This window comes from Microbispora siamensis (genome assembly GCF_016863095.1).
Classification (GTDB): domain Bacteria; phylum Actinomycetota; class Actinomycetes; order Streptosporangiales; family Streptosporangiaceae; genus Microbispora; species Microbispora siamensis.
The window spans coordinates 1-44,667 of record NZ_BOOF01000069.1 but is presented as its reverse complement, the minus strand read 5'-3'; the positions used below and the strand labels follow the sequence as shown (position 1 = coordinate 44,667).

Here is a 44,667-nt window from a genome sequence, read left to right as displayed (position 1 = left end):
GGAACACCCGAATCATGTCTCTACGCTAAGCCGCGGGCGGGCCGAAGGTCCCGCGGGCCGGTGTGCTCTGCTGGTGGCATGGGATGCGCTCTGCGCACGCGGCGCGGGCCGCGTGAGTGAGATGAAGCAGGAGATCGTGGTCGCCTACGACGGCACATGGCAGAGCCGGGCCGCGATCGAGTGGGCCGCGGCGGAGTGCCGGGTCCGGCACCGTGCGGGCATGACGGTGTGCCAGGTGTGGGACGGTCCCGACCCGGAGCGCGTCGAGGCCGTCGCCGCCGAGGAGCGCCGCCTGGCGGGGCTGCGGCTGTCCGAGGGAGTACGGCTGGCCGAACGCCTGCTGCCGGGCCGGGAGATCCGTCCCGTGCTCGTGCGGGGAGACCCCAAGGACGTCCTGGTCGGCCTCAGCCGGAACGCGGCGATGCTGGTCCTGGGCCACCGGAGCGTGCGTGGGCTGGCCGGGCTGCTGCGCGGCTCGGTCAGCGCGTACGCGGCGGCGCACGCCGCGTGCCCGGTCGTCGTGGTCGGCGCGCCGGCGTCCGGGCCGCCCTCCGGCGGGGTGATGGTGGGGATCGACGCGGCGCGGCCGGCCGGTCCCGAGGCGGACTCCGCCCTGCGCTTCGCCGTGGAGGTCGCCCGCGGCAGGTCGCTGCCGCTGACCGCCGTGTACGCCACGAGAGGGCGTGAGCCGGAGGGCGAGCGGGCGCTGGCACGGATCGTCGAGCCGTGGCGGGCGCGCTGCCGCGGCCGGCCCAGGATCCAGACCAGGGTCGTCGATGCGCCGCCGCTGCCCGCCCTCGCGGCGTGCGCCCGGGAGGCGTGGCTGCTGGTGCTGGGCGCCCACGGCACCGGAAGCCACGGCGCTCGGGCCAGGCCGCTCGGTTCGGTCGGGCAGGGCCTGCTGCGGCGCGCCTCCTGCCCGGTCGCGGTCGTTCACCCGGTATGGCCGATACCATGCGATATCCCGATGATTTGATCCTTTGGAGGGCTGATGTCCCGACCCGGTCTAGTGATCGGCGGATACACCCCCGACACGGAGGGGTCGGGCCCCGGCCTGACGGTGGCCCGGGCGCACGCGGACGGGCGGCTGGAGGCGGTGGCCGAGACGCCCGCGTCCGGGCCGTCGTTCGTCGTCGCCCACCCCCGGCTGCCGCTGCTGTACGCCGTGCTCGAACGCGCCGGGGACGGCGGTCTCGCGGTCTTCGCCGACGACCCCGCCCCCCGGCTGCTGGCCGAGCACTCCAGCGGCGGCTCGCTGCCGTGCCACCTGGCGCTCGACCCGGAGGGCCGGTGGCTGGCGATCGCCAACTACGGTGACGGGACCGTCACGGCCTACCGGCTGGGCGAGGACGGGATGCCCGAGCCCGGTCCGCTGACGTTCCGGCACGAGGGCCGCGGCCCCCACCCGGACCGGCAGGAGGGCCCGCACGCGCACCAGGCGGTCTTCGGCCCCGACGGCGTGCTGTACGTGACCGACCTCGGCACCGACGAGATGCGCCGCTTCCTGCCCGGCATGCGCCCGCACCCGGACGGCCCCGTACGGCTGGCCTCCGGCAGCGGCCCCCGGCACTTCCTGCACCACGAAGGCCACTGGTACGTCACCGGCGAGCTCGACGGCTCCGTGCGCGTCTACGACGCCGAGTGGCGGGAGGCGGGCGTGGTGCGGGCGAGCGGCGCCACCGGGGAGAACCTGCCCTCCCACATCGCGCTGTCGGCCGACGGCCGCCACCTGTACGTCGCCAACCGGGGGCCGGACACCCTGTCCGTCTTCGAGGTGGACGGGCCGCGCCTCACGATGGTGACCGAAGTGCCGTCGGGCGGAAGCTGGCCGCGCCACTTCGCGATCGACGGCGACCGCCTCTACGTCGCCAACCAGCGGTCCGATTCGGTCACCGTGCTGGCGCTCAAGGACGGGCTGCCCGAGCCGGCCGATCAGGCGCTGGCCGTCGGCACCCCTTCGTGCGTACTCGTCCGGTAGGTCGTCAAATCACCCGGCCGACGCCGCCGACGATCCACACCCGCTGGGCCTGCCCGGTGCTCTGCGGGGCCTCCGGCCGCCACTGGCGGATGTAGACGAGGCCGGGGTCGACGAGTTCGGTGCCGTCGAAGAAGCGCAGCACCTTCTCCCGGTCCCTCGGCGCGTCGTCGGCCTGCGGCACGATCTGCCGGAACAACTCGACGATCGGCCGGGCCAGCTCGGGACGGCTGTCGAAGACGGCGTGACCGACGGCCAGGTAGCTGCCCGGGGCCAGGTGGTCGCGCACGTGGGCCACGCACTTGTACGGCTCGACGGCGTCGGGGAGGTACTGCAGCCGGGCCGGGATCAGCACCCCGACCGGCTGCCCGAAGTCGATGAGCCGGAGCATCTCGGGGTCGGCCAGCATCTCCGCCGGGCGCAGGATCGAGCCGTCCACCACCCCGGTGCCGGGGTTGCGGGCGAGCATGGCCCGCGCGTGGTTGAGCACCACGGGGTCGTCGTCGACGTACACCACGCGGGCGTCGGGCGCGAGCTCCTGGGCGACCTCGTGGGTGTTGCGCCGGGTCGGCAGCCCGGACGCCACGTTGAGGAACTGCCGCACGCCCTGGTCGATGAGGAAGCGCACCACCCGTTCCAGGAACTCGCGGGTGTCCACGGCCATCGTCTTGACCTCGGGCGCGATGGACATCAACCGCTCGGCGAACTTTCGGTCGGCGGCGAAGTTGTCCTTGCCCCCGAGCAGGTAGTCGCTCATCCGGGCGATGTTCGCGGTGCCGGTGTCGAGACCCGCCACCTTGGCGGGCCGTTCGCCCCCGCCCAGCTCCGTGCCGCCCAAACCGCCTCCCTCACTCACCATCGATCCGCCGGTAATTATCGCGTCAATCCCACCAGAACGACCAGGCATTCTGGCCCACGATCTGTTCGGCGTAGTCGGCCAGCGTGCCCGGGCCCTGCAGAATGCTGTCCGGGCAGAAGGTCCAGTGCTCGGCCGCCACGTGCAGCGCGTGCGCGGGGGTGGCGGGCGGCGCGGCGACGCTGAGTTCCAGCGTGTTGAACCCCATGCCGACCACGCGCGCCCCGAACCGCTCCTCCCAGCTGCGCACGACGGCCGCCAGCGGCACGGTCCACTCGTTGTGGTGCAGCGCCCCCTGCCAGCCCATGGCGACCATGGCGTCGGCGCCGCGGTTCACCGCCGCGAGCCCCAGCGGCGTCATCCGCTCGGCCACCACGTCCGCGTACCAGTCGGCGACCACGTCGGGGTCGGCCACGAGCGCGGCGGGCGGCGCGATCCCCGGGCACTCGGCCCCGAACGGCGCGAGGTACGCCTCGTGGCCCAGCAGCAGGTCCTGCCACGCCTCGGCCATGAACCCGGCCGCGCTGTAGTAGTCGATCTGGCCGGGGGAGTCCGGCGCGATCTGCCCGGCCGACCAGGGCTGCACGCCGTCCTCCAGCAGCACCGGCCACAGGCCCGACCGGGGGTGCTCGGCGCGCAGCCGGGCCCACAGCCCGGCTGGCACCGGCTCGTCGCTCAGCCAGAACGAGGGACGGTGGTGGGTGCGCAGCTTGTCGTAGTCGGGGTCCGGCCACACGAGGGACCCGGACGGCAGGTCGACGGACAGCACCCGGCCGTCGCCGCCGTCGCCGAACAGCAGCTCCAGGCCCGTGGGGAGCCGCCGACGCTCGTGAACCGACATGCGCCAATAATGTCGGACCCGGCCTCGGCGCGTCCCGCGAGGGCGATCATTACGGGATGTCAGGGTATGTCGAGCCGGCACAGCCCCTCGGCGAGAACCTTTGTGGTCAGGCGCGTACGGCTGTCGCAACCCAGCTTGGCGAAGATGTGCTCAAGATGGGTGGTCACGGTGCGCACGCTCAGGACGAGCGCGGCGGCGATCTGCGGGTTGGAGTCGCCCTGCGCGACCCGGGTGAGCACCTCGATCTCCCGCGAGGTCAGGTCGTACGGCAGGGCGCACGGGCGCTCGGCGATGACCGCGCCCTGGATGGAGCCGTGGAAGCCCACGCCGGCCCGGTGGAGGCGCAGCTCGCGCCACTGGCCGGTGCCGTCCAGCCACAGCCCCCGGCGCGACAGCTCGCGAGAGTCGATGAACGCCCTGGCCAGCTCCGCCATCGCCGGCTCGGCCGCGAGCGCGTCCGACGGGGGCCACCCGGCCACGTCGCGGCGCCGCCCGCCCCGTTCGTACGCCACGGCGTGGAAGCCGGGCGGCAGGCCGAGCGGGTCGATGACGCAGCGGGTCACGTCGGTGAGGTGGGCCAGGGCGGGGGAGACCGCGCTGATCACGGCGGGCGCCTCGGGCGGCAGGTCCTCCCGGGAGCTGACGTGCAGCAGCCCGGTGTAGCGCCCGCCGGTCAGGAACAGCGGCGTCGTGATCCCCGCGCGCCAGCCGTACGGCTCGAGGTGGCGGCGGAAGTAGCGCTCGGTGCCGGGGGAGCCCATGACGACGGGCGTGCGCAGCGACATGGCCCGCCGGTAGGCGTCCAGCCTGGCGTACTCCTCCGCGGCGTCGTCGTCCACCCGCGTGTACCCCGACGACACCAGCGACCGGTGCCGGCCGGTCGCCGGGTCGAACGCGACGAACTCGTAGGCCTCCACGGGGATGACCTCGCCCAGCGCGGTCATCGCCCCGTGCGCCCCCTGCCGGGCCACCTGGAAGCCCAGTTCGGCGACGGCGTGCAGGCTCCGCGCGCTGAGGCTGATTGCATCCATGGATCCTCCATGCTCAGCGTGCCGGGTAAAGGTTGCGCAAGGAATACGTAAAGTCTCCGATGCAGTCGGCGGCCCCGTTTCCTACCCTCACCCGCAACACGACGGAGAGGTGGAGGACCAGTGAGGGTCACGAGAAGCCGGGCGGCCGCCCTCGCTGTGGCGGCCATCATGCTGAGCGGCGGGTGCGGGGGAGGGTCGTCGTCGCAGGGCGGCGGCAAGGAGGCGAACGCGTTCTCGGTCGCTCTGACCGAACCCGATCATCTCACTCCGGGCAACACCTCCAGCGACTATTCGATCACGGTGCTGGACGCGCTCTTCGAGACTCCGGTCTCCATCGACGCCGCCAGCGGCAAGCCCGTGATGCGGGCGGCCGAGTCGGTGACCAGCACCGACCAGAAGGTCTGGACGATCAAGTTCAAGGCGGGGCAGAAGTTCAGCAACGGCGAGCCGGTCACGGCGCAGAGCTTCGCCGACTCCTGGAACGCCACCGCCTACGGCCCGAACGGGTGGACCAACAACTACTACTTCGCCAACATCGAGGGCTACGACAAGCTCAACCCCGAGAAGGGCGACCCGTCCACGGACAAGATGAGCGGCCTCAAGGTGGTGGACGACACCACGCTCGAGGTGACGCTCACCGCGCCGTTCAGCCAGTTCCCGATCACGCTCGCCTACATCGCGTTCGCGCCGATGCCGAAGGCGGCGTTCAGCGATCTCAAGGCGTTCGACCAGGCCCCGGTCGGCAACGGGCCGTTCGTGCTCGACGGCGCCTGGGAGCACAACAAGCAGATCAAGATCAAGCGGTCCGCCTCGTACGCGGGCGAGCGCAAGCCCAAGGCGGACGGCGTCACCTTCAAGATCTACGCCAGCCGCGACACGGCGTGGACCGACCTGCGGGCCGGCCGGGTCGACCTGATGACGACGGTCCCGCCGGCCAGCACGGGCGAGGCCAAGAAGCTGCTCGGCGACCGCTTCGTGCAGACCCCCGACGGCACGATGGACTACCTGGGCTTCCCGACCTTCGACAAGCGGTTCGCCAACCCCGACCTGCGCAAGGCGTTCTCCATGGCCATCGACCGGCAGGCCATCGTGGACGCGGTCTACGACGGCGCGTTCAAGCCGATGGCGTCGCTGCTGGCGCCTCTGGTGCCCGGCTACCGGGAGAACGCCTGCGGCGAGGCGTGCACGTACGACCCGGCCAAGGCCAAGGCGCTGTTCGACAAGGCCGGCGGCTTCAGCGGCACGCTGACCCTGTGGTTCTCCAACGCCGACCCGAGCTACGAGCAGTGGATGACCGCCGTCGCCAACCAGCTGAAGCAGAACCTCGGCATCTCGGACATCAAGTTCCGCAAGATCCCGGCCGCCGACTACCTGTCGACCCTGCGTCAGCGCAAGGAGGACGGTCCGTACCGCAACAACTGGGTCATGGACTACCCGAGCCCCCAGGACTACCTCGAGTACATGTGGGGCGCGGGCAACCGGATGGGCTGGGAGAACAAGGAGTTCGACGACCTGATCAAGCAGGCGAACTCGGCGCCCAGCCTGGACGCGAGCCTGCCGCTCTACCAGAAGGCCGAGGACGTCGCGCTGGCCGAGATGCCGATGATCCCGCTGTGGAACTGGCAGAACCAGATCGGCTTCACCAGCCGGCTCAGCGGCGTCGACGTGAGCCCGTACGGCAAGAACCTGTACACGATCAGCGTGAAGCAGGGGTGACACGAGGGTGAGGTACGCCGCGCAGCGCCTGGCCCAGGCGATCCCGGTGTTCTTCGCGACCACCTTCCTGATCTACACGATGGTGTTCGCGCTGCCGGGCGACCCGATCCTGGCGCTCGCGGGCGACAAGCCGGTGCCCGCGCAGGTGCTCGCGGTCATGCGGGCCCGCTACCACCTGGACGACCCCCTGCTCGTCCAGTACGGCCGCTACATGCTCGGGGTGTTCCAGGGCGACCTGGGGGAGACCTTCACCGGCCAGCCGGTGAGCGAGCTCCTCCAGGACCGGTGGGCGGTCACCGCGCAGCTCGCGCTGACCGCCTGGGTCTTCGAGCTCGTCGTCGGCATCGGCCTCGGCGTCCTGGCCGGGCTGCGCCGCGGCGGGGCCGCCGACACGGCGGTCCTCGCCGGCACCACGTTCGTCATCGCGGTCCCGGTGTTCGTCGTCGGGTACACGGCCCAGATCGTGCTGGGCCTCAACCTGGGGCTGTTCCCGACAGCCGGGACCGAGGAGGGCTGGCCGGGCAGCTACCTGTTGCCCGGCATGGTCCTCGGCTCGTTCGGCCTGGCGTACGTGGCCAGGCTCACCCGCACCTCTCTCGTGGAGAACCTGCGCGCCGACTACGTCCGTACGGCGACCGCGAAGGGCCTGTCCCGGCGGCGGGTGGTGGGGCTGCACGCGCTGCGCAACTCGCTCATCCCGGTCGTGACCTACCTCGGCGTCGACTTCGGCAACCTCATGGCCGGGGCGGTCGTCACCGAGGGCATCTTCAACCTGCCCGGCATTGGCCAGCAGGTGTTCCAGTCCATCCAGCTCCAGGAGGGTCCCGTCGTCGTCGGCGTCGTCACCCTGCTCGTCATGATCTTCATTCTCGCCAACCTGGCCGTCGACCTGCTGTACGGCGTGCTCGACCCGAGGATCCGCCGTGCTCGCGCGTGACGCCTGGCTGGAACTGCGCGGCCGGGTGGTCTTCTGGTTCTCCACGGTCGTTCTGCTTGTGGCAGTGGCGATGGCGGCCTTCCCCGGGCTGTTCGCCCGCCTCGGCCCCAACGAGGCCTGCGACCTGCGCATGTCGAAGCACGGCCCGGCGAGCGGAGCGCTGTTCGGCTACGATCTGCAGGGCTGCGACTACTGGTCGCAGGTCGTGCACGGCACCCGGGCGTCCATCGTGGTCGGCGTCTCGGTCACCGTCTTCGCCATGGTGATCTCCATCGTGCTGGGGCTGGTGGGCGGCTACTACGGGGGCATCGCCGACGCGCTCATCTCCCGGCTCACCGACGTGTTCTTCGGCATCCCGTTCGTGCTGGGCGCGACCGTCGTGCTGGTCGCCTTCCCCGACCACGGGATATGGGCGATGACGCTGGTCCTCGTGCTGCTCGGCTGGACGACCATGACCCGGCTGATGCGCGGTCAGGTGATCGCCGTCAAGGACATGGACTTCGTCGCCGCGGCCCGCATGCTGGGCGCGAGCGACCGCAGGCTCATGGTGCGGCACATCCTGCCCAACTCCGTCGCGCCGGTCATCGTGGTGGCCATGCTCAACGTCGGGAACGTCATCGCGGGGGAGGCGACCCTCGACTATCTCGGCGTCGGCCTGCAGTACCCCGACGTGTCGTGGGGCCTGCAGCTGAACATCGCCCAGACGTTCTTCGCCGAGCACCCCCACCTGCTGGTCTTCCCCGCGCTGTTCCTCACCGCGACCGTGCTGAGCTTCCTCATGCTCGGCGACGTGGTGCGCGACGCCCTCGACCCCCGCCTGCGCTGAGACCCCAGCTTCGTCACCTGAAGTTCCCGAACCGACACGGTGGGTGAGTTAGCGTGCGCGCGTGTCCACCGATCTCCCCGCCCGGCACGATCCGGGCGCCTTCGACCTCGCCAGGGACGCGGCCCCCGGCCTGCCGCTCACGCTCGTGGAGCAGTGGCGGGCGAGCGGCCGTACCGCCGCCGACGCCCGGCGCCTGCTCGGCGCGTACGTCACGACCGGATACAGCGTGGTGTCCGACTCGGCCGGGCTGACCAAATTGAGCCGCAGCCTCGGCCTGCTGGAGGTGCTGGCGCTCATCGACGGCCCGAAACGCGTCCTGCACGCGTACGGGACCGGCGCGGGCGGCCGGGCCGTGGGCGTCTGGGCGGCCGACAACGCGCAGATGTTCCATCCCGCCTCCACCGGCGCGGGGACGCTGCTGTCGGCGCTGCTGCGGGCCCAGGACGAGATCGGGCGCACCTGCCGGATCCGCATCGGCATCGGCGTCCACCACGGCGACTACTACGACCTGGACGGCGGCCTGTACGGCGCCGAGGCCGACGCGATCGAGCGCCTCGCGGAGAACCACACCGAGGGCGGCGAGATCGCGATCACGGCGGCGGTGGCCGAGCGGCTGCCCGCGGACCACGGCTTCGTCCTGCGCCGCAAGGACGGGCACGACGGGCAGGACGGGCCTCTGGGCGCCGTCTACCGGGTGCTCGACGGCCCGCGCGCCGGCGACGCGGCGCCCCCCACCTGTTCGACGAGCCCGGCCCCGCCGTGCCCTTCGCCCTGGAACTGCGCGCCGCCCTGGCCGAGGCCGGAATGACCTGCCGGATCGGGCTGGACAGCGGGCCGGTGCTGTCCGGGCGGACGCCTGACGGCGGCCACGACGTGGCCGGCGTGCCGGTGAACCAGGCCTCCAAGATGGCCCAGGACCTGGCCGCTCCCGGCCGGGTCTGCCTGAGCGAGGCGGTCGCCGCGCATGCCGGCCTGGACGGGTTCGCCCTCGTCCGGCACACCGTCTCCGGCGTGGACCTGACCTTCTACCAGAACTGATCGCTTCTACGACGGCGCGACGAGCAGCCGGTCGAGGACGCGGACGCCGAACTCCAGGCCCTCGACCGGGACGCGCTCGTCGAGGCCGTGGAACATCCCGAAGTAATCGAGGTCCGGCGGCAGCAGCAGCGGCGCGAAGCCGTACCCCCTGATGCCGATCCGGGCGAACCACTTGGCGTCGGTGCCGCCGGTCATGACGTACGGCACCGGCCTGCCGGCGGGGTCCTCGGCGAGCAGGGCGGCGGTGAGCTCGTCGAACAGACCCTCGGCGGGAGAGGAGACGGCCTCCTCGAAGCTGACGAACTCGCGGGTGACCTTCGGGCCGAGCAGCCGGTCGACGGTCTCCAGGAACTCGTCGCGCTGCCCCGGCAGGAACCGGCCGTCCACGTGGGCCTCGGCCGTGCCGGGGATCACGTTGACCTTGTATCCCGCGTCGAGCATGGTCGGGTTGGCCGAGTTGCGCAGCACACCCTTGAACAGAGCGGCCGCGCGGGGGATCCGCTCGATCTCCTCCTCCAGCCGGTCGACGTCGATCGGCCGGCCGAGCGCCCGCGACAGTTCGTCGATCAGCCGCGCCACCTCTGGCGTCAGCCGTACGGGCCAGGGGTGGTCGGCGAGGCGGGCGAGGGCCCGGGCCAGCTCGGCGACGGGGTTGTCCACGGCGGGCTTGGACCCGTGACCGGGCACGCCGCGGGCCGTCAGGCGCATCCAGGCGGTGCCGCGCTCCCCGACGGCCACGGGGTAGACGCGGACGTCGCCCTCATACCAGGAGAAGCCGCCGGACTCGCTGATCGCCTCCGTGCAGCCCTCGAACAGGTCGCGGTGCCGCTCGACCGCGTGGCCCGCGCCGTACTCGCCGGTGGACTCCTCGTCGGCGAGGAACGCCAGCACGAGGTCGCGCCTGGGGCGCACGCCCCTGCGCGCGTTCTCGCGGGCCCAGGCGAGGGTCATGGCGAGCGTGCCCTTCATGTCGACCGCGCCCCGGCCGTGCACGCAGCCGTCCTCGATCTCCCCGGAGAACGGGTGCGTACGCCATTCGGCGGGGTCGGCGGGCACGACGTCGAGGTGCCCGTGCAGGAGCAGCGCGTCGGGGCTGTCGCCGGGGATGCGGGCCACCACGCTGGTGCGGCGCGGCGCCGACTCGAACACCACCGGCTCGATGCCGACCTCGGCGAGCAGGGACGCCACGTACTCGGCGGCCCGGCGTTCGCCCGGCCCGTCGCCGGACCCGTCGTTGGTGGTGTCGATCCGCAGCAGTTCCGAGCAGATCGCCGCGACCTCGCTCATGCCACGCCACCTTCCAGCTTCAGGGGCGGGACCTCGGGCGTCGGGAAGCCGAAGACGATGCCGTAGAACGCCAGTTCGGCCTCCAGGGCCCGGACGATGGTCTCCTCACGCCGCCACCCGTGCTGTTCCCCTTCGAACGTGAGGTACGCCCACCGGTGCCCGTGGCGTGCCAGCGCGGCGGCGAAGCGTTCCGACTGCGCCGGATCGACCACCTTGTCCTCCAGGCCGTGCAGGAGCAGGGCCGGGCCGGACGCCCGTTCGGCGTGCAGTTCCGGCGACCTGTCGAGGTAGCGCTGCCGGGTCTCGGGCAGCGGGCCGATCAGCCCGTCGAGGTAGCGCGACTCGAAGTCGTGCGTCTCGGCGGCCCAGTGTTCGGGGTCGGAGATGCCGTAGTGGGACACCGCGCCGCAGAAGACGTCGCTGTGGACGAGCGCGGCCATCGACGTCCAGCCGCCGGCGCTGCCGCCTCTGATCGCCACCTTCTCCGCCCGCCCGCTGTCCAGCAGCCACCGCGCCACCGTCTCGCAGTCGCGCACGTCGACCACGCCCCAGTTGTGGCGCAGCCGCTCGCGGTAGGCCCGGCCGTAGCCGGTGGAGCCGCCGTAGTTGACCTCGGCGACGCCGATCCCCCTGCTGGTGAAGTACGCGATCTCCAGGTCGAGCACCGGCGGGGCCGCACTCGTCGGCCCGCCGTGCACGAACACCACGTAGGGCGCGGGCCCGTCGCCCGCCGGGGCGTACAGGTGCGCGTGGACCCCCTCGACGGTCACCGCCTCGGGCGTGGGCAGCTCGGCGTCCGCGGGCACCGGCTTGCCTGGGGACAGCACCTCGTGCGCGCCCGTGTCCAGGTGGACCCGCACCACCTCGGACGGCCGGTGGGGCGAGGCCGCGACGCCCACGACATGGGAGCCCCGGGCCGACAGGGCGGGCGCCCAGTAGGTGTAGCCGCCGCCGACGTCCCTGATGGAACCCGTCGCCGCACCGGCCGGCACGGGGGTGTCGATGATTCCGAGCCGCCGCTCGTCGGCCGTGCCGTACACGGTGGCGATCCGCCCGTCCGCGATGGCGAAGAACGTGCCGCCGATCTTCCAGGTGGCGTCGCCGAACTCCAGCGGCACCGGGGTCAGGTCGCGGGTCGTGCCGTCCAGGCCGACGAGGTGGATGTTCCACCAGCCGGTGGGGTCGCTGACGGCGTACAGGCTCTCGTCGTCGCGCCACTCGGCCTGGCAGGTGGACGCGCCGGACAGCAGGACGCGGTGGGGACCGCCGTCCACGGAGCCGACGCAGAGCTCGGTGGCGTCCCACGGCATGTCCGGATGGTTCCAGCCGATCCAGGCGAGCGACCGCCCGTCCGGCGAGACGCGCGGGTTCATCAGGAAATGATGGGTCTTCACCACGCTGCGCAGAGGGGAGCCGTCGAGCGGCACCGCGACGATGTCACGCTCACCGCTGCGGGCGTCGCCGCGCTCGCGCACGCACCACACCTCGTCGCCGTGGACGACGAGGTCGGCGTAGCGGGCGGGGCCCTCGGGGGTGAGCGGCACCGGCTCGCCCCCGGGGGAGCACAGGTAGATCCGGCCGTCCGCCCAGTTGGTGAACACCAGACGGCCCTCGTGCGCCCGCCAGGACCGCCCGCCGTACTCCATGACCCGGTTCCTGGCGTTCCAGCCTCGCGGGAGCACGTCCTCGATCACGCCGTCGGCCCTGCGCCGCACCACGCAGCGCCGGCCGCCCTCCCGTGGGCGCGGCTCGTCCCACCAGACCTCGTCTCCCGAGATCTCCACCCACAGCGGGCGGTCGTCCACCCGCGCGACGTCGACGGCCCGAATGGTCACCAGTTCCCCCCGGAGTCTGGAAGCGGAGTGCCGGGGGGATGCACGATGTGCGCGATCCCCCCGCTGCTCGTGGCGCGCAGCCAGACGCTCTCGAACGCCGCGCGGGGGTACACCCGCCGTACGCCCTCGTCGTCCGGCGCGGCCGGATCGTTCGCGATCACGTCACCGTCCGCCGTGAACCCGGTGACGACCATGAGGTGCCCGCCGGTGGAGTAACCGGAGCCGGGCAGCTCGTGATCGCGGAACGCCTGGGAGGTGATCACCGGGATCCCGGCGGCGATGAACCGCTCCAGCTCGGCCAGCGAGCGCAGCCGCGTGACGAAGCCGTCCAGCCCGTAGCGACCGGCGTACGCGACGCCGAAGGGCCAGTTGCCGGTGCCCTGGTAGCTGTGGTCGTACATGTCGCGCGCGGCGTGGTCCACGGCCGGGCAGGGGTCACCGGGAGTGACCCAGGCGAGATCGGCCGGGGCGGGCCCCAGCCCCCAGTAGCCCAGCACCATCGTGAACGACGCGGGGCTGCACCAGGATTCCCCGCCGCCGTCCCACTGCGGGTAGTGCCCCACGTGGACCTTCTGCGAACGGCGCGGCACGTCGAGCTCGACCGCCCGCAGCCCGGGCGGGCCGCCTCTGCCCGCCTGCCCCACCGCCGAGGCCATCACGGTGAGCGAACGCACGCCGCCGCCGCTGCCGTACAGGGTGGCGCGCACGCGGTAGGACGTGACGGGGCGGGCGGCGACGAAGGTGTCCACGGCGACGTCCCCGTCGGCGTCACCCTGCCCCGGCAGCGACGTGCGGTGGATGTCGGCGTCGGTCTCGGCCCACCGGCCCATGACGTACCACTTGGTCGGCTCGCCGGTGACGGTCCGCGCCTGGATCTCGATCTCCAGCCAGGCGCCGGGCGGCGCGGCGGCCGTCCACGACGGCACCAGTTCCGTGGCCGGGAAGCCGATCTCCCGCTCCGGGGACGTCCAGCGGAGGTAGGGCCACTCCCGCTCGCCGCCGGGCGCGAACGGGTCCAGATATTTCGCCGTCCCCGTCTCCCGGGCCTCGACGGACCACCGGTGGAGGACGACGGGGCTCACCTGGGGGCTCGGTCCGGCCGACAGCAGGGTGACCACCTCGCCGATTGTTGTTACCGCCCCGACCTGGCACATCGGATGGTTTACGTATCCGACACATGGGACGCTACGCCATCGGCGGCCGTGCTCGGTTCGTCCGCCCGGCCTGTGGTAGATCGGTAAGCGTGCCCACGCGCCGCCTCGCGAAAGGGGAACCGTCGTGCATGTCGTGTTCGTCCACGGAGCCTGCGTACGGGACGGGGAGTGGTGGTGGCACCGGGCCGCCGCCTTCCTCGAAACCGCGGGGGTGACCAGCAGCGCGCCGCCGCTGCCGAGCTGCGGGGAGACCGGGCTGCGGCCCGGTGCCGACGGGCCGTCCCTACCCGACGACGTCGGCGCGGTCCGCGCGCACCTCGAGTCCCTGGCCGGGCCCGTCGTGGTGGTGGCGCACAGCTACGGGGGCGTCGTCACGGCCGAGGCCGCCGCGGGGCTGCCGGAGGTGCGCCACCTGCTGTTCGTGACGAGCTTCCTGCCGGAGCCGGGCGAGAGCCTGGCGTCCTTCGGGGACGGCGCCCCCGCGCCCTATCTCGACTTCGGGACGGACGGGACGTTCGGGGTCCGCCCGGAGACGGCGACGCGGACCTTCCTGCAGGACTGCGACGAGAAGGCCGTCGCGGGGGCGCACGACCGCCTCGTGCGGCAGAGCGCCGCCGTCACCGTGCGGCCGGTCGGCGCCGCCGCCTGGAAGGAGATCGCCTCCACCTACCTCGTCTGCGCCCGTGACAACGGGACACCGCCGGCCGTGCAGCGCGCCCAGGCCGCGCGGGCGGGCCGGGTGGTGGAGATCGACGCGGGCCACCACCCGTTCCTGTCCCGGCCGCGTGAGGTCGCCGACCTGGTCCTCGGCCTCCCCCGGAGCCAGAAGTAGGGAGATCAGAGGCAGGGTCAGAGGTAGAGGCCGGTGGCGGGGGCGGGTTCGGCGGCGACAGCCGGGCGGCCGTCCCGCAGGGCGAACAGCTCGGCCAGCGTGGCACCGCCAGGACCGGCGCCTTCGGCGCGGCCCAGCCACTCGGCCGCCTGCCCGGCGTCGAACCGGCCGACCTCGATCTGCGCCAGGCACCGCCCGGGCCGTACGACGGCCGGATGGAGCCTGCTGAGATCCTCGTTGGTCGTGATGGCCACGAGCACGTCCCTGCCCTGGCCGAGCAGCCCGTCGGTCAGGTTGAGCAGGCGTGACAGGCCCTGCCCCGTCGACTGCTTGGCCTCGGCGCGGATCAGTTCGTCGCAGTCCTCCAGGACGAGCAGCCGCCAGCGCGGCTCCTCGTCCTCGCCCGGGCCGTCCCAGCCGACGGCGACGTCCATGAGGTAGCCCGGGTCGTTGAACAGCAACTCGGGGTCGAGCACGCAGTCGACCTGGCACCAGGACGCCCACTCGCGCGCGAGCGTGCGCAGCAGCGTCGTCTTGCCGGTGCCGGGCGGGCCGTGCAGGAGGACCAGCCGGCCCGTCACATCGGCCGCGGTGGTCGCCATGAGGGCGTCCAGGCGACCTGCGGCGGCCGTGGGGTAGTTCCTCCTGATCTCCCGCCAGGAGGAGGTCGTGATGGGCTTGGCGGAGCGGTGCGGACCGTGGCTCGACCGCCACCAGAAGCCCATCCGCACGTGGTCGGCGTCGGGAGCCGCCTCCTCCGCGTTCCTGGTCGCCTGCTCCAGGACGGACCCGGCCAGTTCCTCGCTCACGGCCGTGGCGGTGAGCGTCGCCGACCGGTTCGCGTTGCGGACCACCCGAAGCGTCCATCCCTCGCCCGCGATCAGCCGGGTCTCGTACCCGTCGGTGTGCTGGGCGACGCGCAGCAGCCGGCCGCCCTCGGCGGTCAGCGGCGCGTCGGCGCGTACCCGGCCGAGGCTGGTGGTGCGGGACCAGGGCTGCTCGCCGGTGGCGAACGGCGACAGCGCCATGGCGTCGATGACGTCGGCCGGGCTGTCGGTGTCGTCGAGCCAGATCCGCATCGGCACCGACGGCGGGGGCGTGGAGTGAGGAGAGAAGTCGACCTCCTTGACTACGGACATATTGTGATGATCTCGACGTACGACTCGCTCTGTCGAACGGATTTATGAGGCAATTCAGTTTGCTTGCCGTTTAAGCAGTTTCTTATGGGCAAAAAGCAGTACCTGCTGGGGCGTTACCGCTACGCTCGGTGTCCAGTCGTACGGTTTTCAACGGAGAGCACTGTGGCCATCGATCTCGTGTCCCGCGCTGAATGGGGCGCGCGTCCACCCAGGGGCTCGTACTCGTCGCTGTCTTCCACCCGGGGCGTGAAGGTCCACTACACCGGCGGCCGGGTGGACCCGGGCATCGTCACCGACCACGCCAAGTGCGTGGCCATGGTGAAGTCGATCCAGGACTTCCACATCGACGGCAACGGCTGGATCGACATCGGCTATTCGATGGTGGCCTGTCCGCATCGGAAGGTGTTCGTCGGGCGCGGGCCCGGACACCTGCCGGCCGCCAACGGCCCCGGCCTGAACTCCGGTCACTACGCCGTGCTCGGTCTCGTCGGCAACGCCGGCCTGGTCCAGCCGACCGACGGCATCCTGCACGCGATCCTGGACGCGGTGGAGTACCTGCGTGCCAAGGGCGGCGCGGGCAAGGAGATCAAGGGCCACCGCGACGGCTACTCCACCGACTGCCCCGGCGACCCGCTGTACGCCTGGATCAAGAAGGGCGCGCCGCGTCCCGGCACCACCCAGCCGCAGCCCGACCCGGAACCGGAGCCGGAACCGCAGCCCACGCAGAAGTGGCCCGGCCGCCTGCTCAGGTATCCGCCCGTGATGCGCGGCGACGACGTGCGCACCTGGCAGGCCCGGATGAAGGAGCTCGGCTACGACATCGTCGTGGACGGCGCGTACGGGCCGGACTCCCAGGACGTGTGCCGCAGATTCCAGAAGGACCGGCACCTCGACGTGGACGGCGTCGTCGGCCCCGACACCTGGAACGCCGCCTTCGCCACGTCTTAGGGAGCCCGAGGCGTCACCAGGTGACGCCGGGGCTCTCCGCGCCGCCGCCGAAGGCCGGCGCGCCCGTCTTCCTCCAGCGCTGCCGGACGTTGTGCTCGCCTCCGGTGCGCGGAGCCGTGGCGGTGAACGGACCGCAGGTGACGGTCGCGCCATCGCTCGAAGGGGAGACGCCCGAGCAGATGAAGGGCTGCGAGACGTTCACGTTCGCGGTGCTGTCGTACAACTGGATGTGAATGTCGGACCGGACGGAGCGGTCCCCCCTGATCCGGCCCATGAGATAGAAGACGTCGCCCACCATGGCGAAGCAGGGCGACATCTCCGTGCCCGTGCCGGCGCCGACCGAGATCCAGGACCGGCATCGCCACTCGGGGCTCTGACGGGCGCGCGTGGCCTCGTCCGCGCCGCCATCGCCGGTCGCCCGGGCCTCCGGCCGCCGGGGCCGGGGAGACGTGGCGGCCTGCTGTGCGGCCGACTTCGACGGGCGCGGCCGGGCCGGCGTCGTGGAGACCGCCGCCCGGGGGGTGCGCGGCGCCCCTTCACGGGTGGGTCGATGCGCCGGCTCGGCGGCCGGTGACGGCGTCGGCTTCGTCTTCCTACGCGCGGACGGAGTGGAGGCGGGGGTTGCGTGCGGCGCCGCCGCCTTCGGTGCCGTCGCATCGACGGCTCCGTCGCTCGCCCCCGACCGCCACGGGGACAGGACGGCCAGGACCGACGCGGTGAGCGCCAGGGCCGTGGCGCTCGTGACGACGACGATCGGGCGCCGCCGCGATCGCCGGCCCCGCTTCGACGTCCCGGTCGCCTCGCCCGAGGGCGGGGTGCCGGGACCTGCTGCGGGACCTGTTGCTGGATCTGCTGTGGGACCTGCTGTGGGATCTGCGAGCCCCGGCTCCGCCGGGGGAACGGTTTCCGAGGTGGCCGACGGCGGATCCGACCACGCGATCGCCGGGAGGGCGGGCAGGCCGGTGAGCGGCGGCACCGCGGCCCGCAGCGCCGCCGCCACCTCCGCCGCGCTCGGGCGGCTGGCGGGATCCTTCGCGACGCAGGCCGAGACGACCCGCCACAGGGCGTCCGGCATCCCGGGCAGCCGCCGGGGCACGGCCGTCGCGTGCCGCCGCAGCACCACCATCGGGTGGTCGGCGACGAACGGAGGGCGCCCGGCGAGCAGTTCGTAGAGGATCAGCCCGATCGCGTACACGTCCACCGCCGTCGTGGGGGTGCCTCCCTCGGCCACCTCCGGAGCCAGGTACGTGGGCGTGCCGATGATCGAGGTGGTCTGGGTGAGACCCGGTCCGTGCAGAATGCGGGCCACACCGAAGTCGGTGAGCCGGACCCGGCCGGTGTTCTCCTCGACGAGGATGTTCCCCGGCTTGATGTCCCGGTGCACGACGCCCTCGGCGTGGGCGGCCCCCACGCCGTCGGCCACCTGGCCGAGCAGCGCGGCCGCCTCGGCCGGGGGCAGCGTGCCGCGCCGCTGGAGGAGGGTGCGGAGGTTCCGCCCTTCGACGAGGTCCATCACCAGGGCGAGACGCCGGCCCTCGACGACGAAGTCGCGGATGGCGACGATGTTGGGGTGACGCAGCGCCCGCATCACGTTGCGTTCCTGCACGAACCGCAGGACCAGGTCCTGGTCGTCGCCGAGGCCCTCGCGCAGCAGCTTCACCGCCACCGTCTCCCCGGTTTCCCGGTGCCGCGCCCGCCATACGGTTCCCATCGCCCCGGCGCCTATCTCGTCCAGCAACACGTAGCCGCTGCCCAGCGACGCCCCGGCCCCGTCCGCGTCCATCGTCCCAGCCCTCCCGTCCATGACCGGGATCACAATACTGAGGAAGATCACGGCCGCGCCCCCGGCGGCGTTGTCCACAGACCGGGACCCCGCGGCCCCGGACTTAAGCCGCTGCATTTAGCATCCGGTTCATGACGGTGCCGCCTGTTGAACTCGACGATCTCGCCGATCCCGCAGCGGGGTTCCCGCAGGCCACGCGGGAGCAGTGGAGGACGCTCGCGGCCGAGGTGCTGCGCAAATCCGGCTGGGACGGTTCGCCGGACGAGGCCGAGGCCGCCCTGACCACCACGACCTACGACGGGGTGGCGGTCGCCCCGCTGTACGACGCCGCCGACCTGCCGGCCGTGCCGGGAACGGCGCGCGCGGTGCGCGGCCCGGGCGCATGGGACCTGCGTCAGCGGCACGCCGACCCCGATCCGGCCGCGACCCGGGAGGCGATCCAGGCCGACCTGGAGAACGGCGTCACGTCCCTGTGGCTCGACCTGAACGCGATCGACCCGGCCGCGCTGCCGGCCGTGCTCGACGGCGTCCTGCTCGACCTCGCTCCGGTCGTCCTCGACGCCGGCCCGCGTACGGCGGAGGCGGCGGAGGCGTTCCTGCGCCTGGCAGACGGGATGGCCGAGGGGGCGGCGCTGCCCGGGGGCAACCTGGGCTCCGACCCGATCGGGCTGGCCGCCCGCACCGGCGTGACCGTGGACACCGGCGTCGCCGTGGCGCTCGCCCGCCGCTGCGCGGCGGAGCACCCCGGGCTGCGGGCGATCACCGTCGACGCCCTGCCCTACCACGACGCGGGCGGCGCCGACGCCGAGGAGCTCGGCTGCTCGGTCGCGACCGGCGTCGCCTACCTGCGGGCGCTGACCGGCGCGGGCCTGACGGCCGAGCAGGCGTTCGGGCAGCTCGAGTTCCGCTACGCCGCGACCGCCGACCAGTTCCTCACCATCGCCAAGCTCCGGGCCGCCCGGCGGCTGTGGGCGCGGGTCGCCGAGGTCACAGGGGTCGCGGGAGAACCCGGCAGGCAGCTTCAGCACGCGGTCACCTCGTCGGCGATGATGACCGTCAGAGACCCCTGGGTGAACATGCTGCGCACGACCGTGGCCTGCTTCGCGGCCGGGGTGGGCGGGGCGGACGCGGTGACCGTCCAGCCGTTCGACGCCTGCCTCGGGCTGCCCGACGCGTTCGCCCGGCGCATCGCCCGCAACACCCAGTCGCTGCTGGTGGAGGAGGCGAACGTCGCCCGGGTGGCCGACCCGGCCGGCGGCTCGTGGTACGTGGAACGGCTCACCGAGGACCTCGCCGCCCGGGCCTGGGAGTGGTTCCGGGAGATCGAGCGGGCCGGCGGCATGGCCGCCGCGCTGGAGCGGCTGGTCCCCGAGCGGCTGGCGGCGACCAGGGCCAGGCGCGCGGACAACCTCGCCCACCGCCGCGACCCGATCACCGGGGTCAGCGAGTTCCCCGACCTGAAGGAGAGGCCGGTGTCCCGGCGGCCCGGTCCCGGGCTCGCCGCGACCTCCGCCAGTGTGTCCGGTGGGGGACTGCCGGTGATGCGCTACGCCGAGGACTTCGAGGCGTTGCGCGACCTCGCCGACGCCCAGCCGAGCCGGCCCACGGTGTTCCTCGCCACGATCGGGCCGGTCGCCGCGCACACCGCGAGGGCGACCTTCGCCGCCAACCTGTTCGCGGCGGGCGGCGTCGCGACCGTCACCAGCGGCCCGGGCACCGATCCGGCCGCCATCGCCGCGGCCTTCCGCGACTGCGGCACCCCCGTGGCCTGCCTGTGCTCCAGCGACCGGCTCTACGGCGAGCACGCCGCGGCGGTCGCCGCGGCGCTGCGGGAGGCCGGGGCGCGCAAGGTCTGGCTGGCCGGGAAGGGGGAGTATGAGGGCGTGGACGCCACCCTGTACGCCGGGTGCGACGCGCTCGGGGTGCTTCGCGCGACGTTCGACGATCTGGGAGTGAGCCGATGATTCCGGATTTCTCGGAGATTGACCTGGGGTCGGGCGCCGCGGCGGCGGACATCCCCGGCGGCCCGGCCTGGGAGACGCCCGAGGGCATCGCGGTCAAGCCGTTCTACACGGCGGCCGACCTGGAGGACGGACCGTCCCTCGAGACCTACCCGGGCGTCGCGCCCTTCCTGCGCGGCCCCTACCCGACGATGTACGTCACCCAGCCGTGGACCATCCGGCAGTACGCCGGGTTCTCCACGGCCGAGGAGTCCAACGCGTTCTACCGGCGCAACCTGGCGGCCGGCCAGAAGGGCCTGTCGGTCGCCTTCGACCTCGCCACCCACCGGGGCTACGACTCCGACCACCCACGTGTCGCCGGCGACGTCGGCATGGCGGGCGTGGCGATCGACTCGATCTACGACATGCGGCAGCTGTTCGACGGGATCCCGCTCGACCGGATGAGCGTGTCGATGACGATGAACGGCGCGGTGCTGCCGATCCTGGCGCTCTACATCGTCGCGGCCGAGGAGCAGGGCGTCACGCCCGACAAGCTGGCGGGGACCATCCAGAACGACATCCTCAAGGAGTTCATGGTCCGCAACACCTACATCTACCCGCCGGACCCGTCGATGCGGATCATCTCCGACATCTTCGAGTACACCTCCAAGAAGATGCCGAAGTTCAACTCCATCTCGATCTCCGGCTACCACATCCAGGAGGCCGGGGCCACCTGCGACCTGGAGCTCGCCTACACACTGGCCGACGGGCTGGAGTACCTGCGCGCCGGGGTGCAGGCCGGGCTCGACATCGACGCGTTCGCGCCGCGCCTGTCGTTCTTCTGGTGCATCGGCATGAACTTCTTCATGGAGGTCGCCAAGCTCCGCGCCGCCCGGCTGCTGTGGGCCCGCCTGGTCAAGGGCTTCGGCCCGCGCAATCCCAAGTCGCTGTCGCTGCGCACGCACAGCCAGACCTCGGGATGGTCGCTGACCGCGCAGGACGTGTTCAACAACGTCGTACGGACCTGCGTCGAGGCGATGGCGGCCACCCAGGGGCACACCCAGTCGCTGCACACCAACGCCCTGGACGAGGCGCTCGCGCTGCCGACCGACTTCTCGGCGCGGATCGCCCGCAACACCCAGCTTCTGCTCCAGCAGGAGTCGGGCACCTGCCGGGTGATCGACCCGTGGGGCGGCTCCTACTACGTCGAGCGGCTGACCCGGGAGCTGGCGCGGGCGGCCTGGGGCCACATCCAGGAGGTCGAGCGGGCCGGCGGCATGGCCCGGGCCATCGACCAGGGGCTGCCCAAGATGCGCATCGAGGAGGCGGCGGCCCGCACCCAGGCCCGCATCGACTCGGGCAGGCAGCCGGTGATCGGCGTCAACAAGTACCGCCCCGAGGCCGACGAGCCGATCGAGGTGCTCAAGGTCGACAACACGGCCGTGCGCAACCAGCAGATCGACAAGCTCCGCAGGCTGCGGGAGGAGCGCTCGGCCGACGCCGTCAACGAGGCGCTGGAGGCGCTGACGAAGGGCGCGGCCGGCGGGGAGAACCTGCTGGAGCTCGCGGTGAACGCCGCCAGGGCCAAGGCCACGGTCGGGGAGATCTCCGACGCGCTGGAGAAGGTCTTCGGACGGCACGCCGCGCAGATCCGTACGATATCGGGCGTGTACCGCGCGGAGGTGGGCGGCGCCGCGGACCGGGTCCGGGAGGCGTGCGCGCAGTTCGAGAAGGCGGAGGGCCGCCGGCCCCGGATCCTCGTCGCGAAGATGGGCCAGGACGGCCACGACCGGGGCCAGAAGGTGATCGCGAGCGGCTTCGCCGACCTCGGCTTCGACGTCGACGTCGGCCCGCTGTTCCAGACGCCAGAGGAGGTCGCCCGGCAGGCCGTCGAGGCCGACGTGCACGTGGTCGGGGTCTCCTCGCTGGCGGCCGGGCACATGACGCTGGTGCCCGCGCTGCGGCAGGCGCTCGCCGACCTGGGCGCGGAGGACATCATGATCGTCGTCGGCGGCGTGATCCCGCCGGGCGACGTCGCGGAACTGCGGGCCGCGGGCGCCTCGGCGATCTTCCTGCCCGGCACGGTGATCGCCGACGCCGCCCTGGAACTGCTGCGCAAGCTGTCCGCCCGGCTGGGTCACAGGTGATCGCATCGGTGATCGAGGACTACGTCAAGGGCGTGCTGTCGGGCGACCGGCGGTGGACCGCCCGGGCGATCACGCTGGTGGAGTCGACCAGGGCCGACCATCGGGAGATGGCGCAGCGGCTGCTGGTCGAGCTCACCCCGCACGCCGGCAAGGCCCGCAGGGTGGGCGTGTCCGGGGTGCCCGGGGTCGGCAAGTCGACCTTCATCGAGGCGCTCGGCACCCATCTCACCGGGCAGGGTCACCGGGTGGCCGTGCTGGCCGTCGACCCCTCGTCGCGACGCTCGGGCGGCAGCATCCTGGGAGACAAGACCCGGATGGCCAGGCTGTCGGCCGATCCCAACGCCTTCATCCGGCCGTCCCCAACGGCCGGGACGCTCGGCGGCGTGGCGAAGGCCACCCGGGAGGCCATCGTCGTCGTGGAGGCGGCGGGCTACGACATCGTGCTCATCGAGACGGTCGGGGTCGGCCAGTCGGAGACCGCGGTCGCCGACATGGTCGACACCTTCCTCCTGCTCACCCTCGCCCGCACCGGTGACCAGCTCCAGGGCATCAAGAAGGGCGTGCTGGAGCTGGCCGACGTCATCGCGGTCAACAAGGCCGACGGCGAGCACGAGATGGCCGCGCGCAAGGCGGCGCGGGAGCTGTCCGGTGCGCTGCGGCTGCTGCGCTCGGCCACGCCCGTGCTGACCTGCAGCGGCCTCACCGGCGCCGGGCTGGAGGAGCTGTGGGCGCACGTCGTGCGCCACCAGGAGGGCGCGGACCTCGCCGCCAGGCGCAGCCGCCAGCAGGTCGAGTGGACGTGGGCGCTGGTCAGGGAGCGACTGCTGGCCATGCTCCGCGACGCCACCGGGGAGATCGCGCCGGAGATCGAACGGCAGGTCCTCGACGGCACCCTCACCCCGGCGCTGGCCGCCGACCGCATCCTGGCGGCCTTCCTGCCCGGCGAAGACCAGGCGGACGCCTCTCATGACACCCGGGGGATCACCTTTCCTCCCGGGTGAGAAAGATCGCTACCCGTGTGACCGGGAATGCACTGTTGCACGTTTTCCCCGGTCGAAACCGTGCCACCATGTGGCCGCTTTCGATTACGGGGAGGTGCGATGAACCACGATCCGATGATGCCGCCGCAGGTGGAGCGCGCTCTGCGGGAGTATCGCGCGTTACTGTCCGCACACGGGATCACCTGGGGTGAGCCGCCGCTGGGATACGTCCGGATGATGCCGTTCCTCCGGTTCCCGGAGGAGGCCGACCGGATGAGCATCACGCCGGACCTCGACGCGGAGTTCCGCGACACGCTGGACGGCGAGGTCCCCCGGGGCCTGGTGGCGCTGCGGCTGACCCTGGACGGCCACCGGCTGAAGCATCGCCTGGAGCACGGTCCGGCCCGGCCGCTGCTGTCGCCGGGGCCGGTGCCCGTAATCCTGCTGGTCGACTCCGCGCTGCCGCACCCGGTGGAGGTGACGGCCGACGGCGTGCCGTACGGGATCGTGGCGGGCGGGGCCAAGCTCCTCGACGTGACGACCGCGACCGTGCTCACGGTGGACGGCGAGCCGGTGGACCTGTCGGGGCTGGCCCGGCCCGCGCCGGCCGCGCGACTGCGGTTGCGCGCGGGCTTCCCGTGCCGGTGGAGCGTCACGTCGGCGGACGGCCAGGGGTGGTATCCGGAGGGGGTGCCGGAACGGCGCGACAACGACGACAGGCCGTTCTTCCACGGCGACGACATCGTGCTCGCCGTGCCCTGCGAGCCGGTCACGATCCGGGTCTCGCGCGGCATGGAGTACGGCGTCGCCGAGACGACGGTCGTCCCCAGGACGGGGGAGGAGACGCTGGTCGGGCTCGCGCCGCAGCGGCTGTACGACGCCGCCGCCCGCGGCTGGTACGGCGCCGACCTGCACGTCCACATGAACTGGGCGGGCGACCTGGTCGCCGTCCCTGCGGAGGCGGCCGCCGCGCAGCTCGGCGAGGACCTGCACGTGCTCAACCTCGTCGCCGGGAACGTCGCGGGCGACCGGGTCTACGACCGGGAGGCGCTCCAGCACTGGGCCGGGCGCGACCTGCCGTGGTCGGACGCCGGGCACGTGGCCCGGATGGGCGTGGAGTATCGCAACGACCTGTTCGGGCACGTCCACGTCTTCGGGGTGGCCGCGCCGCCCGCCGTCTACCACACGGGCTTCGGCGCGGACGCCGACTGGCCGCCCAACGCGGCGGTCTGCGGCGACCTGCGGGAGCCGCGCGCGGTGCTCGGGTACGCCCACCCCTTCCACGGCCCGGTCTCCTCCCCGGAGGACGTGGCCGCGAACGGGACCAGGAACTGCACCGGCCGCGCCCTGGTGGTGGACGCCGCGCTCGGCCTGGTCGACGGGGTGGAGGTGCTGCACTTCAGCGACCTGTCGTCCGCGCCGGGGACCGCCGAGGTCTACCGGAGGCTGGTCGGGGCGGGCAACCGGCTGGCCGCGCTCGCCGGGACCGACACCATGCTGTCGTTCACCCGCCAGGACACGGTCTCCAGCCCGCCGGGCTGGGAGCGCGTCTACGCCCGCGTCGACGGGCCGCTCAGCGCCGAGTCGTTCGCCGAGGCCGTACGGCGGGGCCGTACGTTCGCCACCACCGGCCCCTGGCTGGAGCTCACGGTGGACGGCCTGGGTCCGGGGGAGACACTCGACCTGGAGGGCGGCGAGACGGTCGCGATCCGGGCACGGGCCGTCGGGCCTGAGGTGGAGCACATCGAGATCAGGACGGCGGCCGGCGTGCTCGCCGAGGGGCCCGGCCACGAGATCACCGCGTCGCTGTGCGCGGCGGACGCCACCTACGTGGTCGCCGTGGTCCGCGGCGGTCCCCATGCGCGCTCCCCGCGCGGGCGCGCCTACGCCCACACCAGCCCGGTCTACCTGGACGTGCGGGGGCGGCACGTGGCCAGGGAGGAGGACGTGCGCTGGTGCCTGCGGTGGCTCGACCTGCTCGACGAGCTGGTCAGGGCCCGGGCCCGCCTGCGGACCCGGGCCCAGTTGCGCGACCACCTCGACCTGATCGAGAAGGCCAGGGCGGTGTACGAGTCGCGGCTGTGAGCAGAGGTCTGTGGCTACAGGTCGAGTGACGATCCGCCGAAGCGGTCCCGCAGGAACCGGCCCTGGTCCCTGAGCGCCTGCTCGTCCCCCTGGTAGACGGCCTCCGCGATCGCCGACAACCCCGACTCCAGCAGGCCGAGCTGGGCCATCAGCTCCTCGTGCGCGCTGCGCTCGTCGCGCGACCCCCGGCGGGTCAGCGCGTACGTCCTCGGCAGGTTGGCGTACGCCTCAAGGCTGGTGGGCAGGTAGTCGCGGATGGCCTGGGAGACGACGTGCAGGTGGTCGGGGGCGGAGGTGAGCGCCTCCGCCCTGGCCAGCACGTCGCGCAGGATCGCGGCGAGGTCGCCGACCTTGGCCACGACGTCCTCGGGGAAGCGGGGCGGCGACACCTTGGCCACGAGGACGTCGAGGTCGTCCCGCAGCGCCCGCGTCTCGACCTCGGCATGGGAGATCGTCAGCCGCACCCGGTCGGGCGGGGTGAGCAGAGCGCCCACGCCGTACAGCCCGGCGACGACCATCGGCCACAGCGAACCGGCGAGGCCGAGGAAGTGCAGCCCGAGGCCGCCGAGTGCGAGGGCGGAGCCGACGATGTTCCGCGTCGAGCCTAGGTAGGACAGGACCCGGTCACTGGTAGCCACGGATCTCCTTGAACGCCGAGGCGAGCGACGCCTGCCGGGCGTCGAACACCGCGCCGCCGGTGAGCGTGGCGACCTGGCGCATCTCGGACACGTCGCTGTCGCCGAACAGCACCACGAACGTGGGGATCCGGGTGCCCAGGGCCCGGTAGAAGCCGGCGAAGTCCTCGTAGGAGGAGCCGTCGGTGTTCTCGCCGTCCGTCATGAGCACGACCGAGGTGAAGTCCTCGCCGCCCGTACCACCCGATCCGCCCGGGCCGCCCCTGGCCGTCTCGTACGCGTCGCGCAGGCCGTCGTAGATCGCGGTGCCGCCTCTCGCCGTCAGGCCGTCGCCGTACGCGCGGATCCGATTCAGGACCGCCGCGGGATCGCGGTCCGGAACCGTGAACGTGCTCGCCGGGCCGGCCCCGGTGTTGAACGGCAGCATCGTGACCGTCTCCCTGTTGCGGAACCGGGAGAACTGGCCGGAGGCCGAGGCGTCGGTGCCGGTCAGCGCGGCGAGCGCCTGCTTGAGCGCGTCGATGCGGTCGCCCTCCATCGAGCCGGAGGTGTCCAGCACGAACACGGTGCGCGACGGGCGCCGCACCTGGTTGAGGTACGCGTCGATCAGCGCGTCGGCGGCGCTGCGCCGGTTGGGGAAGGGCAGCTCCAGCAGCGGGGCCGTGCCGAACCTGGAGTCCGGCCGCACCTCGGGCACGATGGGCCGCCGCGCCGTGGTCGTCATGATCTCGCGCTGCACCCCGGGTGTGCGCAGCCAGGCCGCCAGCTTGCCGTACAGCTCCTTCTTGGGAGAGGAGGCGAGCAGCGTGAGCGGGTAGTCGGCGGTGACGACGCCGTCGCCGGGATAGACCAGCGTGAGCGGCTCCCCGGAGGCGGTGCGCAGGCCGAGCAGCACGGACTCGTAGTTGATCAGCCCGTCCACGTCGGTACGCCGCCGGAAGGCGTCGGCGAGCCAGCCGGAGGAGCCCGCGGTGAGGGTCTGCGCGGAGAAGAACCCGGTGAGCCGGGGGGTGACGGCCGTGATCTGGGCCTGGTCGAGCGCCTCGCCCGCGTCCGACAGTGCCGCCGCCACACCGACCAGCGCGGAAAAGCCCGAGTTCGACGACGCGGGGTTCGTCATGCCGAAGGTGAAGCGGTGTCTCCTGGCGGCCTCGGCGATGTCCGACCAGGTCGCCCGGCCGGTGTCCCAGCCGAGCTCGCGTGCCTTCGCGCGGCTGAGGCCGAGCACCACGGGCGAGACCATGATCTTGGTTTGGGTGGACAGGCGCGCGTTCGCCCCGTCGATCAGGGACAGGTAGCGGTTGGAGGAGAACCAGACCGCGTCGTAGTGGCCGTCCGCGCCGCCGTTCGCCACCTGCTCGGCGCCGTCCAGCGTGCCGGTGTAGGAGAGCGACACCTTCACGCCCGCCGCGCCGGCCGCCTTGGCGAGCAGCGGCTCCAGGTCCTTGATCTCGCTGCCCGCGAGCACCCGCAGCACGTCGGGCCCGTCCTCCGGCGGTGCGTCCTCGCCGTTGCCCCCGCAGGCGGCCGTGAGGGCGAGCAGCAGGGCCGCGGCGGCGGCGATCGCCCTCCTCACGACGCCGCCTCGTCGGCGCGGCGGGAGCGCTCCAGATAGGCGCGGGCGTGGTCGAGCTCCGCGGTCAGGTTGTCGACGGTGACCGCCATGCTCTCCACGGCCTTGGTCTTGAAGCCGTCGATCATGTCCATCGTCGAGTAGATGTTGTCGAACGCCTTGCTCAGCGCCTCCATACTCACCGTCGTGGCGGCGGCCTGGGCCTGGATGTCTCCCGCCTGGGTGCGCAGCATCTCGCTCGTCGCGAGGATCAGGTCGGAGGTGGTGGTGTTCAGCGCCGTGATCTGGTCGAGCACCAGCTTCTGGTTGGCGAGGGCCTGGGCCACGGTGACGGCCGTACGCAGCGCCGCGATCGTCGTGGTGGTGGCCCGCTCCACCCCCTTGATCAGCTCCAGGTTGTTCTTGCGCACCAGATCCAGTGCGAGGTAGCCCTGGGCCGACACGGCGAGCTGGGTCAGCAGGTCCTGATGCTTCTGACGCACGCCGAACAGCGCGTCCGACCGCAGGGCGTTCGCCTTCTCGGGGTCGGTGAGCTCGATCTGGTCGATCCGTCCCTGCAGCTCCGCGTCGAGCGCCGCCGCCAGCACCGCGTACTCCTGGAGCTTCGTCATCGACTCCCAGAGGTTCGCCTTCTCGCCCTCGATGGCGGCGTTGTCCTTGCGCAGCTCGTCCTGCCCGGACTTGAGCGCCCGGATGATGTCGTCGATGTGCTTTTGCGCGCTACGGTATTTGGCGAAATAGTCGCGAAGCCGGTCGCCGAACGGGATGATCCCGAGCAGCCGCCGGGTGCCGGCGGTCGCCTGCTTGGGGTCGAGGTCGACGATCGTGCGGCGCAGCGCGATGAGCTGACCGGCGACCCGCGCCTGGCCGTCGGCGCCCTCGCCCTTGGCCGACGCCAGCGCCGCGACCGGGCGCTTGAGCATCCGGTTGGCCACCTGGGAGGAGGCGCGGATCTCCGAGTCGCCCATCGAGGTGATGTCGTGCACCTTCCTGGTGAACTCCGGCGACCGGTGATCGAGCGTGGTGAGCTCCTCGGCGAAGCCGGCCGCCTTGCGGGTGAGTTCGGCGCCGCGCTCGCCGGGGAGCGGCAGCATGCCGGCCGCCTTCTCGGCCGGCACCGCCGCCACCGGGGCGGGCGGAGTCAGCACCAGATCTTCGGACACGGGTGTCCTCTCTTCCTGGACGAAGGGGGGTCAGGACGACGGCTTCGCACCGGCCAGGTAGCGCTGCTCGACAGTCGAGATGAGCTCTTCCAGCCGGTCGTAGGCGGGCGGTTCGACGACGTCGACGAGGCTCGCGGGCACCGGCGCCTTGGTCGTGGCCACCAGGTCCGCGAAGACCTTGGGGTCGGCGGTGCGGAAGCCGTACCTGGCGGCGAGACGGGCGAACTCCGGATCCTCCTGCAGCAGCCGCCCGACCTCCGCGGCCCGGTCCGTGAGCGGGACGAGCGTGTGCTTGCTGAGCACGGTCGGCGCGGGGTAGATCAGCCGCATGTCGGGCCGGATCGCCCCGCCGCCCGCGAACAGCCGCGCGGCGTACTGCGCCTCGTAGATCACCACCATCGGCGTCTTGCCGATCCCCAGCGCGAGGTAGTCCTCGAAGGGCGCCTCGGTGGAGGACTCCGAGTAGCCCTGGTCGAGGAACAGCGGGGCGACCGTGCGCGCCACCTCGGCGACCTGCGCCCGCGAGGTCACGACGTCGTCGCCGTTGGCCACGTAGCTGGTCGCCGCGAGGTACATGGCGGCCGAGTTCGACGTGCGGACGTCCGTGGTGGTGAGCAGGACCCGCTTGCGCGCCCGGTAGGAGGCGTTGCCCGGCAGCGCGTCCCAGCGGGTGCCCTTGGCGACGAGATCGAGGAACCTGCGCAGGTCGAGGACCTGGTAGCCCGCGCCCGAGTCGTGGACCACGCCCGCCTTCGCGAGCACGTCCACGATCGGCTGGAACGTCGCGACCGCCATCGGCGAGTAGAACGGCGAGTACGTCCGCGCGATCTTGTGCGCCTGCCTGATCTTCTCGGCGGCCGGGACGCTCGAGGGAAAGGCGAAGTCGTACGGGCGCAGGTCCACCGTGGTCGCGATTTCGCGGGATCCCGCGGTGTCGACCTCCACCCGCAGTCCGTGCCTGGCGAACGCCGCCCTCACGGCGGGATCGTCGAAAAAGGGTTTCTTCTCCGAACCGATCACACCGCGGACCGTGGTGAGCGTCCGCTGCTCACCGCCGCTGCCGTCCTCGCCGTTGCCCAGCACGAGGGCGAGGACGACGACGGCGCCCAGCACCAGCGCCAGCCCGACCCCGATCCAACGTTTCATTCATGCTTTCCTTCGCCCCGTGGCCCTGATCCCCGTATTCCGGATTATGGGAGATAGAGGGATTGGGCGAGCGAGAGGAGAAGGGTGCGACCGAGAATTCAGGAAATGTTCATTGTGCAGTAATAAATGGGGTTGGCGGCGATTTAAGGCCAAGAATACCGCTATATCACCTTTTGTCGATCGAGGGGCTTCAGCGGTACCGGCGGGTGGCGGCCAGGTAGGGCAGGCACATCAGGGCAAGCCCCGCGCAGACGGCGAGCGCCACGGGCGGGCCGACCGGAAGCAGCGTGCCGCCCAGCGCCGTGCCGAGCCCGATCCCGGCGTACAGGGCCGAGGAGTTCAGGCCGACGACCACGGCGGTCTCCCGGGGCGCGGCGTTGATCAGCCGGACCTGCTGCGCCGGGGTCTGGAACCAGGTCGCGGCGCCCCAGGCCGCCATCAGCACGGCGGTCAGCGGCAGCCAGTGCGCGCCCGCCCAGGCCGCCCAGGCGGAGACGGCCAGCGTCGCGGTCAGCAGGGAGAACCCGGCGGTCTGCACGGGGATGGGCCCGTGCCGGTCCACCATGGCGCCCGCCACCAGGTTGCCCGCGACCGCGCCGACGCCGTACAGGAACAGCAGCCAGGTCTCCGCCGGCGCTCCGGCCCCGAGCGCGCGCATCACGGGAACGGCGAAGGCGTAGAGCCCATAGCTTGCGGCCAGGCCGAGCACGGTCAGTGGCAGCACCGCGACCACCCCGGGCTGCCGCAGCGCCGCCAGCCGCTCCCGCAGCGGGATGCGCGGGTTGCCGGGCAACGCGGGCATCGCGGCGAACACGCCCAGCGCGCAGACCGCGCACAGCGCCGCGACCAGGCCGAGCGCCGCGCGCCAGTCGAGGATCTTCCCGGCCAGGTTGCCGAGGGGCACGCCGAGGGCGGTGGCGACGGTGAGCCCGCCGACCACCACGGCCAGCGCCCGGGCCCGCTGCGCGGGTGCGACCAGCGACGCGGCCACCGCGCCCGCGTTCGGGGTGAACGCCGCGGCTCCGGACGCGGCCAGGACCCGCGTGATCATCAGCACGGCGAAGCTCGGCGCCAGCGCCGAGGCGAGGTTGGCCAGGGCGAGCACGGCCAGGGCGCCGACCAGCAGGGCGCGGCGCGGCATCCGGGCCAGCGCGGTGGCCAGGACGGGCGACAGCACGGCGTAGGCGATGGCGAACGCCGTCGCCGACTGCCCGGCGGTGCTCTCCGTCACGCGCAGCGAGTGCGCCATCGCGGGCAGGAACCCGGCCACCACGTACGCGTCGGTCCCGACGGCGAACGTCCCGAGGGCCAACACGAGGGTCGAGCCGAGCCCACGCGGTGCGGCCTCGCCCGCGCTAACCGGGACATTCAACGTCCCTGTTTTGTCCATGAGAATGCTCCATGCCAAAGTGGTGGGAAATCAGTCGGTCATGCGCCCGTAGTTGCGGCGGGTCCGCGCCGCGCCCGCGGGGGCCTGCTCCATCAGGTCGGCGATCGTACGTCCGGCCAGTTCGCGCCGCCATGCCAGCTCGGCCCGGCGCATCAGGCTGGAGATGCCGCAGGGCCGGTCGAACTCGGCGCCGGCGTCACGCCCGCTCACTCCGCGCTTGCGGATCTCCGTGCAGCGGAACGCCTCGAGCGGCCCCTCCACGGCGGTGACGACGTCCATCACCGTGATCCGCTCGGGTGGGCGGGCGAGCGACCAGCCACCCCGGACGCCGGGAGTGGAGGTGAGGATCCCGGCGCGGGCGAGTGGCTGCAGCCGCTTCTTCAGGTACTCCTGCGGCAGGTCGAACCAGGCGGCCAGGCGGCGGATCGACACGGGGGCCTGGTCGTCGAGCCAGCCCAGAGTCACGCAGCAGTGCAGCCCCCACTCGACGCCCTCGCCCATCCGCATAACCGGGACTATACACGTCCCGGTTTGTCGCGGAGGAGGCGGGGGCGTCAGGCGAACAGCGTGCGGCCCCAGTAGTCGCCGCCGTCGACCACCCCGGGCGGGCAGGCGAACAGGCCGCTGGAGACGTGCTTGATGTACTCGTTCAGCGCGTCCTTCTGGGACAGCATCCGCTGGATGGGGACGAACTGCTTGCGGGGGTCACGCTGGTAGGCCATGAAGAACAGACCGGCGTCGAGCCGCCCGAGGCCGTCGGAGCCGTCCACGTAGTTGTAGCCGCGCCGCAGCAGCCGCGCGCCGCCGTGGGCGTCGGGGTGCGCGAGCCGTACGTGCGCGTTGTCGGCGATCACCGGCGTGCCGTCCGGGCCCTTCTTGGCGAAGTCCGGCGCGTCGAACTCCCCGTGCCCGGTGAGCGGAGCTCCCTTGCCCTTGTCGCGGCCGAAGATGGCCTCCTGCTCGGCCAGCGGGGCGCGGTCCCAGGTCTCGATGTGCATCCGGATTTTGCGGGTCACCAGGTAGGTGCCGCCGTTCATCCAGGCCGGGCCGTCGCCGGACGCGGCCCACAGGTGGTCGCGCAGCATGGCGGTGTCCTCGAGCTTGAGGTTGTTGGTGCCGTCCTTGAAGCCCATGAGGTTGCGCGGCGTCGCCTGCGCCCGCGAGGTGGACGAGGTGCGCCCGAACCCGAGCTGCGAGTAGCGGACGGAGACCTTGCCGAAGCCGATCCTGGCGAGGTTGCGGATGGCGTGCACCGCCACCTGCGGGTCGTGCGCGCACGCCTGCACGCAGATGTCCCCGCCGGAGATCCCGGGCTGCAGGTCCTCGCCGGGGAAGGCGGGCAGGTCGGCCAGCGCGGGCGGCCTGCGGTCGGCGAGGCCGAACCGCTCGTCGAACAGCGACGGGCCGAAGCCGATGGTCAGCGTCAGGCCGGAGGGGGGCAGACCGAGCGCCTCGCCGGTGTCGTCCGGCGGCGCCTCGGGCGCCCCGCCCACGGCGCCGAACGTGCCGGCGTCCTTGCCCTGGGTCATCCGGGCCGCGGCGGCGGTCCACTCCTGGAGCAGCTCCACCAGTTCGGCCTTCTTCTTCGTGATCACGTCGAACGCCACGAAGTGCAGCCGGTCCTGGGCGGGCGTGGTGACGCCCGCCTGGTGCGGACCGTAGAAGGGCACGGGGTCGGAGCTGGAGGCCGCGTGGGCGACCGGCTCCTCCGCGAACGACCGGGTGACGACGGCGCCGGCCCCGACGGCGGCCACGCTCGCCGCGCCGAGTCCGAACAGCCGCCTGCGGCTGATGCCTTCACTCATCGGGCCACCACCGAGGCCACCTTGCTGATCGGCTCGGCCAGGGCGTTGATCGCGTCGGACAGCGCCTTGAGGTCGTCCTTGGACAGGTCCGTGTGCAGCTTCCAGCCGTCGCCGCTGCGGTGGGCGGCGAGGGCGTTCTCGGCGTCGGCGAACTTCGCGTCGAGCGTCTTCACCAGCTCGGCGTCGCGCTCCTCGAGCACCGGCCGCAGCGCCTGGACGGCGGCCTTCGAGCCCTGCAGGTTGGCGTCGAAGTCCCACAGGTCCGTGTGCGAGTAGCGGTCCTCCTCACCGGTGATCTTGCCGGTGGCGACCTCGTCGAGCAGTCCCTTGGCGCCGTTGGCGAGCTGCACGGGGGAGAGCTCGACCGTCGCGGACTTCGTCACGATCGTGTTCACGTCGGTCATCAGCTTGTCGGCGATCGGGCCGTCGCCGCCGACGTCCTTCTTGACCCACAGGTCCTTCTCGATGCGGTGGAAGCCGGTCCACTCCTCGCCGTCGGCCACGTCGTTCTCCCGCGCGTCGATGGCCGGGTCGAGGTCGCCGAAGACCTCGGCGACCGGCTCGATCCGCTCCCAGTAGGTGCGGGCGACCGGGTAGAGCTCCTTGGCCTTGGCCACGTCGCCGGCCTTGACCGCCTCGGTGAACTCCTTGGTCTTGTCGAGCAGGGTGTCGGACTGGCTCTTGATGTAGCGCTTGTAGCTGGCCACGGCCTCGGCGAGCTTGGCGTCGCCGGTGAGAGGCTTGTGCTCGCCGCTGACCTTGAGGGGGCCGCGGATGCCCTTGCCGGTCATCCCGGGCTTGCAGGCGGTCTCGTACACGCCCGGGGGGAGTTCCACCACGACCTCGCGGGTCAGGCCGGGCACGATGTTCTCGACCTCGCCCATGACCCGGTCGCCCGCCGCGTACACGTAGAACTCGGTGACCTTCGTGCCGTTGTTGGTGATCGAGAAGGTCGAGGTGCCGGCGGCCAGGTCGGACTTCGCCACCTTGCACTCGGTGTCGGTGGCGGCCACGGTGATCTTCCCGTCGCCGGTCGCGGCCGCCTCGGTCGTGGTGCCGGAGCCCGTGGACGAGCAGGCGGTGAGACCGGCGAGGGCCAGCGCCGCGGCGGCCAGGACGGTGGGGGTGCGCATGTCGGTGGACTCCGGTCAGGAAGCGGGCTGGGGAGACTTGGAAGCGGGGCTCGCCGGCGTCTTGGCCGCGGGCCGCAGGAACAGGACGAGGACGGGAACCAGGTAGGCGACCCAGGCGACGGCCTCCAGCACGCTGGGCTGCGGGGTGATGTTGAACATCCCGCTCAGCAGCGTCGAGTACCAGGCGCTCGGGTCGAGCACGCCGCTGATGTCGAAGGCGTGGGTGTTCAGGCCGGGCACCAGCCCCGACTCCTGCAGGTCGTGCACGCCGTACTTGAAGATCCCGGCGGCGACCAGGACCAGCAGCAGGCCCGTCCAGGTGAAGAACTTGGTGAGGTTGATCCGCAGGGCGCTGCGGTACAGCCCCCAGCCCAGCGCGACCGAGGTGAGCAGTCCGAGCGTGATGCCGATCAGCGGGCTCGCGCTGCTGGTCGCGCCCTGGACGGCGGCGAACCACAGCAGGGCGGTCTCCAGTCCCTCGCGGGCGACCGACAGGAACGCCACCACGACCACGGCGGTGGCCCCGAGTTCCAGGGCCGCGCCCATCTTCTCGCGCAACTCGCCCGACATCTTGCGGGCCGCCGTGCGCATCCAGAAGATCATGAAGGTGACGAAGACGGTCGCCGCCAGGGACGTCACGGCGTCGAACATCTCCTGCTGCTGGGTGGCGAGATGGGCCGCGGTGAAGGTCAGCAGCGCGCCGAACGCGACGGAGAGGAGGACGGCCACGCCGACGCCGGCCCAGACCATGGGCAGCCGTTCGCGGCGGCCGCTCTTGACGAGGAAGGCCACGAGGATGGAGACCACAAGAGTGGCCTCAAGGCCCTCGCGAAGGCCGATGAGGTAACTCGCGAACACATCGTCCTCCGGACGCTCGGTAAGCCTTACCTAAGTTAGGGCAGGTTCACCTTACCGACAAGGTCCCGAACTCCTGGAGCGGGGTAGGACTTTTGTCACCTTCAGGGGCGGCTGAGGTGGCGCCCCGGCGGGGGGTGGATTAATTCGGTGGCGTCCCATCTCGGCTCCCCGTTATCGTGACGGACGTCCTGCCGCCGCACCCTGGAGGGTCACTTGGAGCTCTGAGGTCCCGACACCGCGCCCACGGCCGCCATCGGTGGTCCGGCGCAGCGACCTCAGGCAGACCCTCGCCTCGCGGCCCGTGCCCGCGGTGTCTCCATGCGTTTGTTCACCATTTCGCCCTTGGGGATACCCGGAGCCGCCTCATGTCTCATTCCATTGTCTGTACGGATCTGTCGTTTTCCTGGTCCGACGGGACGCCCGTCTTCGAGAAGCTCGACTTCACGTTCGGCGCCGGCCGGACCGGGCTCATCGGCGTCAACGGCAGCGGCAAGTCCACGCTGCTCAAGCTGATCGCCGGAGAGCTGACCCCGACGAGCGGATCGGTGTCGGTCACCGGGCGGCTGGGTTACCTGCCGCAGAACCTCCCGCTCGGCGCGAGCCGTACAGTGTCGGACCTGCTGGGGATCACGCCCGCCCGGGAGGCGCTGCACGCGATCGAGCGGGGCGACCTGAGCGAGGCGAACTACGACGCGGTGATCTGGGACGTCGAGGAGCGCGCCCGGGCCGAGCTCGACCGCCTCGGGCTGACCGGCGTGGACCTCGACCGGACGGTCGCGACGCTCTCGGGCGGCGAGACCGTCATGGTCGGCCTCGCCGCACGCTTCCTCGCCGAGCCCGACGTGCTGCTGCTCGACGAGCCGACCAACAACCTCGACCTCGACGCGCGGCGGCGCCTGTACGACGCCGTCTCGTCGTGGACGAGGACGCTGGTCGTCGTCAGCCACGACCGCACGCTGCTCGACCTCGTGGACCAGATCGCCGACCTGCCCGCCCGCCGTACGTTCGGCGGCACGCTCAGCGAGTACGAAGAGGTGCTCGCGGTCGAGCGGGAGGCCGCCGAGCGGATGGTCCGCGCGGCCGAGGGCGACCTGCGCCGTCAGCGGCGCGAGCTGGCCGAGGCGCACACGAAGCTGGCCCGGCGGGTGCGCTACGGCAACAAGATGTACGAGCAGAAGCGCGAGCCCAAGATCATCATGCAGGAGCGCAAGCGCCAGGCCCAGGTCTCGGCGGGCAAGCACCGGCTCATGCACGAGGAGAAGGTGGCGGCCGCCCGCGAGCGGCTGGCCGAGGCGGAGGAGGCGGTGCGCGACGACGCCGAGATCCGGGTGGAGTTGCCCGCCACCGAGGTGCCGGCCGGGCGCACCGTGCTCGAACTGGACGGCCTGCGCACGGCCGCCGGGCCGATCGGCGACCTGATCGTCCGCGGCCCGGAGCGGATCGCCCTGCTGGGGCCGAACGGCTCGGGCAAGACGACGCTGCTGCGCACGATCCTGGGCGAGATCCCGCCGGGCGAGGGCTCGGTCCGCCGAGGCGTCCCGGTGCGTTACCTGCCGCAGCGGCTCGACGTGCTCGACGACGCGCTCAGCCTGGTCGACAACGTGCGGGCGGTCGCGCCCGCGGCGTCGGTCAACGCCGTCAGGGCCGGGCTCGCCCGGTTCCTGTTCCGGGGCGCACGGGCCGAACGCCCGGCCGGCACGCTCTCGGGAGGCGAACGGTTCCGCGCCGTGCTGGCCTCGCTGCTGCTGGCCGAGCCCGCGCCGCGGCTCCTGCTGCTGGACGAGCCGACCAACAACCTCGACCTGGCCAGCGTGCGCCAGCTCGCGCAGGCGCTGTCGGCCTATCGGGGAGCGCTCGTGGTGGCCTCCCACGACCTGCCGTTCCTGGAGTCGATCGGCATCACCCGGTGGCTCACCCTGGGCCCTGAGGGGGTGACGTCGTCAGCGTGAATTGACAGCGCCCGCTCACCGGCTGACAGTGTTTCGCGTGATCTCCCCCCGGACCTTCTCGCGCACTGTCCCAGCCGCCGCCGTCGCCGTGCTGGCCGCGTCCGTCACGCTCGCGGCCTGCACGGCGTCGTCCGGTGGATCGGGAAAGGCCGCCTCCGGCGATGAGGCGGCGCCGTCCGCCTCCTCCGGCCCGCCGGCGCTGACCCCGGAGGCGTACCGGAGCGCGCTCGACGCCGCCGGCCGCCCCGCCCGCACGACGCTCGCCGCCATCGCCAAGGCGCGGACCTTCCGGTCGCTTCACCAGCGCATCGGCCGGGCGGAAAGCGCCCTGGAATCCGCGCTGGAGCGGCTCGGGGGGCTGCGGCCTCCCGCTGACGTCGCCCCCGAGCACGCCGACTACGTCGCGGCGCTGCGCGGCCTGAACGGCAGGCTCGGCGCGCTGGACGAGGACGTGACGTCGCACGCCCTGTGCAACGGGACGGCCGTGCTGGCCAGGCTCGGCCGGTCGGGCGAGTTCAAGGCCCTCAGGGCGTCCGGAGGCGACCTGGCGAAGGCCGGAGACTATCCGGTGGTCCAGATCAAGCCGCCGGCCCAGCGCGCCCGCCGCCTCGGCAACGGCACGATGCTGCTGTCGGCGATCCGGGGCGGCCGGAGCAGCCTGACCGTGCAGAACGGCGGCGCGCAGGACGGCGTGGTGACGCTCGTGCGCGGAGGGCGCAAGGCGGTCAGCTTCTACGTGCGCAAGCGGTCGAGCACGAAGGTCGCGAACATCAAGGACGGCACCTACCGCGTCTACTTCACCACCGGCGTGGACTACGACAGGAGCAGCCGCGCCTTCAGCAGGAACTGCGGCTTCTCCAAGTTCGACGACCCGCTGACGTTCCGGACCCTCTACTCGGGCGGCGGCGTGAGCTGGAAGGACTGGACGCTCACCCTCGACGCGGTGTTCGGCGGGAACGCCACCACGAGCGAGGTGGACCCGGACGCCTTCCCGGCATGACCGGACACGGCAGAGGCCGCGGCCCGGATCCGGGCCGCGGCCTCCGTCATGAAGCCTCTGGGAAGGACTCAGCTGGAGAACAGCATGCCGACCCAGCTGTTGCGCCGGTGGCCGTAGTGGCCCCCGTGGTGGCCGCCCCAGGCGGGCCCACCGTGCGCCGGCGGCGGGGGAGCGTAGTGCTGCTGAGCCCACTGGGACTCCATCCGGGTCAGCGTCTCCAGCTCGCCGTAGTCGAGGAAAATCCCCCGGCAGTTGTCACACTGCTCGATGTGGACCCCGTTGCGGTCGAACGTCCGCATCCGGCCACGGCACTTGGGGCACTCCATGTGACGAACTCTCCCTCGGTCAGGTCTCGGCCTCCGTGGCCGCGACGATCCTCACACAGGCGGACACCAGGGCCTCGGCGGCGTCGTCGGGCGGTTCCCCCGCCCGCGCCGCCGTGGCCACCGCCGTCGCGGCCAGTTGGACGGTCAACGCCCGGGCCGGCCCGTCGAGTTCCCGCCACGGGTCGCCAGCGGAGACGGCGGTCCCGCCGGCCGCGAGGTAGGCGGTGAGGAAGCGTTCCCAGTCCCGGGGGTCGAGCAGGCCGGCGGCGTACCACGCGGCCGGGCGGGCGAGGTCCCACGCGGGGTCGCCCGGACCCAGGTCGTCCGGGTCGATCAGCAGCCAGGCCCCGTCGTGCCGGACGATCTGGCCGAGGTGCCAGTCGCCGTGCGTCAGCGCGCCGCCCTCCCTGACCTGCGGCAGCGTCGCGTACGCCGCCCGGATGGGCGCGGCGACCTGATCCGGGACGCCGGCCGCCGCCAGGTCGGCCATGGCCCTGGGCAACCGTGAAGGTCCCCCGGCGGGCGGCAGCCCCGCGGGCGCCCGCCGGGCGTGCAGCAGGGCGAGCAGCCGGCCGCCCTCCTCCCACGGCGTCGTCCCCGCGTCGACGTCGGCCATGGTGAGCGGCTCGCCGGCGGGCCAGATCGTGACGAGCCTGCCGTCCAGCCGTTGGAGGCCGAGGGGAGGCAGCATGACGCCGGGCAGGTTCGCGGCGGCGTCGAGGCGGGCGCGCAGGGCGTGTTCGTCGGTGTCCGGGGGATGGGCCTTGACGACGACGTCCCCGGCCCTGACCACGAGCACACGGGTCTGCTTGAGCACCGTCACCGGCCCGTCGCGGCGCGCCAGCCGCGCCAGTTCCTCGATCACGGGGACACCCTAAAGTGCCCTTATGAGGATTGGGTTTTCTGTGCCGGTGTCGGGCTCGTGGGCGACACCGGAGAACATGAGGCGGATCGCGCGCCGCGCGGACGAACTCGGCTACCACGGGGTGTGGACGTTCCAGCGTCTGCTCTATCCCGTCGGCCACCCGATGGGCCCGGTCTACCGGAGCGTGCACGACCCCGTCGTCGCGCTCGCGTACCTGGCGGGCGTCACCGAGCGGGTACGGCTCGGGGTGGCCGTGCTCAACCTGCCCTTCGTCTCCCCGGTCCTGATGGCCAAGCAGCTCGCCTCCCTGCAGGAGGTGTCCGGCGGCAGGCTCGACGTGGGCCTGGGGCTCGGCTGGCTGCCCGAGGAGTTCGCCGCCTCCGGCGTGCCGACGGAGCGGCGCGGCAGACGCGGCGAGGAGTACGTCGGCCTGCTGCGGCGGCTGTGGACCGAGGACGTCGTCGAGCACAAGGGCGAGTTCTACGAGGTACCGCCCTCCCACCAGGACCCCAAGCCGGCCACACCGCCGCCGGTGATGCTCGGCGGCACGGCCCGGGTGGCGCTGGAGCGGGCCGGGCGGATCGCCGACGGCTGGATCAGCTCCAGCCGCGCCGATCTGGACACGATCGACCAGCAGATCGCCATCGTGAAGGAGGCGGCCCGGCAGGCGGGGCGCGACCCCGACGCGCTGCGGTTCGTCGTCCGCGGCGTCACCCGCGTCCGCCCGGGGGACGAGGGCCCGCTGACCGGGTCGTACGACAAGATCAGGCAGGACGTCGAGGCGCTCGCGGCCAAGGGCGTGACCGAGGTCTTCCACGACCTCAACTTCGACCCGGAGATCGGCAATCCCGAGGCCGACCCCCGAGACTCCATGCGCCGCGCGGAGGAGGCCCTGGAGGCCCTCGCCCCCCGGTGAGAACGACCGTTGCCGTTCCGGGCGGACGCCCGCTCAGGCGGGCGTCCGCGACGCGCGGCTCAGGAGCAGTTCCACCTGATGCCCTGGTAGTTCAGCCCGTTGCCCCACTTGTACGTCCGGTAGTGACCGGGCCGGACGATGTAGCAGGGGCTGTCGGGCCCCACGCGCCGGACGGAGAAGGAGACGGTGTAGCCGCAGTTGTTGGTCACCTTCACGGTCTGGGTGACGTAGCCGGACGAGTGGTTGACGCGCGCGCAGCTCGCGGCGCTCACGGACGCCGGGGCGGCGGACGCGGCACCGGCCTGAGCGGCGGCGGCGACGGTCAGCAGCGCCGCCGCGGACAGGGTCAGGGCGCCGTTGCGGATCCCCCGTAGGATCATGGTGCTTCCTTTCGCCGGACAACCCCGGAGGGGCCCCTCCCCTCCGGTCTCGTTGTTTTGGATGTCCGGCGGGCCGCCGAGGTTCGCGGTCTCCGCGATTCTCCTGGAACCCCGGGTGCGCGGGGACGCCGGCCGAGCGGCTCAGCCACGGCCCACCGGCCTCCGGCACACGTACGCCAGGCCGGGCGGCACGTTGCGCCAGACCGGCCCGGTCGTGAGCACCTCGTCGAAGGCGGCGCGCAGGCGCCGCCGGAAACGCCGCGCCCGGGCCAGCGGCACCGCGGGCAGATAGGTCACCGTGGTGAACGCCCCCGTCGGGCGCAGCACCCGCCCGACCTCCCCGAGGATCGACTCCTGCACGTCCTCGGGGAAGAGCGTCCACGGCAGCGTGCTGACCACGGCGTCGACCCGAGAGACTGCCCGTTCGTCCAGGAGCGCGCCGAGGCGGGCCGCGTCGCCCTGGAGCACGTCCAGCCAGGGCCGGGCGCGTCGCAGGTGCGCCACCATCCCCGGGTCGATCTCGACGGCGAGCTGGCGGGAACCGGGGGCGAGCCGTTCCCTGATGGCCTCGCTGATCGCGCCGGTGCCCGGGCCGAGCTCCACGATCACGGCGGGGCCGGTCGTCGGGACGACGGCGGTGAGGGCCCGCGCGAGCGAGCGCGAGCTCGGGGCCACGGCTCCCACGACGCCCTGCCGGCGCAGCGCCACACCCGCGAACGCCCTCAGATCGGACACCTGCTGCACTGTGTCGTTCAGCTGCACTGTGTCGTTCATGCGGCCCATCAGACCGGTGCGGGATCCGCGCCCACCAGCCGTCCCGGCCCACCTGTGGAGGTATGGCCAGCCCTACCTCCACAGGTGGGCCTGGCCGTCTTCGGCCGGGCCCGGACGGCCTCTAGGGTGGGTCGGGTGCGCCCCAACGGCTCGTGGCAGGCCGTCGCCCGCAAGGACCTGCTGGCGACCTCGCTGCCCTGGCGCGCCCTCGCCTACGTGGTGACGGGCGCGGTCGTCGGTGTGGTCGTACTGGCGTCGCTGGTCGCCTCGCTGACCACCGGGGCGCTGTTCACCGTCTTCCTGGTGGGCGTGCCGCTGCTGGCGGTCCCGGTGGTCGCCGCCGTGCCGCTGGGCGCGCTCGAACGCCGGCGGTTGCGGATCATGGACGCCGAGCCCGCGCCGAGCCCGCACCGCCCCGCGCGCCCGGGCCCGCGCGGATGGCTCGGGACGCGCCTGCGGGAGCAGGCGACATGGCGGGCCCTCGCCTACACGGGCCTGCTGGCCGTCGTGCTCGGCCCGGTCGAGCTGATCGCCGTGACGTACGGCCTGCTGATGCCGCTCGTGATGATCTGCGCCCCGATCAGCGTGGCGGAGGCGGGACCCATCGTGCTGCTGAAGTTCTGGCCGCTCGACTCGCTCACCGAGGCGTTCGCCGCCGCGTTCCTGGGGGTCGCGGTACTCCTGCTGGCCGCCTACCCGATCACCGCCCTCGCGACCGCGCACGCCCTGCTGGCCCGGTTGCTGCTCACGTCCACGAAAGCCGAGTCGGGCGAGCGGCTCGCCGAGCTGACCCGCTCCCGGAGCCGCCTGGTCGAGGCGTTCGAGGTCGAGCGGCGGCGCATCGAACGCGATCTGCACGACGGCGCGCAGCAGCGGCTGGTCGCGCTGACCATGACGCTCGGCCTGGCCAAGGTCTCCCGGGGAGAGGAGGCGGCCGAGCTCGTGGCCAGGGCGCACGAGGAGGCGAAGCTCGCCCTCGCAGAGATCCGCGACCTGATCCGCGGCATCCATCCCCGCATCCTCGCCGACCGCGGGCTGCCCGCCGCGGTCGCGGAGCTGGCCGACCGGTCGCCCGTCCCGGTCGAGGTCGACGTGGATGTCCCCCGGCTGCCGGAACCGGTGGAGTCGGTCGCCTACTTCGTCGTCAGCGAGGGCCTGACCAACGTGGCCAAGCACAGCGGAGCCGAGCGGGCCCGGGTGCGGGGCCGGCTCGACGGCCGGCTGCTCACCGTCGAGATCCGGGACGACGGAGTGGGCGGCGCGGACGTGACCGCGGGCACCGGGCTCGCCGGACTCGCCGACCGCGTCTCCGCGGTCGAGGGCAGGCTGATGCTGTCGAGCCCGCCGGGCGGCCCCACCCTGTTGCGCGCGGAGATCGAATGCCTGCCGGCCCTTCCCCCCTGACCGTCGTCATCGCCGAGGACGGCGTGCTGCTCCGCGAGGGGCTGGCCACGCTGCTGGCCCGCTTCGGCCATCGGGTGGTAGCCACCGCCGGCGACGCCGAGGCGCTGGTGGAAGCGGTGGAGCAGCACGCCCCCGACGTCGTCGTCACCGACGTGCGGATGCCGCCCGGCTTCTCCGACGAGGGACTGCGGGCCGCCGTGGCGTTGCGCGCCGCGCACCCCGGGCTCGCCGTCCTGGTGCTGAGCCAGTACGTCGAGCAGACCTACGCGGCCGAACTGCTCGACTCCGGGGACGGCACCGGCGTGGGCTACCTCCTCAAGGACCGGATCGGGGAGGTCGAGGAGTTCGTGGACGCACTGACCGCCGTCGCCGGCGGGGGGACGGTCGTGGACCCGGAGGTCGTGCGTCAGCTCCTGCGCCGCCGCCGCGACCCGCTGCGGCGGCTCAGCCCACGGGAGAGGGAGGTCCTCGCCCTGATGGCCGAGGGCAGGTCGAACGCCGCGATCGCCCGCGCGCTGGTGGTGTCGGAGGCCGTCGTCGGCAAGCACATCGGGAACATCCTCACCAAGCTCGACCTGCCTCCCGACGAGGACGCCCATCGCCGTGTGCTCGCCGTCGTCGCGTTCCTGCGCGGCTAGATCATCCCGTACGCCTTGGCGATCAGCTCGTAGGAGCGCAGGCGCGCGGCGCCGCCGTGGACCTGGGTGGTGATCATCAGCTCGTCGGCCCCAGTGCGCTTGCGCAGCTCCTCCAGCCCGTCCCGCACGGTCTGCGGGTCGCCGTGCACCACCGTCGACAGCCGCTCGCGGACGAACTCCCGCTCCATCGGGGTGTACGGGTACGCCTCCGCCTCCTCGACGGTGGGCGTGCGGCCGGGCCGCCCGTAGCGCAGGCGCAGCCACGACAGCGCGCCCGGCATGGTCTGGCGCAGCGCCTCCTCGTCGGTGTCGGCCGCGACGGCCGCCACCCCGATCAGCGCGTACGGCCGGTCAAGCACCTCCGAGGGCCGGAACGAGGAGCGGTAGAGGTCGAGCGCGGGCTCGGTGTTGGCGGCGCTGAAGTGGTGGGCGAAGGCGAACGGCAGCCCGAGCAGCCCGGCCAGCCTGGCGCTGAACCCGCTGGAGCCGAGCAGCCAGATCGGCGGCCGGCCCGTGCCCGCCGAGTCCGCGCCGCCCGGCACGGCCCGGATCTTCTCGTACGGATGGCCGGGCGGGAAGGAGGCGTCGAGGAAGCCGGTCAGCTCGGCCACCTGCTGGGGGAACTCGTCGGGGTCCACCTCGGCCGAGCGGCGCAGGGCGTTCGCCGTGGCCATGTCGGTGCCGGGGGCGCGGCCGAGGCCGAGGTCGATGCGGCCGGGGTGCAGCGCGTGCAGCGTGCCGAACTGCTCGGCGATCACCAGCGGGGCGTGGTTGGGCAGCATCACGCCGCCGGAGCCGATCCGGATCGACCGGGTCGCCGCCGCGAGGTGCGCGATGAGCACGGCCGGGGAGGAACTGGCCACTCCGGGCATTCCGTGGTGCTCGGCGACCCAGATGCGGTGGTAGCCCCACTCCTCGGCCCGGCGGGCCAGTTCGGTGGCGTCGCGCAGCGCCTCGGTCGGTGTGGAGCCCTCGCCGACGGTCGCGAGTTCCAGGATCGACAGCGGCACCTCGGCCGTTCCACGCGGCACCCCGCGAATGATGTCCTCGCTCATGCTGGGCCCAACCTGAGGTCGCATCCGGATATTTCCGGACGCGGTGAGGGATGTGCCTCACCGGGTCCTCCGGAGGAAGCCCGGTTCTTCAGGGCCGGGAGGAATCCGGACCCCGTAAGGGGGTGGCCCGGCGAAGCCAAGACAGCCCAGAGCGCCAAGCGCTCATGATTTGCTCCTTCTGCTGACCGGTTAGGCAAAACGCTTGTAAAGTTCGAACGTGCGTACGGCTTACAAGGTGCGGGTCTACCCCACCGCCGAACAGGCCGCGGTGTTGAACCGCACGTTCGGCTGCGTACGGCTGGTGTGG

41 protein-coding genes are annotated in these 44,667 nt (G+C 72.5%); 19 read left to right on the top strand and 22 right to left on the bottom strand.

Features of this window, described 5'->3' with window-relative positions:
* Positions 1–121 precede the first annotated feature (121 nt).
* Both Msi02_RS39980 and Msi02_RS39975 read left to right on the top strand, forming a co-directional pair.
* Positions 122–976, top strand: a complete 855-nt coding sequence (locus Msi02_RS39980) for a universal stress protein (protein ID WP_239109224.1) — start codon at positions 122–124, stop codon at positions 974–976.
* A gap of 15 nt (positions 977–991) precedes the next feature.
* Positions 992–1,978, top strand: a complete 987-nt coding sequence (locus Msi02_RS39975; RefSeq protein WP_204052943.1) for a lactonase family protein — start codon at positions 992–994, stop codon at positions 1,976–1,978.
* A 4-nt stretch (positions 1,979–1,982) separates the two neighbouring features.
* On the opposite strand, the gene Msi02_RS39970 is transcribed toward Msi02_RS39975, so the two are convergent.
* From Msi02_RS39970 to Msi02_RS39960, 3 genes are read right to left on the bottom strand one after another with little or no spacing between them, the layout of a single operon-like run.
* Complete coding sequence (locus Msi02_RS39970; protein WP_239109222.1) at positions 1,983–2,813, bottom strand: SAM-dependent methyltransferase; 831 nt, start codon at positions 2,811–2,813, stop codon at positions 1,983–1,985.
* A 43-nt stretch (positions 2,814–2,856) separates the two neighbouring features.
* The gene (locus Msi02_RS39965; RefSeq protein WP_204052941.1) at positions 2,857–3,672 is read right to left on the bottom strand and encodes a DUF4253 domain-containing protein; all 816 of its coding nucleotides are present in this window, start codon (positions 3,670–3,672) and stop codon (positions 2,857–2,859) included.
* A 59-nt stretch (positions 3,673–3,731) separates the two neighbouring features.
* Entirely contained in the window at positions 3,732–4,703 is a 972-nt protein-coding gene (locus tag Msi02_RS39960; protein WP_204052940.1) for a helix-turn-helix transcriptional regulator, read from the bottom strand.
* 120 nt (positions 4,704–4,823) lie between these two features.
* Here Msi02_RS39960 and Msi02_RS39955 point away from each other — a divergent pair, with 120 nt between their 5' ends.
* From Msi02_RS39955 to Msi02_RS39935, 5 genes are all read left to right on the top strand, one after another.
* Positions 4,824–6,419 (top strand): peptide ABC transporter substrate-binding protein, encoded by a 1,596-nt coding sequence (locus tag Msi02_RS39955; RefSeq protein WP_204052939.1) that lies wholly within the window; start codon positions 4,824–4,826, stop codon positions 6,417–6,419.
* 7 nt (positions 6,420–6,426) lie between these two features.
* On the top strand, positions 6,427–7,356 hold the full coding sequence (locus Msi02_RS39950; protein WP_079319243.1) for an ABC transporter permease: 930 nt from the start codon (positions 6,427–6,429) through the stop codon (positions 7,354–7,356).
* Entirely contained in the window at positions 7,343–8,182 is an 840-nt protein-coding gene (locus Msi02_RS39945; RefSeq protein WP_079319242.1) for an ABC transporter permease, read from the top strand. The genes Msi02_RS39950 and Msi02_RS39945 overlap by 14 nt, the downstream gene beginning before the upstream one ends.
* A 61-nt stretch (positions 8,183–8,243) precedes the next feature.
* Complete coding sequence (locus Msi02_RS39940) at positions 8,244–8,990, top strand: nucleotidyl cyclase domain-containing protein (RefSeq protein WP_204052938.1); 747 nt, start codon at positions 8,244–8,246, stop codon at positions 8,988–8,990.
* Positions 8,942–9,220 carry a nucleotidyl cyclase domain-containing protein gene (locus Msi02_RS39935; protein ID WP_204052937.1) on the top strand — a complete coding sequence of 93 codons (279 nt, stop codon included), beginning with the start codon at positions 8,942–8,944 and terminating at the stop codon, positions 9,218–9,220. The genes Msi02_RS39940 and Msi02_RS39935 overlap by 49 nt, the downstream gene beginning before the upstream one ends.
* 6 nt (positions 9,221–9,226) lie before the next feature.
* Here the strand turns inward: Msi02_RS39935 and Msi02_RS39930 are convergent, their stop codons facing one another.
* From Msi02_RS39930 to Msi02_RS39920, 3 genes are read right to left on the bottom strand one after another with little or no spacing between them, the layout of a single operon-like run.
* On the bottom strand, positions 9,227–10,507 hold the full coding sequence (locus tag Msi02_RS39930) for a M20/M25/M40 family metallo-hydrolase (protein ID WP_204052936.1): 1,281 nt from the start codon (positions 10,505–10,507) through the stop codon (positions 9,227–9,229).
* Positions 10,504–12,342 (bottom strand): prolyl oligopeptidase family serine peptidase, encoded by a 1,839-nt coding sequence (locus Msi02_RS39925; RefSeq protein ID WP_239109221.1) that lies wholly within the window; start codon positions 12,340–12,342, stop codon positions 10,504–10,506. Before Msi02_RS39925 ends, Msi02_RS39930 begins: the two co-directional genes overlap by 4 nt.
* Positions 12,339–13,460 carry a C39 family peptidase gene (locus Msi02_RS39920; protein WP_239109220.1) on the bottom strand — a complete coding sequence of 374 codons (1,122 nt, stop codon included), beginning with the start codon at positions 13,458–13,460 and terminating at the stop codon, positions 12,339–12,341. The genes Msi02_RS39925 and Msi02_RS39920 overlap by 4 nt, the downstream gene beginning before the upstream one ends.
* 160 nt (positions 13,461–13,620) lie before the next feature.
* Here Msi02_RS39920 and Msi02_RS39915 point away from each other — a divergent pair, with 160 nt between their 5' ends.
* Positions 13,621–14,328, top strand: coding sequence for an alpha/beta hydrolase (locus Msi02_RS39915; protein ID WP_204052935.1), 708 nt, complete (start codon positions 13,621–13,623; stop codon positions 14,326–14,328).
* Between the two features lie 17 nt (positions 14,329–14,345).
* Here the strand turns inward: Msi02_RS39915 and Msi02_RS39910 are convergent, their stop codons facing one another.
* A complete protein-coding gene (locus Msi02_RS39910; protein ID WP_079319239.1) occupies positions 14,346–15,467 on the bottom strand; it encodes a DUF5925 domain-containing protein in 1,122 nt (373 codons plus the stop codon).
* A 162-nt stretch (positions 15,468–15,629) separates the two neighbouring features.
* Here Msi02_RS39910 and Msi02_RS39905 point away from each other — a divergent pair, with 162 nt between their 5' ends.
* The gene (locus Msi02_RS39905) at positions 15,630–16,415 is read left to right on the top strand and encodes a peptidoglycan recognition protein family protein (RefSeq protein WP_079319238.1); all 786 of its coding nucleotides are present in this window, start codon (positions 15,630–15,632) and stop codon (positions 16,413–16,415) included.
* Between the two features lie 13 nt (positions 16,416–16,428).
* On the opposite strand, the gene Msi02_RS39900 is transcribed toward Msi02_RS39905, so the two are convergent.
* The gene (locus Msi02_RS39900; protein WP_204052934.1) at positions 16,429–18,219 is read right to left on the bottom strand and encodes a serine/threonine-protein kinase; all 1,791 of its coding nucleotides are present in this window, start codon (positions 18,217–18,219) and stop codon (positions 16,429–16,431) included.
* Between the two features lie 110 nt (positions 18,220–18,329).
* Here Msi02_RS39900 and Msi02_RS39895 point away from each other — a divergent pair, with 110 nt between their 5' ends.
* The 4 genes from Msi02_RS39895 to Msi02_RS39880 all read left to right on the top strand — a co-directional run bounded on the left by Msi02_RS39895 (position 18,330) and on the right by Msi02_RS39880 (position 25,350).
* The gene (locus Msi02_RS39895) at positions 18,330–20,162 is read left to right on the top strand and encodes a methylmalonyl-CoA mutase family protein (RefSeq protein ID WP_204052933.1); all 1,833 of its coding nucleotides are present in this window, start codon (positions 18,330–18,332) and stop codon (positions 20,160–20,162) included.
* Entirely contained in the window at positions 20,159–22,285 is a 2,127-nt protein-coding gene (gene scpA, locus Msi02_RS39890) for a methylmalonyl-CoA mutase (protein ID WP_204052932.1), read from the top strand. The genes Msi02_RS39895 and scpA overlap by 4 nt, the downstream gene beginning before the upstream one ends.
* Positions 22,285–23,286, top strand: a complete 1,002-nt coding sequence (meaB, locus tag Msi02_RS39885) for a methylmalonyl Co-A mutase-associated GTPase MeaB (protein WP_204052948.1) — start codon at positions 22,285–22,287, stop codon at positions 23,284–23,286. Before scpA ends, meaB begins: the two co-directional genes overlap by 1 nt.
* Before the next feature lie 99 nt (positions 23,287–23,385).
* A complete protein-coding gene (locus tag Msi02_RS39880; RefSeq protein ID WP_204052931.1) occupies positions 23,386–25,350 on the top strand; it encodes a CehA/McbA family metallohydrolase in 1,965 nt (654 codons plus the stop codon).
* Positions 25,351–25,364: 14 nt separating this feature from the next.
* On the opposite strand, the gene Msi02_RS39875 is transcribed toward Msi02_RS39880, so the two are convergent.
* From Msi02_RS39875 to efeU, 9 genes are all read right to left on the bottom strand, one after another.
* Positions 25,365–25,988 (bottom strand): hypothetical protein, encoded by a 624-nt coding sequence (locus Msi02_RS39875; protein ID WP_204052930.1) that lies wholly within the window; start codon positions 25,986–25,988, stop codon positions 25,365–25,367.
* Positions 25,975–27,561 carry a VWA domain-containing protein gene (locus tag Msi02_RS39870; RefSeq protein WP_204052929.1) on the bottom strand — a complete coding sequence of 529 codons (1,587 nt, stop codon included), beginning with the start codon at positions 27,559–27,561 and terminating at the stop codon, positions 25,975–25,977. Before Msi02_RS39870 ends, Msi02_RS39875 begins: the two co-directional genes overlap by 14 nt.
* Positions 27,558–28,721, bottom strand: coding sequence for a toxic anion resistance protein (locus tag Msi02_RS39865; protein ID WP_239109219.1), 1,164 nt, complete (start codon positions 28,719–28,721; stop codon positions 27,558–27,560). The genes Msi02_RS39870 and Msi02_RS39865 overlap by 4 nt, the downstream gene beginning before the upstream one ends.
* 30 nt (positions 28,722–28,751) lie before the next feature.
* Positions 28,752–29,867: a hypothetical protein gene (locus Msi02_RS39860; protein ID WP_204052928.1), complete on the bottom strand. Its 1,116-nt coding sequence runs from the start codon at positions 29,865–29,867 to the stop codon at positions 28,752–28,754.
* Positions 29,868–30,057: 190 nt separating this feature from the next.
* A complete protein-coding gene (locus Msi02_RS39855) occupies positions 30,058–31,239 on the bottom strand; it encodes an MFS transporter (protein WP_204052927.1) in 1,182 nt (393 codons plus the stop codon).
* Between the two features lie 48 nt (positions 31,240–31,287).
* Complete coding sequence (locus Msi02_RS39850; RefSeq protein WP_079319232.1) at positions 31,288–31,764, bottom strand: RrF2 family transcriptional regulator; 477 nt, start codon at positions 31,762–31,764, stop codon at positions 31,288–31,290.
* A gap of 47 nt (positions 31,765–31,811) precedes the next feature.
* A complete protein-coding gene (gene efeB, locus Msi02_RS39845; RefSeq protein WP_204052926.1) occupies positions 31,812–33,062 on the bottom strand; it encodes an iron uptake transporter deferrochelatase/peroxidase subunit in 1,251 nt (416 codons plus the stop codon).
* The gene (gene efeO / locus Msi02_RS39840) at positions 33,059–34,195 is read right to left on the bottom strand and encodes an iron uptake system protein EfeO (protein ID WP_204052925.1); all 1,137 of its coding nucleotides are present in this window, start codon (positions 34,193–34,195) and stop codon (positions 33,059–33,061) included. The genes efeB and efeO overlap by 4 nt, the downstream gene beginning before the upstream one ends.
* Positions 34,196–34,210: 15 nt before the next feature.
* On the bottom strand, positions 34,211–35,053 hold the full coding sequence (efeU, locus tag Msi02_RS39835) for an iron uptake transporter permease EfeU (protein ID WP_204052924.1): 843 nt from the start codon (positions 35,051–35,053) through the stop codon (positions 34,211–34,213).
* A 365-nt stretch (positions 35,054–35,418) separates the two neighbouring features.
* Here efeU and Msi02_RS39830 point away from each other — a divergent pair, with 365 nt between their 5' ends.
* Complete coding sequence (locus Msi02_RS39830) at positions 35,419–37,002, top strand: ABC-F family ATP-binding cassette domain-containing protein (RefSeq protein ID WP_204052923.1); 1,584 nt, start codon at positions 35,419–35,421, stop codon at positions 37,000–37,002.
* 37 nt (positions 37,003–37,039) lie between these two features.
* A complete protein-coding gene (locus tag Msi02_RS39825) occupies positions 37,040–38,002 on the top strand; it encodes a hypothetical protein (RefSeq protein ID WP_204052922.1) in 963 nt (320 codons plus the stop codon).
* A 68-nt stretch (positions 38,003–38,070) separates the two neighbouring features.
* Here Msi02_RS39825 and Msi02_RS39820 read toward each other — a convergent pair whose 3' ends face one another.
* A complete protein-coding gene (locus tag Msi02_RS39820; RefSeq protein ID WP_079319226.1) occupies positions 38,071–38,328 on the bottom strand; it encodes a TFIIB-type zinc ribbon-containing protein in 258 nt (85 codons plus the stop codon).
* Positions 38,329–38,347: 19 nt separating this feature from the next.
* On the bottom strand, positions 38,348–39,193 hold the full coding sequence (locus Msi02_RS39815; RefSeq protein ID WP_204052921.1) for a phosphotransferase family protein: 846 nt from the start codon (positions 39,191–39,193) through the stop codon (positions 38,348–38,350).
* A gap of 22 nt (positions 39,194–39,215) precedes the next feature.
* Between Msi02_RS39815 and Msi02_RS39810 the strand changes: the two genes are divergently transcribed.
* Positions 39,216–40,109 carry an LLM class flavin-dependent oxidoreductase gene (locus tag Msi02_RS39810; RefSeq protein WP_204052920.1) on the top strand — a complete coding sequence of 298 codons (894 nt, stop codon included), beginning with the start codon at positions 39,216–39,218 and terminating at the stop codon, positions 40,107–40,109.
* Positions 40,110–40,168: 59 nt separating this feature from the next.
* Here Msi02_RS39810 and Msi02_RS39805 read toward each other — a convergent pair whose 3' ends face one another.
* Positions 40,169–40,489: an alpha-amylase inhibitor gene (locus Msi02_RS39805; protein WP_204052919.1), complete on the bottom strand. Its 321-nt coding sequence runs from the start codon at positions 40,487–40,489 to the stop codon at positions 40,169–40,171.
* A gap of 141 nt (positions 40,490–40,630) precedes the next feature.
* The gene (locus Msi02_RS39800; protein ID WP_204052918.1) at positions 40,631–41,263 is read right to left on the bottom strand and encodes a class I SAM-dependent methyltransferase; all 633 of its coding nucleotides are present in this window, start codon (positions 41,261–41,263) and stop codon (positions 40,631–40,633) included.
* Between the two features lie 135 nt (positions 41,264–41,398).
* Between Msi02_RS39800 and Msi02_RS39795 the strand changes: the two genes are divergently transcribed.
* Positions 41,399–42,667: a sensor histidine kinase gene (locus tag Msi02_RS39795; protein ID WP_204052917.1), complete on the top strand. Its 1,269-nt coding sequence runs from the start codon at positions 41,399–41,401 to the stop codon at positions 42,665–42,667.
* On the top strand, positions 42,643–43,305 hold the full coding sequence (locus tag Msi02_RS39790) for a response regulator transcription factor (protein WP_204052916.1): 663 nt from the start codon (positions 42,643–42,645) through the stop codon (positions 43,303–43,305). The genes Msi02_RS39795 and Msi02_RS39790 overlap by 25 nt, the downstream gene beginning before the upstream one ends.
* On the opposite strand, the gene Msi02_RS39785 is transcribed toward Msi02_RS39790, so the two are convergent.
* Positions 43,302–44,360, bottom strand: a complete 1,059-nt coding sequence (locus Msi02_RS39785) for an LLM class flavin-dependent oxidoreductase (protein WP_204052915.1) — start codon at positions 44,358–44,360, stop codon at positions 43,302–43,304. The genes Msi02_RS39790 and Msi02_RS39785 overlap by 4 nt on opposite strands.
* Before the next feature lie 217 nt (positions 44,361–44,577).
* On the opposite strand from Msi02_RS39785, the gene Msi02_RS39780 reads away from it, so the two are divergent.
* On the top strand, positions 44,578–44,667 hold a 90-nt coding region (locus Msi02_RS39780), incomplete at its 3' end, for a helix-turn-helix domain-containing protein (protein ID WP_204052945.1).

Excerpts from the sequence above, each read along its gene's own strand:
- Msi02_RS39980 (WP_239109224.1), top strand. The coding sequence starts at position 122 with ATGAAGCAGGAGATCGTGGTCGCCTACGACGGCACATGGCAGAGCCGG.
- Msi02_RS39975 (WP_204052943.1), top strand. The coding sequence starts at position 992 with ATGTCCCGACCCGGTCTAGTGATCGGCGGATACACCCCCGACACGGAG.
- Msi02_RS39965 (WP_204052941.1), bottom strand. The coding sequence starts at position 3,672 with ATGTCGGTTCACGAGCGTCGGCGGCTCCCCACGGGCCTGGAGCTGCTG.
- Msi02_RS39960 (WP_204052940.1), bottom strand. The coding sequence starts at position 4,703 with ATGGATGCAATCAGCCTCAGCGCGCGGAGCCTGCACGCCGTCGCCGAA.
- Msi02_RS39930 (WP_204052936.1), bottom strand. The coding sequence starts at position 10,507 with ATGAGCGAGGTCGCGGCGATCTGCTCGGAACTGCTGCGGATCGACACC.
- Msi02_RS39910 (WP_079319239.1), bottom strand. The coding sequence starts at position 15,467 with ATGTCCGTAGTCAAGGAGGTCGACTTCTCTCCTCACTCCACGCCCCCG.
- Msi02_RS39900 (WP_204052934.1), bottom strand. The coding sequence starts at position 18,219 with ATGGACGGGAGGGCTGGGACGATGGACGCGGACGGGGCCGGGGCGTCG.
- Msi02_RS39895 (WP_204052933.1), top strand. The coding sequence starts at position 18,330 with ATGACGGTGCCGCCTGTTGAACTCGACGATCTCGCCGATCCCGCAGCG.
- scpA (WP_204052932.1), top strand. The coding sequence starts at position 20,159 with ATGATTCCGGATTTCTCGGAGATTGACCTGGGGTCGGGCGCCGCGGCG.
- Msi02_RS39880 (WP_204052931.1), top strand. The coding sequence starts at position 23,386 with ATGAACCACGATCCGATGATGCCGCCGCAGGTGGAGCGCGCTCTGCGG.
- Msi02_RS39860 (WP_204052928.1), bottom strand. The coding sequence starts at position 29,867 with ATGAAACGTTGGATCGGGGTCGGGCTGGCGCTGGTGCTGGGCGCCGTC.
- Msi02_RS39850 (WP_079319232.1), bottom strand. The coding sequence starts at position 31,764 with ATGCGGATGGGCGAGGGCGTCGAGTGGGGGCTGCACTGCTGCGTGACT.
- efeB (WP_204052926.1), bottom strand. The coding sequence starts at position 33,062 with ATGAGTGAAGGCATCAGCCGCAGGCGGCTGTTCGGACTCGGCGCGGCG.
- efeO (WP_204052925.1), bottom strand. The coding sequence starts at position 34,195 with ATGCGCACCCCCACCGTCCTGGCCGCCGCGGCGCTGGCCCTCGCCGGT.
- Msi02_RS39830 (WP_204052923.1), top strand. The coding sequence starts at position 35,419 with ATGTCTCATTCCATTGTCTGTACGGATCTGTCGTTTTCCTGGTCCGAC.
- Msi02_RS39820 (WP_079319226.1), bottom strand. The coding sequence starts at position 38,328 with ATGGAGTGCCCCAAGTGCCGTGGCCGGATGCGGACGTTCGACCGCAAC.
- Msi02_RS39810 (WP_204052920.1), top strand. The coding sequence starts at position 39,216 with ATGAGGATTGGGTTTTCTGTGCCGGTGTCGGGCTCGTGGGCGACACCG.
- Msi02_RS39805 (WP_204052919.1), bottom strand. The coding sequence starts at position 40,489 with ATGATCCTACGGGGGATCCGCAACGGCGCCCTGACCCTGTCCGCGGCG.
- Msi02_RS39800 (WP_204052918.1), bottom strand. The coding sequence starts at position 41,263 with ATGAACGACACAGTGCAGCTGAACGACACAGTGCAGCAGGTGTCCGAT.
- Msi02_RS39790 (WP_204052916.1), top strand. The coding sequence starts at position 42,643 with ATGCCTGCCGGCCCTTCCCCCCTGACCGTCGTCATCGCCGAGGACGGC.
- Msi02_RS39785 (WP_204052915.1), bottom strand. The coding sequence starts at position 44,360 with ATGAGCGAGGACATCATTCGCGGGGTGCCGCGTGGAACGGCCGAGGTG.